Here is a 54,081-nt window from a genome sequence, read left to right as displayed (position 1 = left end):
CTCTTCACCACCACCCAGCCCCAGACAGTGTGATGGGGCAGGGCCTCCGGCCCCGCCCCACCAACACCAACGAACCCCAATCCGAAAACGCAACAGCCTCCACATGCGGGGAAAGTCCCCTTCACCCATCCCCAGCAGTTGTCCACAACCCCGCCCACCTGTGGACAACTCCGCCGACCAGCACTTTTCCCCCGCCACCCACGGTAGACTGGACCAGGGGCCGCCCCCGGGACGGGTGGGGGGCGCGCTCTGGAAGGGACCGAAGGAGCGGCGGAGCAAAGGAGGGTGTCGGGAGGGGCAGAGATCCTTGTGGTATCGCTCCCTGCGGACCATTTCGGCGGGAGCGCGATAAGCTACGCGCGTGATCGAAGTCCGGCCCGGTGGTCGCCGTCGTATCGACCGCGTGCTCGGCCCTGGGTATCTCAGCGACCTCGGCGAGCTGACCCTTTCCGTGCTGCGCGAGCGCCGTGACGAGGCCGCGCAGGAAGAGACCGACCTGTCGTACCTGCGGCGTTTGCTGCACGCGCGGATAGACATCGTGCGAGCCGAGCAGGAGCGCCGCAGTTCTGGCGGTGAGAGCAGCGTCGTCGAGCGGCTGGCCGCGATCCTGGCGGACAACGCGATCGGCCCGGCCACGGGTTCGGGCAGGCATCAGCGGCTGGAGCCGTCCCGCGCGGGCGAGCACCGGCGGTTCGCCGAAGCACTCATCGGCGACACGGACCTTTCCGACGTCAGCACGCTCTCGGACGAGAAACTGATCAACGCCCTCGACAGGTACGCCGACGAAGAGGTCTCGGTCTCGTCGTACCGCCGTGAGGTGCAGGGCGTGATGGACACGATCAACGCCGAGATCGCGACCCGCTACCGCAAGGGCACGGCGTCCGTCGACGACCTGCTCGACACCGAACGCGGCGGGGCCGAGTGACGAATCCCGTCCTGGTCGAGGTCGTCCGCTCCGGTTTCGTGGAGAGCACGCACCGCGGCGCGCTCGTGATCACCGCCCCGGACGGGTCGGTGCGGTTCTCCGTCGGCGACATCGAGCGCCCGGTCTACCCGCGCTCGTCCAACAAACCGCTCCAAGCGGCCGGGATGCTGCGCGCCGGCCTCACGATCGGCGACGAGGACCTCGCGCTGGGCTGCGGATCGCACAACGGCGAGCCCGGCCACGTCGAGGGCGCCTTGTCGATGCTTTCCCGCGCGGGGCTGACCGAGGACGCGCTGGCCTGCCCGCCCGCCTTCCCGCTGCACGAGCCGAGCATGCTGGCCATGGCCGCGGCGGGGAAACGCCGCGCCGCCATGAACTGCTCCGGCAAGCACGCCGCGATGCTCACGACCTGCGTCCAGGTCGGCTGGCCGACAGAGGACTACGCGGCCGCGACCCACCCGCTGCAGAAGGTCATCCAGGCCACCGTCTCCGACCTCACCGGCGAGCCGATCGAGACGGTCGGCGTCGACGGCTGTGGCGCCCCGCTGTTCGCGTTCTCCCTCACCGGCCTCGCCCGTTCCTTCGGCAGGCTGGTCACCGCGACGGACGGGCCGGAGCGTCGCGTCGCGGACGCCGTCCGCGCGCATCCGTGGCGGGTCGCGGGCACCGGCCGCGAGGACACCGTGCTGATGGAAAGCGTCGACGGCCTGCTCTCGAAGGTCGGCGCCGAGGGAGTGCACGCGTTCGCGCTCCCGGACGGCACCGCGCTGGCGCTGAAGATCGACGACGGCGCCGCGCGGGCACGGGTTCCGCTGCTGCTCGCGACCCTGCACCACCTCGGCATCGACCCGGGCGGCCTCGCTCGCGACGCGGTCCTGGGCGGCGGGGAGCCGGTCGGCGAGCTGAGGGTCGCCGCCGGTCTCTTCGGCTAGTTCGCGCGTTCCCGCGCGGCCAGGTCTCCCCAGAAGTCCCGCAGGTCGGCGAACAGTTCTGCCAGCTCGTCGACGTTGCCGGTGCGGAGCGCGTCGAGGATGTCGTGCACTTCTTCGGCGGTCGTGTCGGCCTGCAGGATCGAGTCGGCGAAGAGCTGCACGAGACCGCCGTAGTCGAGCTCGACCGCGGAGCCGGGGTGGAAGCTATCGAGCCAGCGTCGCGTTTCGAGCAGCACCCGGCCGGGCCCCGAATCACCGAAGGTCGCTTCGAGCAGGTCCCCGACCTCGCGGGCGCGATGCCGCGCGTCGGCGATGGACACCCGCCACGACACCTCGCGCTCGGGGTCGTCGCGGCCCTTGCCCAGTTTGACCCGGCGCATCCCGGGATCGAACAGCACGAACCACGGAAGCGGAACGGTCCACGTCGTCGAAAGCGTGTGCGAAGCGGAGGCGGACAGATCGCCGAGGGCGGACTTCGCCCGCGAGCGGATCATGTCGAACGAGGCGCTGCCCGCGTCGAGCACCGCGTTCTTCAACGCCGGATGCGCGTCGCCGAGGAAGGTCACCAAGGCCGCGGCCGAGCGCGCGCGGATCTCCATCGGGCAGATCAAGGGCCCCGGGCCGGCGTCGCCGTGCTCACCCTCCGGCACGTCTTCGGGGTCCAGGACGAGGACGTCGGTGACGAGGCTGGGCGCGGCCCTGCCGTCCGCGAGTTCGGCGGGCAACAGCCGTCCGACGTGCTGTGACTTGAGCCACAGTGCCTGCTCGCGCACGCCTGCGGCCGAACGATCGAGCCGGGCCGCTTCGACGGCCTCGAGCAGGCGTTCGTCCGGTGGGTCTCCCAGCGCGAGCAGGGGCTCATAGACGCGGAGATAAGCCGCGAACGGACGGGGCACAGGAGCATCGTGGCACGCCGACCTGCGACTATCGCCACCGACCGGCCGGTAACCGGCGTTCGGTGAACACTGTCGCCACCGGCACACCGTGCCACGTCGCATCCAACCCCCCGGACACGGTACGGTGTCAGCAGGAAATAATTGTCGAGACGATGCGGGGCCGCCGATTCCCCCGGCCGCCCCGCCCCTGTGCGAGGGGGTCGAGCCATGGGGCGCGGCCGGGCTAAGGCCAAGCAGACGAAGGTGGCGCGCGAGCTCAAGTACAGCTCGCACGAAACCGACTTCGATGCTTTGCAGCGCGAGCTGTCCAGTAGTTCCTCGGATTACGGGCACGAGGACGACAAGCGGGACGACGACGACCCGTACGACGGGTACGACGAATACCGCCGCTGAGCAGGCGTGACACGCGAGGGTGGGACGGGTTGAACCCCGTTGTCCACCCTCGCGTGTCGCGTGCTGCCCAAAATACGAGGAGGGTTCCGTGTCGGACGTAACGCGGGTAGGTGTCATCGGAGCCGGGCTCATGGGCTCGGGTATCGCCGAGGTGCACGCACGTGCCGGTCTGGACGTGATCATCACCGAGGTGAGCCAGCCTGCGCTGGACTCCGGGCGAGCGCGGATCGAGAAGTCGCTGCAACGCGGCGTCAAGAACGGGAAGCTCTCGCAGGAAGACGCCGACGCGGCGCTCGGACGGCTTCGCTTCACCACCGAGATCGGCGAGTTCGCCGACCGCGACCTCGTCATCGAGGCCATCCTGGAACAGGAGCAGGCCAAGGTCGAGGTGTTCCGGTCGCTGGACAAGATCGTCGAGCGTGAGGACGCGGTGTTCGCGTCCAACACCTCGTCCATCCCGATCATGAAGCTCGGGATGGCCACCAACCGCCCGCAGCAGGTGGTCGGCATCCACTTCTTCAACCCGGTCCCGGTGCTGCCGCTCGTCGAGCTGGTGCCGTCGCTGCTGACCAGCGACGAAACCGCCCGCCGTGCGGAGGAGCACGCGACGACGGCGTTGCACAAGACGGTGATCCGTTCGCAGGACCGTGCCGGGTTCATCGTGAACTCGCTGCTCGTGCCGTACCTGCTTTCGGCGATCCGGATGATCGAGTCGGGCTTCGCTTCGGCCGAGGACATCGACCGCGGCATGGAGCTGGGCACCGCGCACCCGATGGGGCCGCTGCGGCTTTCGGACCTGATCGGCCTGGACACCATCAAGGCGATCGCGGACTCGATGTACGCCGAGTTCAAGGAACCGCTGTACTCCTCGCCGCCGCTGCTGCTGCGCATGGTCGACGCCGGCCTGCTCGGCAAGAAGACCGGCCGCGGGTTCTACAGCTACTCCTGACCCGACTCTTCCCCCGCGTTTCGTCCTCTGGATGCGGTCCTTGCGCGCGCAAGGACCGCATCCAGAGGACGAAACGCGGGGTGGTCACCTGGTTGCGATGGGTCTGAGCGCCGCGACCACCTTGCGGAGACCACTGCGCTCCAGGGCGTCGAGGACGTCGGAAGTGCTGGTCGAGGGAGCGCGGCGTGAGGCCACGATTTGCCGCACCGCGTCCACGACCATGCGCTCGCTGAGGTCGATCCGGTCGAGGACGAAGTCGTCGGCGCATTGGGCCTCGATGTTCCAGTGACCGAGAATCCGCTCCGGGAAATCCCGCAGGTTCTCGGTCACGATTACCCGCGCCCGCGCCTTGATTGCGGCGGCGAGAACATGCCGGTCGTCCGGGTCTGGCAAGTCGAGCACGGCCACGAGCGGTTCATAGCCCGTGACCAGGCAATCTCGGACCGAAGCGTTCATCAGAGTCCGCGTTCTGTCGAGCTTGCCGGGGTCGAGGTCGGGCCGGTTCCGCTTGAGGTTCCGGAAGACCTCGTCGAGGATTTCCTCCGACCACTTGGCCTGGATGAACCCGCTCTGCCCGATCCGGATGAGAAGATCCCGCAGAACGTTGGGATACAGCACGTTGGCGTCGAAAGGACCACGAAGGCCACTTGCTAGGTCAGCCCCATCTCCTGATTCATGACGGAAAGCTCGTCCGCGGCTTCACGGCGCCGTTGGTCGTCTTCACGCAGGTAGTCGTGAAGGGAACTGGCCTTCACACGACGATGTTTACCGACTGTGCGGTACTCGATCCGCCCCGCTTCGAGCAATCCGATGAGGAAGGGCCGGGACACGTTGAGCAAGTCCGCCGCCTGCTGAGTGGTCAGCTCGGCGTGCGACGGGACGATGGACACGCTCTCGCCCGCCGCCACCAAGGCCAGCACCCGCGCCATCAGATCGACGACTCCACGGGGAACGATCAAGGACTCTTCGTGCTCGTCGACGACGACTCGCACCGTGTCCCGCTCATGACGTCTGGCCAGATAGGCCTTGACGTGCGGAAGTGCTTCGAGGGCAACATCGATGTCGCGACGTCCCGGGACGATCTGGTCGATGGTCAGCGCAGTCATCGCTGCTCCCCGTGTTCGGCGTGATCCCAGTATCGGCTCTCATCGAATTATTCGCAACAAACGCAATAAACGCAACTCGATGGTGCGTTCAGCTTGCGTGACGGCACACCTAGACTTGGGCTCGTGGGACAGGGACAGCTGCGCGCAGGTCTGGTCGGTGCCGGTCCGTGGGCGAAGACGGTGCACGCGCCAGGGCTCGCCGATCACCCGGGGACCACGTTGTCCGCGGTCTGGACCAGGCGTCCCGAAGCCGCCGCGGAGCTGGCCGAGGCGCACGGCGCCGAGGCCGCCGGCAGCTTCGACGAACTGCTCGACCAGGTGGACGCGGTCGCGTTCGCCGTGCCGCCCGCCGTTCAGGCGGAGCTGGCGGTCAAGGCCGCCGAAGCGGGCAAGCATCTCATCCTGGAGAAGCCGATCGCCGCGGATCTCGACGGCGCACGGCGGCTCGTGGACGCGGTCGACGCCGCGGGCGTGGCCGCTCTCGTGGTCCTGACCTTGCGTTTCTCGCCGATGACCCGCGAGTGGCTCGACGGCATCAAGGAGTCGGGCGGCTGGCGCGGCGGCGGTGCGCGCTGGCTTTCGGGCGCGCTGCTCGGCGGGCAGTACCAGTCTTCGGCGTGGCGGCACGACTCCGGCGCGCTCGCCGACATCGGCCCGCATGCCTTCGATCTGCTGGACGCGGCGCTCGGTGAGATCACCGAGGTGCTCGCCGCCCACCGGACCGATGACGATCTGTGGCAGTTCCTGTTCGCCCACGCGGGTGGCGCGACCAGTACGGCGACCCTGTCGCTGCGGCTGCCGATCCAGCCGACGGTCGTCGAAGTGTCCGTTTACGGGGATCACGGCTATCGCACTTTGGGGCGGAAACCGGGTTCGGCCGGTGAGTCCTACACCGCGCTCCTGGACGATTTCGCCGCGATGGCCGCCAGCGGAACGACGTCCCACCCGTGTGACGTGCGCCGGGGACTGCACCTGCAGAAGCTGCTCGAACGTGCGCGCGAGCTCGCCGGACACGCCAAGTAGTACACAGGTCACCCACAAGGCTTTTCCTTGTGCGATAACGCCTTCTTCCGGTTGCTTCGCGGTCATCCACAGGTTTGTCCACAGGTTCCTTTGTGGACGGTCTCAAGCATGGGAAACCCTTTTTCGCTACCGGAAAAGATCACCTCTTAGTGCGCTCGGTCCGCCATGCCGAGTCGATCTTGTGATGCGAAGGTGATCTTGGGCGCTCCGGAAAGGAAGGGTCATGGGAGAGCTGCTCCGCGCTTTCGGCGCGATGATCCCGTTGACGATCACCGCGATTCCCTACGCTTTGCTCGGCTGGCCGCTGCTCGCGGCGCATCGACGACGAAGACAAGCCGATCGCTTCACCGCGTCGGCGACAGCCGCCGTGGACATGACACTCGCCTTGGCCTGTTTCCTGGTGTTGTGCCTGGTCACGATGCCGGTGACCGGTGCACAGGGCAGCAGCCTGAATCTCGAACCGGGCACCGACCTGCGCCTAGCGTTGAGCGACGGCGCCAATCTCTGGCAGGTACTGGGCAACGTCCTCATGTTGAGCCCGCTCGGCGCCCTGCTCCCGTTGCGGTCGCGCCGGCTGCGGTCGCTGGGCCGGATCGCGCTGGCCGCGCTGGCCGTCTCGGTGCTGGTGGAAGGTACGCAATATCTGATCCAAGCGGGCCGGGTGACCTCCACCGACGACATCCTGCTGAACACCCTGGGCGCGGTGGCGGGCGCCGCGCTGAGCAAACGGCTGTGGCGCCGCCTGGACGTCCGGCCGCCGGTGAAGATCCCGGTGCAGGTCCGGCGGGTGTGCGACGCCCCCGTGCGGATGCGGGTCCCCCGGTCGGTGTGGGACGAGCGGTATTCGAGCATCGCGCATCCGCGGCGCAGGTAAATCGCTTGACCGTCGTGCGAGAGTGAGCGCGAAAGCCCTGCCTACAGAGAATGAGGGATGCCTCATGCCTGACGCCTTCAGCGGCGTCGGCACGAGCTAGCCGGCGCCCATGCCAGCTCCACCACGCACGCGGGGTTCTCCCGTGCGTCTCTTTCTCTCGCCCGAAAGGCTTTCCACCAGTGCGTTCCGAGACCATTCGTGCTCTCCAGTCCTACATCCGCACCACCGCGGCGAAGTTCCGCGAAACCGAGCGGATCGGGCCGTTCCTGGCGACTTACACGACCGGGAACGACCACACGTTCCTCAACTACGCGATCCCGGACAACGGCGGAACACCCACCGCGCAGGACGTCGCGAAGCTGACCGAGGCGTTCCGCGCCCGCGGGCTCACGCCGCGGCTGGAGTTCCTGTCCGAGGCCGTTCCCGGTGCCGAGGCAGTGCTCGCCGAAGGTGGCTACATCTTGGAACGGCGTATTCCGTTGATGGTCTGCCCGCCGGGGCAGGTCGTCGAGCAGCCGGTTCCCACCGGGACGGTCCTGAAAACACCCGTCACTCCCGCCGGACTCCGGCTGATGATCCGGGCGCAGAACGTGGCGTTCGGCGAACCCGACCCTGGTGAGCACGTCGAGCCGTCTCCCGCCCAGCTGAGCGGCGAGACCATTTCGGTGATGGCGATCGCCGAAAGCGGCGAGGTCGTCGGCGGCGGGGTCGCGACCGCGATCCTCGACGGCGCGAGCGAGATCGCGGGGATCGGGGTCCTCGAGGAGTTCCGGGGCCGCGGGATCGCCGCGGCGATGACGGAGTACCTCACGCGGGAAGCTCACGCCCGCGGCGGCGAATCGGTGTTCTTGACGCCGGGCGCCGGGCAGGCGGAGCGCGTCTACGGCCGGGTCGGCTTCAAGACCGTGGCCGAGTGCGTGCACCTGTCAATCGTCTGAATAACCGCCGCGACGTGACTTCTTGACGTCGCCGCGGCGCTTCTTCGAGGCCAGGCGGCGTTCCTTCGAACCTCGTGAAGGTTTGGTGGGACGCCGCTTGGCGGCCGGGGGCGCCGACGCGTCCAGCAGCAACATCACCAGGCGGGCCCGCGCGGCTTCGCGGTTCATCAGCTGGGAGCGGTGTTCGGACGCGGCGATCGTGACGACGCCTTCGACCAGCCGCGACGAAAGCCTTTCCAGCATCCGGGCCCGGAGGTGTTCCGGGACGGACGCCGAACCGGCCACGTCGAAGGACAGTTCGACCCGCGAGTCCGTGGTGTTCACGCCCTGCCCACCCGGACCCGACGACCGGGAGAACCGTTCGCTCAATTCGGCACCCGGGATCACGAACCGGGAGCCGATCACCACGTCATCAGCCACGGAACCAGTGTGACACCCGGGCCCAAGCCGTTATCGAGCCGAAGGCGAACGTCTCATGTCCGCCTTCGGCCGGACGGCTGTGATGTACGGCTAGAAGCGCGGGTGGTCACCGGAGAGCACGGCGCGCGGGCCGTCCGGGTTCTCCGCGGGCTGCACGTCGCCGAGGATCCACGCCGGTACGTGCCTCGCGGTCAGCATCGCCAGTGCCCTGTCGACGTCGTCGTGGCCGACGATCGCGACCATGCCGACGCCCATGTTGAACGTCTTCTCCAGTTCGGCGCGCTCGACCTTGCCGCGGTGCCCGATCAGCGCGAACACCGGCGCCGGGGTCCAGGTGCCGCGTTCGAGCTTCGCGACCAGACCGCGCGGCATGACACGGGCGAGGTTCTGTTCCAGCCCACCGCCGGTGACGTGCGCGAACGTGCGGACGTCGGCCTCGGCCACCAGCGCGAGGCAGTCCTTCGCGTAGATCCTGGTCGGCTCCAGCATCTCCTCGCCCAGCGAACGGCCGAACTCCTCGACGTGCCCGTCGAGCGGCATGCGCGCGATGTCGAGCAGCACGTGCCGGGCGAGCGAGTAACCGTTGGAGTGCAGGCCGGACGAACCGAGCGCGAGGACGACGTCGCCGGGGCGGACCCGCTCCGGGCCGAGCACCTTCGACGCCTCGACGACGCCGATGCCGGTGCCCGAGAGGTCGTAGTCGTGCTCGCCCATCAGGCCGGGGTGCTCCGCGGTCTCGCCGCCGAGCAGCGCGCAGCCCGCCTGGACACAGCCTTCGGCGATGCCGCCGACCAGTGCCGCGATCTTCTCCGGCACGACCTTGCCGACGGCGATGTAGTCCTGCATGAACAGCGGCTCGGCACCGGTGACGACCAGGTCGTCGACGACCATCGCGACCAGGTCGATGCCGACGGTGTCGTGCTTGTCGAGCGCCTGGGCGACGGCGATCTTGGTGCCGACCCCGTCTGTCGACGAGGCCAGCACCGGCTCTTTCCACTTGTCCAGCTTCAGGGAGAACAGTCCGGCGAAACCGCCGACCCCGCCCATCACCTCGGGCCTGGTGGCCCTCTCGGCGTGCGGTTTGAGCAGCTCAACGGCTTTGTCACCGGCGTCGATGCTGACCCCGGCGGCGGCGTACGTGGCGCTCGTGGACTCGCTCACGGAAGCGGACTCCAACTCTGGAAGAAAGGACTAGGGACGCCGGATGGCGTCTTCAGCACCGTACCCGGCAGGGCTGACGGGCTTCGCCGCGCCATTGACCGAGTCCAGGCTCTCCAGCAGGTGCTTCCCGATCAGTGCGTCCTCAGGGAGCGCGATCGGGTACTCGCCGGAGAAGCAAGCGGTGCACAGGCGCGACTTCGGCTGCTCCGAGGCCGCGACCAGGCCGTCCAGGGAGATGTAGCCCAAGGTGTCCGCGCCGATGGAGCGGCGGATGCCGTCGAGGTCGACGCCGTTGGCCACCAGTTCGGCGCGGGAGGCGAAGTCGATCCCGTAGAAACACGGCCAGCGGACGGGCGGCGAGGCGATCCGGACGTGCACCTCCAGCGCGCCCGCCTCCCGCAGCATGCGGACCAGCGCGCGCTGGGTGTTGCCGCGGACGATGGAGTCGTCGACCACGACGAGCCGCTTGCCGCGGATGACGTCGCGCAGCGGGTTCAGCTTCAGCCGGATGCCCAGCTGGCGGATGGTCTGCGACGGCTGGATGAAGGTGCGGCCGACGTAGGCGTTCTTCACCAGGCCGGTGCCGTAGGGGATGCCGGAACCCTGCGCGTAACCGATGGCGGCCGGGGTGCCGGATTCGGGCACCGGCATGACCAGGTCGGCGTCGGCCGGGTGTTCGACGGCGAGTTTGCGGCCGATCTCGACGCGGGTGGCGTGCACGCTGCGGCCGGCGATCGAGGTGTCGGGGCGCGCGAGGTACACGTACTCGAAGACACAGCCCTTGGGCTCGGGGTTCGCGAACCGCGAGGAGCGGAGGCCCTCGGCGTTGATCGCGATGAGCTCACCGGGCTCGACCTCGCGGACGAACGACGCGCCGCAGATGTCCAGCGCGGCCGTCTCGCTCGCGACCACCCAGCCGCGTTCGAGCCTGCCGAGCACCAGCGGGTGCACCCCGTGCGGGTCACGCGCGGCGTAGAGGGTGGACTCGTCGGCGAAGACCAGGCAGAACGCGCCCTTGAGGGTGGGCAGCAGTTCCAGCGCGGCGGCCTCGATGCCCTTGTCGGCGGCGTTGGCCGCGAGCAGCCCGCACACCAGGTCGGAGTCGCTGGAGGAACCTGTCAGTCCCGCGTGCGGCTTGAGGCCGGCTTCGACAGTGCGATCGCGCAGCTCGGCGGTGTTGACGAGGTTGCCGTTGTGCGCGAAGGACAGGCCGCTGCCGGTGGCGGTGGTGCGGAAGATCGGCTGGGCGTTCTCCCAGACTGTCGCGCCGGTGGTCGAGTAGCGGCAGTGCCCGACGGCGATATGTCCCTGCAGCGACTGCAGGACCTGCTCGTCGAACACCTGGCTGACCAGACCGAGATCCTTGAAGACGACGATCTGCGAACCGTCGGAGACCGAGATGCCGGCCGCTTCCTGTCCACGGTGCTGAAGTGCGTAGAGCCCGTAGTAGGTCAGCTTCGCGACCTCTTCTCCGGGCGCCCAGACGCCGAAGACACCGCATTCCTCGCGGGGTTCCGGATCGGGCTGGTCGGTCACGGGCTGTCCGGCGAGGGACGGGTCGGAAACCACCGAGGTGCTCCCAGGGAGAAGAAAGAGGGCAGGCCGCCACCAGTGTAAACGGTGGGCCGGAGATCAACGCGCCACTCGAAGTGGCACTGGACACGCTTCGTTCAATGACCGTGAGTGACGGGCGGGTGTCAAGACCCGCCACTCACGACCCCCGACCAGCCGACCGCTCCCCCTCGACAGAGGCGGTCGACTGTGCATTGGGGTGCCGGACCAGAACTCTCGGCAACGAAACCGAGGCAGAACTTCCCGGGGACGCGCCCCCGGGGAAAAACAGATCAGCTGGCGGCGAGCCACCTGGACGTGCCGCCACGGCCGGGGACCCAGCAGCCCTTGGACGCGGTTTCCGGGAGGACCAGCGAGCCGGGGATCCGCTCGTCCGGGAGCGCGAGCAGTGCCGTGAGCACTGTCGCCGCGTCGCCGGCGAACCGCCACAGCCAGACCTCGGGCTCGAGGATGTCTTCCTCGGTACCGGGCATCCGGGTCGCGATCACGTCGTCCTCGGCGTTGAGCCGGACCACGTCGACCACGTTGTCGTGGACTCGCACGCCGACCACGGCCATGACCTCGCCGTTCGCGTCGCACGGGTGCACGAACTGGTACCCCCGGTGGATCAGCTCCCGCAGGCCGCTTTCGATATCGGTGATTTCCGCGGTGATGGTGTCACCCGAGAACGTCATCGAATTCGCCATCCTTGGCACCCGCGAGGAACGCGGCCATCTCGGCCTGGGTGTAGATCAGCGCCGGTCCTGTCGGGAAGCGCGAATTGCGCATCGCGATCTCACCGGACGCGAGCGGTGCCACCTCGACGCAGTTGCCGATCGCGTTGCTGTAGCTCGCTTTGCGCCAGTGCGCACCGGTAAGACGATCGGCCGGGATGCCGTTGTCGAACTGTTCAGCCATGGTCCCCACCTTCCCCGACAGAAAACTTCGGGCGATGCATCTGCATGTGCATTTGCCTGTGATCCCAAAGTTAGCACGTGTGACTGCAGCGGTAAATGCACGTGCAGAAGTTTCTGCATAATTCGCGTGCAGTGACGACTTAAGTCATCTGTAGTACCACCAAAGCATGATGATCACAGCCACCATCGGGTGAACAACTACTGCTCGTGGCCACATTTTCGGGTCCACGCAAGAAAACCCCGGAAGTCACCGGTACGGCGGGAACCCCACAACGGTGAGTGGCTCAGACTTCGGCGCGGCGCTTCATCAGCATCTGGCGGCTGCGGTCCGGCGTCTCCGCGTCGACCGCGAGCATGTCCAGCGCCCGGCTGTACCGCTCGATCTCGTCGCGCTTGTCGATGTAGTGCGCGCCGGTCAGGTACTCGGTGTAGGCGATGTTCGGCAATTCCTCTTCCGCGAACCTGAGCAGCGAGAACGCGCTGTCGGCGGAGTAGCCGCTCCGGTCGAACGGGAGGATCTGGACCGAGATGTTCGGCTGCTGGATCATCTCCAGCAGGTAGTCGATCTGGCCCTTCAGCACCTCGCGGTCGCCGATCGGCCGGTGGAGCACCGACTCGTCGAGCACCAGCCACAACCGCGGCGCGTCCGGCCGGGACAGCATCTTCTGCCGCCGCATCCGCAGCGCGACCCGGCGGTCGATCTGCTCGTTGACCATGTCCTTGCGGCCGTGGCTCATGATCGCCCGCGCGTAGTCCTCGGTCTGCAGCAGGCCCGTGACGTACAGCGGCTCCCAGACCTGGATCCGGGCCGCGGCCTCTTCGAGCCCGACGAGGTCGTTGAACCAGCTCGGCATCAGGTCGCCGTAGCGGCGCCACCAACCCGGCTCGTTCGACTCCTTGACCATGTCGAGGAACTGTTGCCGCTCACCGGGATCGGTCATCCCGTACATGGTCAGCAGATCGGCGACGTCGCGTTCCTTGAAACCGACGCGGCCGAGTTCGAGGCGGCTGATCTTCGACTCGGAACCCCCGGATGCTGTAGCCGGCCTCCTGGCGCGTGATCCCCGCGTCCTCACGCATCCGCCGGAGCTGAGAGCCGAGGATCATCCGCCGCGCGGTGGGACCCAGGGACTGCTCACCGCCGGATGGGGTGACCGCGTTCATCGACCGGGGACCTTTCGTACGTCAACACTCGCCAGGGGAACTAGCCGATTACTGAAAGTACACGTTTGGGCCTCGACACGACAGGGATGGCTCGGTTTACCCGCCGCGTACGTGGTTCTACTCTACGTAGAGCCCGAGACTTCCGACACAGTTTTGTGAGGTTCAAGATGCCCGACGCCCCGACGCGGACGGAACGAGTGCCAGTGGGTGTCGACCCGACCCGGGCCAGCATCGCCCGGGTGTACGACGCCTTCCTGCTCGGCAAGGACAACTACGAGATCGACCGGGAGGTGCTGCGCAAGGTCCAGCAGGCCGCCCCGGAGGCTCAGGACCTGGCGACCGAAAACCGCGGTTTCCTGATCCGCGCCTGCCGGTTCCTCGCCAGCCAGACGGGCATCACCCAGTTCCTCGACCTCGGATCCGGCCTGCCGACGGCCGAGAACACGCACCAGGTCGTGCAGCGGATCAACCCCGAGATCAAGGTCGTCTACGTCGACAACGACCCGGTCGTGCTCGCCCACGGGCGCGCGCTGCTCGAGGAGAACGAGAACACGCACTTCGTCTCGGACGACATCTTCGAGCCGGAGCGGATCCTGGAGAACCCGGACATCGTCCGGCACATCGACTTCACGCAGCCGATCGCGTTGCTGCAGCTCGGGACCCTGCACCACTACAACGGGCCGCACGAAGCGCCCCGCAAGATCATGAAGAAGTACATCGACGCGCTGCCCTCGGGTTCGTACGTGGCGATCTCGCACTTCTCCGACCCGCAGGACGAGTTGTCCGAGGTCGCCCGCAAGATGGAGGACTTCTTCATCCACAGCCCGATGGGCTCGGGCACCTTCCGCACCAAGGCCGAGATCGAGGGGCTGTTCCACGACCTCGAGATGGTCGAGCCCGGCGTCAAGCTGTGCGCCGACTGGTGGCCGGACGGCCCGCGGATCAAGGAGCTGAACACCGCTCAGCGGACCATCTCGGGTGGCATCGGCCGTAAGGCTTAAGACCGCCCTGGGCGTGCAATGAAAGGTCCTTTCCTTGCAAATTTTGCAAGGAAAGGACCTTTCATTGCACGCCGGAGCACCCTCAGAGGCGGACCAACGGCAGCCAATGGGCCAGGTCGGCCCTGCTCCCGGAGGCGGTGACCCGCCCCGACTCGACGGCGTCGGCCCAGCCGAGCAGCCCGGTCGCCAGTTCCAGCCACGTGCGCGGATCCGTCTCGACGACGTTCGGCGGCGTCCCGCGCGTATGGCGCAATCCTTCGACACACTGCACAGCCGCGAACGGCGGCACCCGCACTTCGACACTCTTCCCCGGGGCGTCCGACGCCAGCGTCCGCAGGCTCAGCCGGACCGCCGCGGCCAGCTCGGGCCTGGCCGGATCCGGTCCGGATCCGCTCAACCAGGGGGAAATCGCCGTGATCGCGGCACGTAACTCAGCGGGGTCGACCGAACGCGAAGAGGCCATGGGAGAACAGTAGAGTGAGCGCGAACAAACCTTCAGGCACCCGGAACGTGGGGATGACGATGGCGCAGCGGGACGAGGCGGATCGGCTGGCGTCGAGCCCGGCGGGCAAGCGGAAACAGGGCAAGCCGAAGATCACCGAAGAGATGCGCGCCAACGCCAAGGCCAACCCGGACAGCTGGCTTTATGTCATCGACGAGGCCTTCGACCCCGACGGCCCGGTGCCGTCCTGGGCGGTCGTCGGCGCGTACCCGGTGAACGGCGCGGGCGAGATCGTCGAGGACTTCCACCCCAACGACCGCTACCGCCCCTCGCCCAAGGCGCTCGGTTTGCCGGAGCCGCGCAACGAGCTCGAGCAGTTGCTGCAGCTGGTGCGCACGAACCATCGCCCGGCCGCCGACCTGCCGCGGGTCTTCCTCGACTCGACGCTGTTCGTCTACGCCCTTTCCCCGGTCCAGCGCACGGTGATCGGCTTCCACAACGTCGACGGCCAGGTGCTGGTGCCGGCGTACACGGCGAAGACGCTGGTCCCGAGCGAATGGCCGCACGCCCGCGCGGTGCTGGGCCGGGACATGGTCCCGCTGCTCGCCGGGCACCCTGTGACGCTCAATCCCCACGATCGGCTCACCGCGATCATCCCCTCGGAGCACCTCGACAAAGCCCTTTCGGACGAGCGTCGTTAGAGCTCGATTAACCCACTCGGCCCAATTTATTCAGGCCAAAAGCAACTCTTTCGGGTGATGTTCGAGTCGCTGATTCTCTTTTCCCGAGGGATCGTGGCGACGTGATGAGTCGCAGAGTGTGTTCGAAAGGCTGGGGGGCCGTCCTCGCGGCGGGGGTCTTGCTGCTCGCGCAGACCCCCGCCGTCGCACGGGAAAGCGGGCCCAGATACGACGGGGCCGAGGAGCACTACGCCGGTTCGCAGATCGCGCTGAACGAAGGCGTCGGCGTGTCGGTGGGGCCGCTGTACGGCGGCGAAGCGCAGACGCTCGGCCACGACGTCAGCGGTCATCAGGGCGACGTCGACTGGCCCGCCGCGGCCAGGGCCGGCGCGAAGTTCGTCTACGTCAAGGCGACCGAGGGCACCGGTTTCGTCAATCCCCGGTTTCCCCAGCAGTACAACGGTTCCTACGACGTCGGCATGATCCGCGGCGCGTACCACTTCGCCCGCCCCGACATCTCGGACGGCGCCGCGCAGGCGCACTACTTCGTCGACCACGGCGGCGGCTGGTCCCAGGACGGCAAGACGCTGCCGGGCGCGCTCGACGTCGAGTACAACCCGTACGGCGAAACCTGTTACGGCAAGACGCCCGCGCAGATGGTCGCGTGGATGGGGTCGTTCGCCGAGACCTATCTGTGGCGGACCGGGCGGCATCCGGCGATCTACACGTCGACGAGCTGGTGGAAGCGCTGCACCGGCAACAGCAACGCGTTCTGGCAGAACCCGCTGTGGATCGCGCGCTACAACACGGAGATCGGGGAGCTGCCCGCCAGCTGGAAGACCCAGACCATCTGGCAGTTCTCGAACAAGGGCAGCCTGCCCGGCGACCAGAACTGGTTCAACGGCACGCAGGATCGCGTGCGCGCGTTGTCGATCGGCTGACGCCTCGCCCGAGTGGGCGTTACAAGATCACACAACATCGTCCAGATGGAAATGAAAATCACCCACGCGTAGTACCAATTTCACGGAAGTTAGTGACAAACCCGGCACTCGTCGTCAACAATCGTGCCCGGACGGCTACCACCTGCAAGTTAGCCGTCCTCAGCGAGGGTTATCCGTGAAGGGATTGTCGTATGCGCACTTCCCGAAGAATCGCCATCGCCGCCGGCTCCGCGCTGCTCCTGCTCAGCAGCACGGTCCAGGCGTCGGCCGCCCCGTCCCCGGAGATCATGTCGATCGAACAGGATCTCCAGCAGAACAACCACACGATCGGATCGCAGATCCAGCGCGTGGAAGGCGAAACCTCCACCCCGGAGTCCAAGGAGAAGGCGGCCCGGCCGCAGCCTGAGGCCGGGGTGCTCGCGACCGTCGCGGGCATGGACGTCGCCAGCTACCAGGGCAACGTCGACTGGGCGAACTGGTGGGGACAGGGCAAGCGCTTCGTGTGGACGAAGGCCACCGAAGGCACGAGCTACAAGAACCCGTACTTCGCCCAGCAGTACAACGGCTCCTACGGCCAGGGCTTCATCCGCGGCGCGTACCACTTCGCCCTGCCCAACGTCTCCGGCGGCGCGGCGCAGGCGGACTTCTTCATCAACAACGGTGGAGGCTGGTCCAAGGACGGCAAGACCCTGCCGGGCGCGCTGGACATGGAGTACAACCCGTACGGCGCCACCTGCTACGGCCTGAGCCAGTCGGCCATGGGGGCCTGGATCCGGGCGTTCCACGACCGCTACCAGGCACGCACCGGCCGCTGGCCCGTCATCTACACCTCGACGAACTGGTGGAGCACCTGCGTCGGCACGTCGCAGAACTTCGGTGGAACGGTCCCGCTGTGGATCGCGCGCTACGCGTCCTCCGCGGGTGCGCTTCCGCACGGCTGGAGCTTCTACACCGTGTGGCAGTACACCTCGAGCCCGCTCGACCAGAACACCTTCAACGGCGCTTACGACCGCTTGCAGGCGCTGGCCAACGGCTGAGCTGCGCATTTCGTGAAGAAGCGGCTCCCGGCCTCGGCCGGGAGCCGCTTTCGCGTGCCGCTTTCAACGCACGGTACCTTCCGAGCAGAATGCCCCTGAAACCCCTGGCACGGGCGGATCCGGAACCAGCGCTGACCGCCGGTCGTCTGATCAGAAGCCTCAGGCCCCAGTACGGAAGGCGAGACCGATGACCTACCCACCCCAGCCAGGCCAGCCCTACGGCCAGGACCCTCAGGGACAGCAGCCCGGCGGACAACCGCAGCAGGGTGGCTGGGACCAGACCCAGCAGTACGGTCAGCCTCAGCAGTACGGACAGCAGCAGGGCTGGGATCAGACCCAGCAGTACCAGCAGCAGCCGCAGCAGGGCTGGGACCAGACCCAGCAATACCCGCAGCAGCCCCAGCAGGGCTGGGATCCGAACGCGCAGCAGCAGGGCTGGGACCCGAACAACCCGGGCTACCCGCAGGGTTACGGCGGCCCGCCCGCGCCGCCGCAGAAGAGCAAGACCGGGCTGATCATCGGGATCGTGATCGGCCTTGTCGTGCTGATCGCCTTCGGTGTCACCGGTTTCCTCGCGCCGGGCTTCCTGCTCAGCAAGGACGAGGGCAACAACACGGCCGCGCCGCCGCCCGCGTCTTCGTCCGAGAAGGCGCCGACCTCCGCGCCGAAGAGCAGCCCGAAGTCGAGCGCGCCCAAGAGCAGCCCGAAGAGCACCGAAAGCGGTGGCACCGGGTCCGAAGGCAACCCGAAGGGCGTCCAGAACCTCAAGGACTTCATGGCGAAGGTGAGCGCCGGCGACAAGGCGGGCGCGCTGTCGCTGGTCTGCGCGGACATGAAGGCGACCATGGGCGACTCGATCGACATCATGGCCCCGGCTCCGTCACAGCTGGAGGTCACCTCGACCGCCGGCATCGGCGACGGGTTCATCACCGGCGACATCGAGGGCACGGTCAAGGGCAAGAAGGTGAGCGGGTCGGGGATCTCCTCGGACGACAACCCGGACAAGTCCTTCTGCGTCCGTAACTTCTTCGTATTCTGAGCGAATGAAGCGGTTGCTCCGCTCCCCGTTGCTCTGGACCTTCTTCGTCTCGCTCCTGCTGCTGCTCGCCGTGGGCGGCTGGTTGCTGGCCGATCCGGCGACCAGCCGCAGCGAAGCGTTGAAGACCGGCGGCATCGCCGGGGGTGCCATCGTCGCGCTCTACGCGTTGTGGCTCAACGACAGGCGCCGCCGCGTCGAGGAGCGGCGGCAGGAGGTCGAGCGGCAGCGGCAGGAACTCGAGCTGCGGCGGGCCGACCAGGACCGGGACCGGATCTCGGACGAACGGTTCGCGAAGGCCGTCGAGCTGCTCGGGCACGACGCCGACCAGGTGCGGGTGGGGGCCCTGCACGCGCTGGCCGGGCTGGCCAGGGGGCGGGCGATCTACACGCAGACCGTGCTGGACATCCTGTGCTCGTACCTGCGGCGGCCGTTCGAGCATCCGCGGTACGACGAAACCGCGAAACCGGCCCGGGGCGACTCGTCGGTGAAGGCGACCCCGGAGCAGGACCAGGAACTCCAGGTGCGGCAGACCGCGCAACGGCTCATCGGGGACCTGCTCCCCGCGGCCGACTCCGAGGACACGCGTGCGTACGACCTCGACCTGACCGGGGCGGTGCTCGAATACTTCGACCTATCGGAGCGGAAGGTGGGCAAGCTGCTGCTCCGGTACGCCGGTCTGTACAGCAGCACCAACCTGTCCGGCTGCGTGTTCCGCGGACCGGTGTACCTGACCGGCGCGGGAACGGAGCAGAAGAAGCGGATCGGCTTCTTCCGGTGCGACGAAGCCAGGTTCGAGCAGCGCGCCTGGTTCAGCGGGGTGCGGTTCTCCGAGGACGCCGAGTTCCGCGGCACGGTGTTCGCGGGCGAGACCTCCTTCAAGGACAGCGTCTTCGCGAAGAACGCCGTGTTCGCCGGCGCGAAGTTCGGGAAGACGCTGGATCTGCATCGCGCGCGGTTCGAGAGCTTCGCGGATCTGGGTTTCGGTGAGCCGCCCGGCACGGTGTCGCTGTACAACACGATGGTCGAACCGTCGAGGGATCACGAACTCCCGGCGGGCTGGTCCGCCGAGACCCTGCCCGACGGGCGGGCCCGGCTCGTGATGAAGGACCGATGAGACGACTGCTCAGGTCGCCGCTGCTGTGGACGTTGCTGTCCTCGGTCGCGGTGCTGGTCGGGGTCACCGCCTGGCTGCTCACCGATCGCGCGACGAGCCGCGGCGACGCGCTCAAGACCGGCGCTCTGGCGGGCGGGGCGATCGCCGCGCTCTACGGGCTCTGGCTCAACGACCGGCGGCGGCGCACCGAGGAGGACCGGCACGAGATCGAGCGCAGCCGGATCTCCGACGAACGTTTCGCCAAGTCGATCGAACTGCTGGGCAATGACGCCGACCAGGTCCGGGTCGGGGCGATGCATTCGCTCGCGGGGCTGGCGAGGACGCGGCCGGAGTACCGGCAGACGGTGCTGGACGTGTTGTGCGCCTACCTGCGGCGGCCGTTCGCGCATCCGAACTTCCCTAGTGACATCGACTGGGACACGGAAAACCGGGCCGAGGCGGAACGCGAGCGGCTGGTCCGCCGCGCGGCGGAACGACTGATCCGCGACATCCTGCCGCACGCCGGGACCACCGGGCCGACGTTCTCACTCAACCTCAGTGACGCCCGGCTCGACAAGCTGGGGCTGCTCGGCAGACGGGTCGGCTGGTTCGGCGCGGATCGCTGCGAGGTGTCGAGCTACCTGGACCTCACCGACGCCCAGCTCTCCGGGAAGTTCCTGCTGGAGGATGTGACGATCCACGGCGAGTTCGTGCTCACGAGGGCGAGGTTCGAGCGGAAGGTGTCGCTGGATCACACGGTCGTCGAGACCGCTGTCGACTTCAGCACGGCTACCTTCGCGGAGCCGCCGTCGCTGTCGGGCGCGAAGTTCCCGCCGGGTTCGGCGTTGCCGCTCGTGAGTGGTAAAGACGGTTAGAACCGTCCTTACCACTCACGAGAGCCTTTAGTCGAACAGGGCGGGGAGCGTGCGCTCCCAGGTCTCGCGAAGCTCGTCCAGGGTGAACTCGGTGATGTCCTGAAGTTCGAGCGAGCCCGACTCCGGGTCCACCACACCGGTCTTGCGCCACGGCAGGCCGCGCGCGGTGAGCATCTCGGTGAACCGCAGTTCCTCGGTGCGCGGCACGGCGACCAGTACCCGGCCCGCGGACTCGGAGAACAGCTGCACGAACGGGTCCTGCGCGTCGTCGAGGAAGACGCGGGCGCCGCACTGTCCGATGAGGACGGTTTCGACGAGCGTCTGGATCAGGCCGCCGTCGGAGACGTCGTGCGCGGCGGAGATCATGCCGTCACGCGAACCGGCGATGAGGACGTCGGCGAGCAGCTTCTCGCGCGCCAGATCCACGCGAGGCGGGCGGCCGCCGAGGTGGCCGTGCAGCTCGCGCGCCCAGGCGGAACCGTCCAGCTCGTCGTGGGTCTCGCCCAGCAGCAGCAGGGTTTCCCCGGCCTCGGCGCCGATCCCGGTCGGGATGCGGCGGGTGACGTCGTCGATCACGCCGAGCACGCCGACCACCGGCGTCGGCAGGATCGCCACGTCGCCCGTCTGGTTGAAGAAGCTGACGTTGCCGCCGGTCACCGGGATGCCGAGTTCGACACAGCCGTCGGCCAGACCGTGCACGGCCTGCTCGAACTGCCACATCACACCCGGGTCGGTCGGCGCGCCGAAGTTCAGGCAGTCCGACACCGCGACCGGCTTCGCGCCACTGGTGGCGACGTTGCGGTACGCCTCGGCCAGCGCGAGCTTCGCGCCCTCGTACGGGTCGAGGAAGACGAACTTGCTGTTGCAGTCGGTCGAGACGGCGACACCGCGGCCGGTCGACTCGTCGATCCGGATGACGCCGGAGTCCGACGGCTGCGCGGACACGGTGTTGCCGCGCACGTAGCGGTCGTACTGGGAGGTCACCCATTCCTTCGACGCCTGGTTCGGCGACGAGATCAGCTTGAGCACGTCGGCGCGCAGTTCGTCCGAAGTGGACGGACGCGGCAGCTTCGCCGAGGTGTCGGCCTGTAGAGCGTCCTGTGTGGACGGACGCTGGATCGGGCGGTCGTACACCGGGCCCTGGTGCGCCACGGTGTGCGCCGGGACGTCGACGACGATCTCGTCGTCCCAGGTGATGACCAGGTGCTCGCCGTCGGTGACCTCGCCGATGTCGGTGGCGATGACGTCCCACTTCTCGCAGACCTTCATGAACGCCTCGACGTTCTCCGGCGAGACGACCGCGCACATCCGTTCCTGCGACTCGCTGGAGAGCACCTCCGCCGGGGTCATCCCGGTGGCGCGCAAGGGAACCCGGTCGAGGTAGATGTGCATGCCGCCGTCACCGGCGGCCGCGAGCTCCGACGTCGCGCAGGAGAGCCCGGCGCCGCCGAGGTCCTGGATGCCGACGACGAGCTTCTGCGCGAACAGTTCGAGACAGCACTCGATGAGCACCTTCTCGGTGAAGGGGTCGCCGACCTGGACGCTGGGAAGCTTCTTCCGGCCACCCGAGGATTCGTCGCCGGAGAACGTGTCGCTCGCGAGCACGGACACGCCGCCGATGCCGTCGAGGCCGGTGCGCGCGCCGAACAGGATGATCTTGTTGCCCTTGCCGGAGGCGAAGGCCAGGTGCAGGTCTTCGACGCGCATCGCGCCGACGCACAGGGCGTTGACCAGCGGGTTACCGGAGTAGCTCGGGTCGAACACGAGCTCGCCGCCGATGTTCGGCAGACCGAGGCAGTTGCCGTAGCCGCCGACGCCGGCGACCACACCGGGCAGCACGCGGCGGGTGTCGGCCGCGTCGGCCGGGCCGAAGCGCAGCGCGTCCGCGACCGCGAGCGGGCGCGCGCCCATCGCCATGATGTCGCGCACGATGCCGCCGACGCCGGTCGCGGCGCCCTGGTACGGCTCGACGTAGGACGGGTGGTTGTGGCTCTCGACCTTGAAGGTGACCGCCCAGCCCTCGCCGATGTCGACGACGCCGGCGTTCTCGCCGATACCGGCGAGCATCTTCTCCTGCATCTCGGGAGTGGCCGTCTCGCCGAAGTAGCGCAGGTGCTTCTTCGAGGACTTGTACGAGCAGTGCTCGCTCCACATCACCGAGTACATCGCCAGTTCGGCGTCGGTCGGACGGCGGCCGAGGATCTCCCGGATCCGGGCGTACTCGTCGTCGGCGAGGCCGAGTTCGACGTACGGCTGGGTCTGTCCGGGGGTCGCTTCGGCAAGTGCGGTGGTGTCGACTGGGATGTCAACGGTGCTGGTCACGGTGTCCACATCAAGGTTCGCCACGGCCTTGAGAATAGGCGAGCCACATGTTCACCTCTCGGTCGCCCACGGATAAATCGGTCGCGCCCGAGACGGTGATCCGCCTACCGTCGATAATCGTGCTTTCCGCCACATATCCCCTTCCACGACTGCGGCTGCCCGCCAAGCCGACCGCCTGGCGGTACCTCGTCGCGATGATGCTCGCGCGGCCGGGACTGCTCGTCGTCTCGGCGATCAGCGGCGCGCTGTGGTCGCTGCCGATCGCCCTGTTGCCGGTCGCGATCGGCCGGGGCATCGACGCGATCGGCCGCGGCGACGGCGACTCCGTCTGGTTGTGGGGCCTCGCGGCAGCCGGGCTCGGGATCGCGCAGACGCTCGCGGGCACTGTGCAGCATTTCGCGTCCTACGGCTGCTGGATCCACGGCGCCGGGGTCACCCAGCGCCTGACCACCGAGCACGCCGCGAAGCTGGGCGCGAACCTGCGGGACACGACCACCACCGGTGACGTCGTCGCGATCACCACCAGCGACATCAACCCGATCGGTGACTCCTTCGAGGTACTCGGGCGGGCCTTCGGTTCGCTGATCGCGTTCATCGTGTGCGCGACGGCGCTGCTGACGACGTCCCCGCTGCTCGGCGTGGTCGCGCTGGTCGGCGTCCCGCTGGCGGTGGTGGGCATCGGCCCGCTGCTGAAGCCGCTGGAGAAGCGCCAGACGAAGCAGCGCGAGGAGAAGACCGAGGTCAACGCGCTGGCCGCGGACATCGTGTCCGGCCTGCGGATCCTTCGCGGTGTCGGCGGCGAGAAGCAGTTCCTCGACCGCTTCCGCCGCTCCAGCCAGCGGGTCCGGGCGGCCGGTGTCCAGGTCGGACGCAGCGAGGCGTGGCTCTCGGCGGCGGAGATCGCGCTGCCGGGCCTGGTCACGGTGGTCATCACCTGGCTGGGCGCGCAGCTGGCGATGAACGGCACCATCGGCGTCGGCGAGCTGATCACGTTCTACGGCGTCTCGGTGTTCCTGGTGGTGCCGGTGACGACGGCGACCGAGTTCGCGGGCGTGCTGAGCGCCGCGCTGGTTTCGGCGCGGAAGGTGTGCAAACTGCTGTCCACCGAACGCACGCTCGCCGAGCCGGGGAATCCGGTGCCGCTGCCGGAAGGTCCGCTGGACCTGGTCGACGAGACGTCCGGGATCAAGGCCGAGGCCGGGAAGCTGACCGTGATCGACGTCGGGGCCGACGCCGAGGCGGTGGCGTCCCGGATGGCGCGGTTCACTGATCCGGGTGAACCTGCCCTCGTCGGCGGGGTCCCGGTGGACCAGGTCGCGCTCGGCGATCTGCGCCGGCGAGTGGTCTACGCGCACAACCAGGACATCTGGTTCTCCGGGGTGCTGCGCGAGCAGGTCACCCCCGCCGAACCCGGCGACGTCGAGATCACCGAAGCACTGTATGCGGCGGACGCCGAGGACATCGTGGACGCGCTGCCCCACGGCGTCGACGAGGTGATCGGCGAACGCGGACGTGAGGTTTCCGGTGGTCAGCGGCAGCGGCTGAACCTGGCCCGCGCGCTGGCGACCGGCGCCGACGTCCTGCTGCTCGACGAGCCGACCTCGGCCGTCGACGCGCATACCGAAGCCCGCATAACCGAACGCGTCGCGAAGCTGCGGCGCGGCAAGACCACCGTCGTGTTCAGTCAGAGTCCTTTGTGGACACATGTGGCCGACGTGGTCATCGATACGGAAGTACCGGCATGAAGAAGCTGCCGTTGGCAGACAGGAAAGACGTTCGACGATGGATCAGGGAGACCGCGCGGGACAACAAGCGTGAGTTCTCCGTGATGCTCGGGCTGTTCTGCGTCGCGACCGCGATCGGGCTGGCCGGGCCGCAACTGCTGGGCGCGCTGGTGGACGAGGTCGTCGAAGGCACGACGACCACCACGATCACTTGGCTCGCGGTCGCGTTCGTGGTCGTGCTGGGAGCGCAGGCCTGGTTCAAGGGGCTGGCGCGGCTGCGCGCGCGGGTGTTCGGCGAGCGGATCCTGGCGCACAACCGCGAGGAGTTCGTCGGGAACGCGCTGAACCTGCCGCTCGGGACGGTCGAGGCGGCGGGCACCGGTGACCTGCTCAGCCGCGCGACCACCGACGTCAGCCGCATCGACCACGCCGTCCGCTTCGGCGCGCCGGAGATCCTGATCGCCGCCGTGACGGTGGCGTTCACGGTGGTGGCGATGGTGGTCACGTCACCGTTCCTGGCGCTCGGCCTGCTGATCGCGCTGCCGCTGCTGGTGCCGGTGAACATCTGGTACCAGCGGCGGGTGCCGGACGTGATGCGGCGGATGCTGGACCGGTGGGCCGAGCTGCAGTCCACCACGCACGAGACCGCGGAGGGCGCGCGGACGGCGGAGGCGCTGAACCTGACCGGCCGCCGCGTGCGCGCCGGGCACGACGGTCTCGACGCGGCGATGCTGGGCGAGCGCAAGATCCGGGCGTTGCAGATGCGGTGGATCCCGTCGCTGGAGATCAGCTACGTACTGCCGGTGCCGGTGATGCTCGGGCTGGGCCTGCTCGCCTACTCGAACGGCTGGGAGGGACTCGGCACGATCACCGCGATGCTGCTCTATTCGCAGGTCATGACGGGTCCGCTGAACGAGGCGCTGTTCTGGCTCGCGGACATGCAGGTCGCCGGGGCCTCGCTGCGGCGGCTGCTGGGTGTCCGTCCGACTTCCTCGGAGGCTTCGGCTTCGGAGGCTCCGCGCGGCCAGGACATCGAGGTCCGCGACGTGCGCTTCGGCTACAACGCGGAGCGCGAAGTGCTGCACGGGATCGACCTGCGGGTGCCCGCCGGGGAACGGCTGGCGATCGTCGGCCCGTCCGGTGCCGGCAAGTCGACGCTGGGGCGGCTGCTGGCCGGGATGTCGGCGCCGACGTCGGGTTCGGTGCGGATCGGCGGGGCCGAGGTGTCGGCGCTGCCGGACGACGTCCTGCGCGGCGAGGTCCTGCTGCTGACCCAGGAGCACCACGTGTTCACGGGGACGCTGCGGGACAACCTCACGCTGCCCGCCGGGGACTGGACCGACGATCGGCTGCTGGCCGCGCTGGCCTCGGTCGGCGCTTCGGAGTGGGTGGCGAGCCTGCCGGACGGGCTGGACACGAAGGTCGGCGCCGGGGCTGTCGCCGTCCCGGCGGCGATGGCGCAGCAGCTGGCGCTGGCGCGGGTGGTGCTGGCCGACCCGCACACGCTGGTGCTGGACGAGGCGACGTCGCTGCTGGACACGGGTTCGGCGCGGGATCTGGAGCGGTCGCTGAGCGCGGTGCTCGAAGGGCGCACGGTGATCGCGATCGCGCACCGGCTGCATACGGCGGCCGCGGCGGACCGGGTCGCCGTCATCGAGGGCGGCAAGGTGACCGAGCTGGGTTCGCACGCGGAGCTGCTGGCGGCGGGTGGGCCCTACGCGGCTCTGGTGGCCGCCGCCTCCTGACGCAATTCGGCACCTGATTGCGATGGTTGCGCGTGCAACTACCGCAAGCAGGTGCCGAATTGCGTGGGGGTCAGGCGGAGACGAGGGCGTCCACGGCGCTGTAGAACATGCCGAGGCCGTCATCGGAAGGCCCGGTGAGGGCGTCGATGGCGTGCTCCGGATGCGGCATGAGCCCGACGACGCGGCCGTTCTCGCTGCGGATCCCGGCGATGTCGTTGCGCGAGCCGTTCGGGTTGCCGCCGACGTAGCGGAACACGACGCGGCCTTCGCCCTCCAGCTCGTCGAGGGTGGCCTGCTCGGCGACGAAGCAGCCGTCGATGTTCTTCATCGGGATGAGGATCTCGGCGTCTTTGTCGTACCGGGTGGTCCACGCGGTGTCGTTGTTCTCGACGCGCAGCCACTGGTCACGGCAGATGAAGTGCAGGCCCGCGTTGCGGATCATCGCGCCCGGCAGCAGCCCGGCCTCGCACAGGATCTGGAAGCCGTTGCAGATGCCCAGCACGGGCATTCCCTTGTGGGCGGCCTCGATCACCGAGGACATCACCGGCGCGAACCGGGCGATGACGCCGGCGCGCAGGTAGTCGCCGTAGGAGAAGCCACCGGGGACGACGACCGCGTCGACACCCTTGAGGTCTTCGTCCGCGTGCCACAGCGGCACGGCTTCGGCGTCGGCGTAGCGGGCCGCGCGGGCCGCGTCACCGTCGTCGAGCGTGCCGGGGAAGGTGATGACCCCGATACGGGCGCTCACGCCTCCACCCGGCGGATGGTCCACTGCTCGATGACGGGGTTCGCGAGGAAACCTTCGGCGATCTTTTCGAGCGTCGCGTCGTCGACGGAGTCGTCGACCTCGATCTCGAAGTGCTTGCCCTGACGGATCTCGGCGATCCCGGTGAAGCCGAGACGACCGGCGGCGCCGAGCGCGGCCTGCCCCTGCGGGTCGAGGATTTCGGGCTTGGGCATGACATCGACGACAACTCGGGCCACGGCAGGCTGCTCCTTATTCATGCAGGTCGTGGGTACCGCCCGAGCCTACTTCACTACGGTTGCCGCATGACCTACGGGCAACCGCAGTACGGGTACACCCCTCCGCCGAAGAAGTCGAAGGCCTGGCTGTGGATCACGCTCACGCTGGTCGTGGTCCTGATCGCGGGCGGTGTCGCCTTCACCGGCTTCGTGTCTCCGGGCTTCTTCAAGACCAAGTCCGACACCGCGTCGCGCGCGACGCCGGAGCAGCTCAGCCAGTCTTTCGTGAACGGCGTCGGCGAAGACCGCGTAAGCCAGCTCTGGTGCCCGGTCCGCTCGAAGCGGTCCTACACCTTCGAGCAGACCATGGCCGTCTCCGAGGGCGCACAGCTCAGGACGTCCGCGCACCAGCGTGCGGCGCAGGAGTACTCGGCCGCCTTCACCGCCGGAGGCCTGACCGTCGGGATCGCGATGATCCCCGGCGAGGGCGGCTGGTGCGTGCGCGACGCCAAGGTCGGCGGCGAGCCCGAGCCGCTCCCGAGCATCGAGACGCGGCCGTCGCCGCACCCCGACGTCAAGACCGGGGAAGAGGCGGGGACCAAGTTCGTCGACGCGGTCAACGCGCGCGACATCCCGGCCGCGTTGTCCGTGCTGTGCGCGAAGGTGCCCGACACGACCCGCGACGGCGTCCAGCAGATCATCCACGGCGAGGCGCGGTACACCGTCGACAAGACCGACGTGCTGACCACGGCGAAGCAGACGATCCTGCACTTGTCGGGCGAGAACGACGGCGTCCGGAAGCCGGGGCGGATCGAGACCGAGGACGACGCCGAGGGCGGCCCCTGCGTCGCTTCGTTCGCACCCGACTCCGACTGAGCTCGCACTGATCCTTCGACTGGGGGATGCTCGGAGCGCGGCGTTGGGCCAAGATGAGCCCATTGGCGGGGCGTCAACACCGGGCGAGCAGCAGGAGGCACCGTGGCCGATCAGGACTCCTTCGACTACGTGATCGTCGGCGCGGGCAGCGCGGGATGCGTGCTGGCGAACAGGCTGAGCGAGGATCCGTCAGCGCGGGTGCTCCTGCTCGAGGCGGGCGGCGAGGACGACGCGGACGAGATCCACATCCCCGCCGCGTTCCCCGGTCTCTTCAAGACCAAATGGGACTGGAACTACGAGACGGTCGAGCAGAAGCACACCGGCAAGACGCTGTACTGGCCGCGCGGGAAGACGCTCGGCGGCTGTTCTTCGATCAACGCGATGATCTACATCCGCGGCAACCGCGCCGACTACGACGGCTGGCGCGACGGGCACGGCGCCGAGGGCTGGGGTTTCGACGACGTCCTGCCGTACTTCAAGCGGGCGGAGAGGAACCAGCGGCTCGGCGGGCCGCTGCACGGCACCGACGGGCCGCTGAACGTCGAGGATCGCCGCTTCACCCACGAGCTTTCGCACGCCTGGGTGGATTCCGCGGTCGACTGGGGCCTCAAGCGCACCGACGACTTCAACGGCGAGTCGCAGGAAGGCGCCGGTGTCTACCAGGTGACGTGCAAGAAGGGCCGCCGCTGGTCGACGGCCGACGCGTACCTGCGCCCCGCCCTGACCCGCGCGAACCTGACCGTGCGCACCCACGCGCAAGCCACCCGCGTCGTCTTCGAAGGCACCCGCGCGGTCGGCGTGTCCTATTTGGACAAAGGTGTCGAGACGACGGTGCGCGCGTCGGCCGAAGTCCTGCTGAGCGGCGGTGCGGTGAACTCGCCGCAACTGCTGATGCTGTCCGGTGTCGGACCGGCGGAACACCTGCGGGAGCACGGGATCGAGGTGGTGGCCGCGCTTCCCGGTGTCGGCGAGAACCTGCACGACCACCCGGCCTGCGGGATCATCTGGTCGACCCGCGGCACCACCGACCTGGTGGACGCGGCGACGCCGGGTGGCCTGGTGCGCTACCAGCTCACCAAACGCGGCCCGCTGGCTTCGAACATCGGCGAGGCAGGCGCGTTCTTCCCCGCCGCGGACGGTGTCTCGCCGCCGGACATGCAGATCCATGTCGCGCCGACGTTGTTCTACGACAACGGGATGCGTGAGCCGACGATGCCGGGCTTCACGTCCGCGGCGACCCTGGTGGACGTCGCGAGCCGGGGACGGCTGCGGCTGAAGTCGGGGAATCCCTTGTGGAAGCCCGAAATCGACCCGGCGTACTACGCCGAGTCCGTGGACATGGAGAAGATGCTGGCCGGGATGCGCACCCTGGTGGAGATCGGGAAGTCCGGCCCGCTGGCGAAGTACCTGGACAAGCCGTTCCTGCCGGAGCGCCACGACCTGACCGACAGCGAACTGGCCGACTACGTGCGCGAGAAGACGCAGACGCTGTACCACCCGGTGGGGACCTGCTCGATGGGGACGGGCGAGAACGCCGTCGTCGACCCGTCGCTGAAGGTGCGTGGGGTGGACGGGCTGCGGGTGGTGGACGCGTCGGTGATGCCCGTGGTGCCGCGCGGGAACACGAACGCGCCGACGATCATGGTGGCGGAGAAGGCGGCGGATCTCATCCGGGGCGAGTAGCGCTCAGATGTCATGAAAGGGTCGTTCCTGACGTTTTTCGTCAGGAACGACCCTTTCATGACATTCGCGAGACGGAGGGGTCAGCGTTTGCCGTGCAGGACGGTGATCAGCTTCGCCACCAAAGCGTCGGTCTTTTCCTTGCGGGAGAACGAGGTCAGCACGATCGGCGCGGTGAAACGCTGCCGCGCGACGGCCTTGGGCCGGGCGAACTCGCGCAGGCCTTCCGGGCCGTGGATCCGGCCGAAGCCCGAGTCGCCGACGCCGCCGAAGGGCAGCGAAGCGATACCGGCGAAGGAAAGCGGCGCGTTGATCGACGTCATGCCGGTGCGCAGGCGGGAGGCCAGTTCGAGGCCGCGCGACTTCGAGAACACCGTCGAACCGAGGCCGTACTTCGTGTCGTTGGCCTTCTCGACGGCCTCGTCCATGTCACGGACCTTGGCGATGGTGACGGTCGGGCCGAACGTCTCCTCCTGGACGGCCGAGGAATCCTCCGGCACGTCGACGAGGACCGTCGGCTGGACGTAGCGGTCGCCGACCGCGTCGACGCCGCCGACCAGCGCCTTGCCGCCGCGTTCGATGGCGTCGGCGATGTGGCGTTTGATCACCGCGAGCTGCGAAGGCATCGTCACCGGGCCGTACTGCGCGGCCTCGTCCGAACCGGCCCGCACGTCCTTCGACTTCTCGACGACCTTCGCGACGAACTCGTCGTGCACCCGCTCGTGGACGTACACGCGCTCGACGCCGATGCAGGTCTGGCCCGAGTTGGAGAACGCGCCCCAGACGGTCGCGTCGGCGGCGGCTTCGAGGTCGGCGTCCGCGTCGACCAGGACAGCGTCCTTGCCTCCAGCCTCGATGATCACCGGCGTGAGCGTCTCGGCGGCCGCGGCCATGATCTTCTTGCCCGTGCCCGTCGAGCCGGTGAAGGCGATCTTGTCGACGTTCGCGCTGACGAGAGAAGCGCCGGTCTCCCCGAAGCCGGTGATCAGCTGCAGCACCGGCCACTCCGGGACGACCTCGTTGAAGGCGTCGACCAGCCATTTCCCGACGCCCGGCGTGTACTCGCTCGGCTTGAAGACGACGGTGTTGCCAGCGGCGAGGGCGTAGGCGATGGAGCCGAGCGGGGTGAACACGGGGTAGTTCCAGGGGCCGATCACGCCCACGACGCCGAGCGGCTGGTACTCGACCGTCGCCGCCTGGTTCGACATCATCAGCCCGGCCGCGCGGCGCTGCTTGCCGAGGATCTTGCGCGCGTTCTTGCCCGCCCACGCGATGTGCTCGATGGCGAGGACGCTCTCCAGCTGCGCGTCGGCGAGGGGCTTGCCGGTCTCGTCGCGCACGACCTGGCACAGCTGCGGCAGCCTGCGGGTGATGACGCCCTTCCAGCGGCGCAGCCGTTCGGCGCGACCGTCGTAGCCGAGCCCGGCCCACCATTCGGCGGCGTCCTTCGCGCGGGCGACAGCGGCGCGGACGTCCTCCGGCGTGTGCACCGGATAGGTGCCGACGACCTCGTCGGTCGCCGGGCTCAGGGAATCGAAGGTCTCCCCCACGCTGTGCGCGGTCGGCTTCGGCTGGACTGCGGTCATCGACTTCTCCCGTGTCTCGGCTCAAAGCCCAGGCTACGACGTTACTGACGGCGTGCCAATAGCTCGCCTGGGGTGGGCCACCAGCATTACACAGGAGACGAGAGCCGCAAGGACACCGAGAAGCGGGGCCAGCCAGACCGGCAGTATCCCGATCGCCAGCGAGCCCAGCCCGAACCCGGACGCCTGCACGGTGAAAGCCAGCGAGAACCCCTCCGACCGTCGGCGTTCCGGCAGCAGTTTCTGCAGGTTGACCGACGAGACGGCCATCAGCGGACCGGTGCAGAGCCCGATCAGCGCGACCCCGCCGAGCAGCCCGGCCCAGCCGAGGCCCGCCGACACCACGATGCCGCCGAGCACGAAACCCGCCAGGAACAGTCGTGGATCGCCGACCTTCCCCCGCGCCGCGTAGAGCGCGCTCCCGGTGATGCTGGCGGCGCACAGCACGACGATGACGATCGCCGTCGCCGAATCGGGGGCGCCGAGGCGCTGGACGAGCGGCAGCAGGCCGACCTCGATGGTCGACAGCAGCAGTCCGACGGTGAACAGGCCCATCAGCCAGGGGACACAAGCGGCGACCGGGAGCGCCTGGTGCTCGACCGTCCTTTGTGGATCATGGACGACGGTCCGCCGCGGTACGAGCAGGGCCGCGAGCAGGGCGACGACGGCCATCGCGAGCAACGGGACGGCCGGGCCGGACGTCGCCAGGAGCGCCACCAGCAGCGGTCCGCCGACGATGACGCCTTCCATGATCATCGCGTCGACCGAAACGGCCCGGGGCAGCTCGTCTTCGGTCACCGTCCCGGCGAGCAGCGTCCGGAAACCACCGTTCAGCCCGCCCGCGAGAAGCCCCGGCGGGATCGCCAGCGCGAGCAGCACCAGGTCCGGGGCGCCGGCGGAGGCGACCGCGGCCAGCAGGAACAGTCCCGCGGCGACCAGCGGCAGCAGCACGACGAGACCCCGCGCGGGGCCGACGCGGTCGAGCAGCCGCCCGGTCGGCACGGCGCCGACCATCTCGGCGGCGACGAAGACGGCCATCATGACCCCGCCGAGCCGGTACGAACCGGTCGTCGCGGTGGTCAGCACGGTGAAGGCCAGCGGCGCCATCGTGGCGGGCAGCCGGTTCAGCTGGACCCCCGCCGACCAGCGCCAATACCCGGAATTGCGAAGCAAGGTCATACCTGGAGACCCTGCCGAACCAGACCTGGCGAGAGCCACTGATTAGGGAATAGCCTAATCGGATGATCGAGCTGGTCCTGACCGCCGAAAGCGCCAACCGCGTCCGCTTCGGCATCTCCCCGCTCGACGAGACCATGGGCGCGATGCAGACCCTGCTCGGACGGCGCGGGCATCCGAGTCATCTGCCGTGGCTGCGCGAAGCCGCCGCGAAACTGCCGGACCTGCCCATCGACGATTTCGCCAGGGTGATGAGCGCGCGGCACTACATCACCGACTTCCTCAGCCCGCCGCCGACCGGCCCGGAGACCACCGCGTCCGCGCAGCTCGCCGAGATCCGCCGCACACCACCGGATCAGGTCGCCCACGAACTGTCCAAAGTGGACGCTAACCTGAGCGGACTCCCCGAAGACCCGGCCGAGGCGAGAGACCTTCTGTCCGAGCAGATGGAGATCGCCTGGACCGAGCTGGTCGAACCGCACTGGCCCCGGGTGCGCCGCTTCCTCGTCGCCGACATCGAGGAACGCTCGCGACGCCTGGCCGCGGGTGGCATCGCGCTGGCGCTGGAGGGCATCCACCCGCGGGTGCGGCTCGTCGACGACGTCGTGGTGATCGAGATGAAGGAACGCAGCCGCGTCCACCTCGGCCGCCGCGGGCTGCTGCTGATCCCCGGCGTCTTCGCGTGGCCGTCGGTCGGGGTGATCACGATGGAGCCGTGGCAGCCTTCGCTGCTCTACCCGGCTCGCGGTGTCGCCGAACTCTGGTCGGATCCCGAACGCCCGCCCGGCGCGCTCGCGGGAGTCCTCGGCAGGACGAAGGCCGCGCTGCTCACGACGCTCAACGAGCCCGCGAGCACCACCGAGCTGGCACGCAGGCTCGACTTCTCCGCGCCGACGGTCTCGCGGCATCTGACCGCGATGCGCGCGGCGGGCCTGCTCGACACGCGGCGACGCGGCCGCGAAGTGCGTTACCTGCGCACCGAACTTGGCGACGCCTTGCTCCGGGCATAGGCTGGAAATGACCTACCGCGAAGGAGAACACCGATGCGTATTGTCCACTTTGGACACGCTTGCACACTTCTGGAGACCGAGGGCGCGCGGATCCTGATCGACCCCGGCACCTTCTCGGTGGGCTTCGAAGGCGAGCGTGAGCTGGACGCCATCCTGATCACCCACCAGCATTTCGACCACCTCGACGCGGACAGGCTGCCCGCGCTGCTGGAGGCGAACCCCGGCGCCCGGCTGATCGTCGACCCGGGTTCCGCCGAGGCGGTGCGGAAGCTCGGCGCCGAGTTCCAGGTCGCGAACCCCGGCGACGCCTTCGACATCGGCTCCAGCAGCGTCAACGTCGTCGGTGGCGAACACGCCGTGATCCACGAGGACATCCCGACGATCCCGAATGTCGGTTACCTCGTCGACCACGGCGCCTTCTACCACCCGGGCGACTCGTTCTTCGTGCCGGAACAGAAGGTCGACGTCCTCGGCCTGCCCACCGGCGCCCCGTGGCTCAAGGCCGGCGAAGCCGTCGACTACCTGCGTGCCGTGTCGCCGCGCCTTGCCGTCCCGATCCACGAAGCCGTTCTCGCGCGGCCGCAGATGCACTACGGCCTGTTCGCCAACCTCGCCCCGGAAGGCACCGAGGTGAAGGTGCTCGACGTCGGGGAGCCGGTGAAGATTTAACTCCGGTAGGCGAGTTTCCGCACCAGGATCTCCGCCGGGCCGCGGTAGCCCTTCCGGTGCATCCAGTACGCGACGACGACCGAAAGCAGCCACACGCCGAGCCCGCAGGCGGCCGCCACGAACGTCGGGTTCTTCGCCTGGCCACCCAGGCCCAGCATGAACGGGGGCGCCAGGATCAGCCACGCCACCGACTGGAACAGGTACGCGCTCAAGGTGCGCTGCCCGAGGGCGGAGATCGCGGTGGCGACCACGCCGCGACGTTTCTTCTTGCCGACAGCCATGCCGATGAGGCCGAACAGGCTGAGGTAGCCGATCGCGCCGAACACGCCCGCTCCCTCGTACAGCGTCTTGGCGAACCCGGCGGTGTCGGCGTCGAACTGGAGGTAGTCGCCGGTGTAGAGACCCATCGGCAGGGCGCCCGCGATCGCGACGCCGAATCCGCCGAACAGGCCGACGAGGAGGATCTTCCGGTTCGGCTCCTCCAGAAAGCGCTTCTTGGCGGCCCAGGCACCCACCCAGACGAAGAGGATCGACGGCAGCAGGATCAGCGTGATGGACGGCCATTCCACGAGACGCTCCTGCAGGGCTTCGCCGTACGTCGTCGCCAGGGAGGACGCGTCTTCGGGGGACGGGACCGGCGCGCCCCCGGAGTTCCCGGAGAGCACCAGGTACATCAGCACGGCGAGGTAGCAGAGGGCGAAGACCAGGTAAAAGGCCGGAAGCCGATAGAAGCCCTTGCCGCGCCGCAGGAGCAGCAGGGTGAACGCGACCCCGATGACGCCGTACGCGCCGAGCACGTCACCGGAGAAGAACAGCACCCCGTCGACGGCGCCGAAGACCAGCAACCACGCGTGCCTCCGGAGCAGGACACCACGCGTCCGGGACCACGACTCTCCCAGCGCCTGCTGGCGATCCGCGAACTGCACCATCCCGTAGCCGAGCATCATGCCGAACAGCGGCAACGCGCACGCGTGCACGAAGACGAACAGCAGCACGAAGTACGGCCGTTCCAGGCCCTGCGGCGTCTGATCGACGCCCGGCGAGTTCCCCAGGAAGATGCTCGCGGTATGCGCCAGCGCGACCAGCAACAGCGCGAAACCTCTGGCCAGATCCGGTGCGAGCACCCGCTCGCTGGTCGGCAACGACTTCATTGTTCCCCCTTGGAAGACCTTAGTATCCAACGTACACTAAATAATGTCCGCCGGATACTAAAGCCAGGGAGGGCTTCCGGTCAGTTCGCGTCGATGAGCGCGGCCACGCCGTCGAGAACGACGTTGAGACCGAAGCCGAACTCAGGGTCCTCGTCCTGATCGGGCGCGCCGAGCCCGGAGGTCAGGAAGCCCACCGCGTCGGGGAAACGCTCCGGGTCGATCAGCTCGGCGAGGCTCTTGCCGTAAGCCTGTTCGGCCTGTGACTGGCTCAGCCCGCTGCCTTTCCGGCCCTCCGCGAGCTGGATGGCCTGCGCGCACGCGAGGCGCACATAGCCGCTGACCAGGACCAGGACCCCGCCCCTGGTGCCCCAGTCGAGACCGGTTTCGCGCAGCGTGCGCAGGATCGCGTCCATCCAGGCGACCGCGTTCGGCCCCGCCGGAGGACCGGAGAGCGGCAGCTCGACCAGCCACGGATGACTCATCAGCGCGTCGCGGTTGGCCTCGGCCAACAGGGTCAGCTCGGCCCGCCAGTCGCCGGCGGGCTCCAGCGGCGGCGGATCGCCGATGGCGAAATCGGCCATCAGCTCCAGCAGCTCCGACTTCGAGCCGATGTGGCGGTACAACGACATCTTCGTGACGTCCAGGTCCTTCGCCACGTTCGCCAGCGTCACGTTCGCGACGCCTTCGCGATCGGCCAGAGCCACCGCGGCCGCCACGACACTGTCGATGTCGAGCACCGACGGCCTGCCCCGGGTCGGGCGTTCCGACCGGCGCCAGAGCCGCATCAGCGTCGCCTGCGCGTCACTCCGGTCACCGTCGTCGGTCATCCCGTCAATCTAGTTGGAGCGACCGCGGTCGCGAGAGCGAGCCGTAAGTGGCCCCGAAAGCGCGGTTCTCCAGCGAGACGTCGACGGCGTCGAGGAACGCCTGCCGCAGCCCCGGCCGGGCGAGGTCCGCGGCGTCGATGCCGAGCCGCACGAGCCCGCCCCGGCGCGCGGCCCTGGCGGCGGCCAGCACCAGCGCGAAACACCGGACGGTCTCCGTCCGGTGCGACGGCCCGCCGAACTCCTGGACCCTGGCACGTTGGACCTGGCCGGACACCAGATCCCGCACCGAGACCAGGTCCGCGCACAGCTTGAACCCATGCTCGCGCAGGGCCTGCACGGTGCCCTCCGACGCGATCCAGCGCGGCGGCGCGAACCCGTCGACGGCCATGCCGTTGGCGTCGAGCGCCGCCTTCGCCGCGATGAGCCGAAGCCGCGCCTCATGCGCGGGCAGCGCCGCGAACTCGGCGCGTTTGCCCAGCTGGACAGCGCGGTGGGTGGGGGTGATCCGGTGGTCGTACCCGTGCAGGAGCACGGAGTCGCCGCTTTCGCGGCGTGTCCGGACCCAGGCTGTCACGGGGCCCTCGCCGGTGCGAGCGGCGTAGAGCACGGACAACGGGACCTTGCGCCTGTCGAGCTCGGCCGCGAGGTCGGCACAGCGGTGCAACGTCCGGGTGGTCACGCCGGACAGGGAAACCAGCAAACGTGCGTCCACGATGCCCATTGGGCCAGACCGGCCTTGCGCCGGACTGACGACGGCGTGAACGCCGCAGGTCAGCCGGGCGAATCAGGCGGGCCAGTCGTCGAGCGAACAGCCGGTGATGCGTTCGTACGCGTTGATGTACCTCGCCCTGGTGGCGGCGACGATCTCGTCGGGCAGCGGTGGCGGCTCCGGTCTCTCCAGCCGGTGCCAGCCCGACGCCGGACCGGTCAGCCAGTCGCGCAGCGGCTGCTTGTCGAACGACGGGAGCGGGCTGTCCGGGGTGCGACCGGCCGCCGGCCAGTATCGTGAGGAATCCGGGGTCAGGACCTCGTCGGCGAGCACCAGGTTCCCTTCCGGGTCGATGCCGAATTCGAGTTTCGTGTCCGCGAGCAGGATGCCGCGTTCGGCGGCGAACTCCGCGCCGCGGCGGTACACCGCCAGCGTCGCCTCGCGGACTTCCTCTGCCCGCTCGCGGCCGAGCTGCCCGACGACGTCGGAAAAGGCGATGTTCTCGTCGTGCGAACCGTGATCGGCCTTGGTCGCGGGGGTGAAGATCGGTTCGGGGAGCCGGGAGGACTCGGTCAGGCCGGGGGGAAGTTCGACGCCGCAAACCGTGCCGGTGGCGCGATAGTCGGCGAGTCCGGTGCCGGTGAGATAGCCGCGGGCGACGGCTTCGAGCGGCAGCATCGCCAGCCGCCGCACCAGCAGCGCGCGGCCGCGGACCGCGGCGGGGATGCGTTCGTCGTCGTGGGAGACCAGGTGGTTGGGGAGGACATCGGAGAGCTGGGAGAACCAGAACACGCTCATCGCGGTGAGCACCCGCCCCTTGTCCGGGATGGGGGTGTTGAAGATGACGTCGTAGGCGGAGATCCTGTCCGAAGTGACGAGCAGCAGATGCTCGTCATCGACGGCGTAAAGCTCACGGACCTTGCCGGCGGCGATCTTCGGGTATTCGAGCGTCGTCACGGCTGCACCCTAGCGATCAAGGATGATGGCTGATCATGCCGATCCACTGCGTTTCGTTCACTACCGATTACGGGCTGAGCGACGGTTTCGTGGCCGCGTGCCACGGGGTGATCGCGCGGATCGCGCCGTCCGTGCGGCTGATCGACGTGACCCACGAGATCCCTCCGCAGCAGGTCAGGACCGGCGCCGAGGTACTCGCCCAGACCGTGCCGTATCTGCCGGAGGCCGTCCATCTCGCCGTCGTCGACCCCGGCGTCGGCACGGCGCGGCGCGGTGTCGTGGTGGTCACCGAACGCGGAATCCTCGTCGGCCCGGACAACGGAATCCTCATTCCCGCCGCCGAAACACTCACCGGGGTGATAGCGGCGTACGAACTCGCGGCCCCTCGATACCGCCTTCCGGTGACGTCGTCGACGTTCCACGGGCGCGACGTCTTCGCCCCCGCCGCCGCGCATCTCGCGCTCGGCGTCGCCCCGGAGGAATTCGGGCCGCGCGTCGACGACCTCGTGCGGCTGCCGGACCCGTTCGTCGCGGTGTTCCCCGGCAAACTGGTGGCGGAAGTGCTCACGGTCGACCACTTCGGCAACGTCCAGCTGGCCGCGGGCCCCGCCGACCTCGAACTGGCCGGGCTGTCCGGCACGGTCTCGGTCAGCAGCGAACACGTCCTGGTGAAAGCGCTGGTCGGCGACACCTTCGGCACGGTGCCGCCGGGCTGGAACGTGCTCTACACCGACTCGTCGGGGCGGCTCGCGGTCGCCGTGAACGGCGGTTCGGCCTCCGGCGTGCTCGGGCTGGGACCCGCCCAGGAATGCACGATCACCTCGTCACCGACGGCCAGCTGACCCGGACCGGTCACCGCCATCTTGATCCCGAACGAGACCCCGCCTTCGGGTTCGCGCCGGTAGTCGGCGAGCGACCGGATCGGCTCGGGACCCGCCTTCTTGCCGGTCTCCTGATCGACCATCGGCACCGTGCAGCGGATGCAGACCTTGGCGTACCCCAGCTCCAGGCCGCCGGCGGTGAGCGAGCGGACGTCGTCCTCGCGGTGCGGCTCCGGCCAGCCCGCGACGACGACGTTGGGCCGGAAGCGGTCCATCGGCACGGCTTCGGCGCCGCGAGAGGCGATGCGCTCGTTCAGACCGTCCAAAGAGGACTCGGACGTCAGCAGGATCGCGTGCGCGTCGGCGAACGCGGCGGTGCCGGGGATCTCGCCGTTGGTGACGCGCTCGTGCTCCGGCGCGAGCCCGACGAAAATCGACGGCAGGCCCAAGACGTCGGAGAACCACTCGGCGGCCTCGGCGCCCTGGTGGACGCCCTTGCCCTGCCAGGTGAACGTCGACGCGGGCTGCCGTGGCCCGTCCGTGGCTGTCTCGACCAAGAGGTCTTCGACGCCGGGAGCGGCGAGCCGCAGCCGGGCGCCGTCGTCCAGCACTTCGGCCAGGATCGAAGCCATCACCGGATGCTTCCGCTGGCTGCGGAACTCACCGTCGGGCGACACGACCATCCAGGCACGGTCGAACCGCAGGCCCGCCGGGGTGACGTCGGCGGTTTCGACCGACGTCCCCGCGCAGCCCTTGACCGGGTAGTAGACCAGCTTCGCCACTCTCGCCATGGCCGCAGATTAGCGACTCGGGCCTCGTGAGCGTTACGGACGGCTGCTGAGGAGGAGGTGAGGGGCAGGTGAGGCCTCGGTCGGGGTGGTCGTGAGTGGCAAGTGGGGTTAGAACGACACTTGCCACTCACGACCAAGGAGGCCTTCATGGACACCGCGTCAGAGCACCTGGGAAAGGAAGCGCTGCAGACGCTCGCTCCGCGGAGCGTCGAAGATCGCCTCCGGTGCGTCGTGTTCGACGATCTTCCCGTCGTCCATGAACGCGACCTCGTCGGCGACGCCGCGCGCGAAGCCCATCTCGTGGGTGACCACGAGCAGCGTCAGCCCGCGCTCGGCGAGCCCGGCCATCAGGGTGAGGACGCCCTTGACCAGCTCCGGGTCCAGCGCGCTGGTGGCCTCGTCGAACAGCATGACCTCGGGCTCCATCGCGAGCGCCCGCGCGATCGCGACCCGCTGCTGCTGCCCGCCCGAAAGCGCGCTCGGCCGGTACGGCGCCTTGTCGGCGAGGCCGACCTCGGCGAGGCGGGCGTGCGCTATCTCCGCCGCCTCCTCCTTGCCGAGCTTCCGCACACTGCGCAGCGGCAGGGTGATGTTGTCCAGCACGCTGCGGTGGCCGAACAGGTTGAAGTGCTGGAACACCATCCCGACCCGCTGGCGCAGCGCGTCCGGGTCGGACGAGATGACGCTCTCGCCGCCCAGCAGCAAGTCGCCCGAGTCGGGCTCTTGCAGGCGGTTCACGCAGCGCAGCAGCGTCGACTTGCCGGAGCCCGAAGGCCCGATGATGAAGGTCGTGCGGCCCTTCTCGACCTTGAGGTTCACGCCCTTCAGCACTTCGAGGGTGCCGAAGGAGACGTGGATGTCGCGGAGCTCGACGCTCGACGAACGGATGGCGGCGGTCATGACATCGGCACCTTTCCGGCGTTCAGGACTTCCAGTTCGTCACCGTCGTCGGGCCGGACCTTCCTGCCGGTGCGCAGCTTCTTGTCGATGTAGTTGACCAGATGCGTCAGCGGCACGGTGATCACCAGGTAGAAGACACCCGCCGCGACCAGCGGCGACAGGTTCCCGGTGTTGGCCGCGAGGTCCTGCCCGATGCGGAACAGGTCACGCTGCTCGGCGAGGAAACCGAGGAAGTACACCAGGCTGGAGTCCTTGACCAGCGCGATGAACTGGTTCACCAGCGCGGGCAGCACGCGCCGCACCCCTTGCGGGATGACGACGAGCGCCATCGCCTTGGTGTAGCTCATGCCCAGCGCGCGGCTGGCCTCCATCTGTCCTTTTTCGACACTCTGGATGCCTGCCCGGAAGATCTCGCCGATGTAGGCGGCCGCGATCAGGCTGAGCGCCAGGATGCCCAGCGGGTAGGTGTTCCTGGCCATCGACGGGATGAGGATCCCGCCGCCCTGCCCGATCACCAGGATGGTCAGGATCGCGGGCAGGCCGCGGAAGATGTCGGTGTACACCCGGGCGGGCCAGCGCAGCCACACCTTGGTGGACAGGCCCATGGTGGCCAGCAGCATGCCGAGCACGGTGCCGATCACCGCCGAGAACACCGACATGATCAGCGTGTTCAGCAGGCCGGTCTCGAGGAGGTCCGGGAGGACTTCCCAGATGTAGTCCCAGTTGAGGAAGGTGGTGAAGAAGTCGTTCACTTATCGCTGCCCGGCCTTGAAGTCCGCGGGCACCGGCGCGTTCGGTTCGAACCGCTGGTGCACCTTTTCCCAGGTCCCGTCGGCGATGACCGCCTTGAGACCCGCGTTGATCTTGCCCGCGAGTTCGGTGTTGCCCTTCTTGACGGCGAAACCGTGCGGGATGGTCGTGGTGATCGCCTTGACCACCTTGAGCTTCGCGTCCGGGTTCTTGGCCGCGTAGTCCTCGGCGGTCGCCTGGTCGAAGATCGCGCCGTCGATGGCACCGTTCTTCAGCGCGGCCAGTGTGGCGGCGTCCTGCGGGAACCGCACGGCCTGCGCGGTGGGCGCGTTCGCGGCCAGCCAGCTGTCCGAAACGGTTCCCTGGACGACGCCGATCCGCTTGCCCGCCAAGGAGTTCTCGTCGGTGATCCCGCTGCCTTCGCGGGCTTCGATGCCGAGCGACTGGTAGTTGTACGGCGCCGAGAAGTCGACGGTCTTGCGGCGTTCGTCGGTCTGGGAGATCCCCGAGCTGCCGATGTCGAACTTGCCGGTGGCGACCTGGCTCAGCAGCGCCGAGAACTCCGTGGAGACGAACTCGAGTTTCAGGTTCTGGTTCGCGGCGATGGCCCTCAGCAGCTCGTTGTCGAACCCGGTGAACACGCCGTTTTCCTGATAGGCGTTGGGTTTCGAGTCGCTGAGGGTGCCGACGCGCAGGGTACCCGCGCCGGCGTCCTCACCGCCGCCGCACGCCGCCAGCACCGCCAGGAGGGCGGCGCCGACAGCGGCGGCAAGTGACTTCTTCATCGTGATCCTCACGCCTTGAACTGGTCCGGGACCGGCGCCGTGGGCAGGAACTTCTCGTGCAGTTTCACCCAGGTGCCGTCGGCGATGACCTGCTTGAGGCCGTCGTTGATCTTGGTGAGCAGCTCGGTGTTGCCCTTCTTCACCGCGAAACCGTGCGGCACGTCGGTGGTGAAGGACTTCACGACCTTGAGCTTCGTGTCTGCGCTCTCCTTGACGTTCGTCTCGGCGATCGCCTGGTCGAGGATGTAGGCGTCGACGGCGCCGCTCTTCAGCGCGGCCAGCGCGGGGGCGTACCCCGGGAAACGCACGGCCTGCGCGTCCGGCACGGTCGAGGTGAGCCACTTGTCGCCGACGGTCGCCTGGATGACCGCGACCCGCTTGCCGGAAAGGGCCTTCTCCTCGGTGATCGGCGAGCCGTCCTTGGTCTGGATGCTCATCACTTCGAAGTTGTACGGGCTGGAGAAGTCGACGTTCTTCTTGCGCTCGTCGGTCTGCGCGATGGCCGAGCTGCCGATGTCGAACTGGTTGTTCGCGACCTGGCCCAGCAGCGACGAGAAGTCGGTCGAGGCGAACTCGAGTTTCAGGTTCTGCTTGGCGGCGATGGCCTTCAGCAGTTCGTTGTCGAAGCCGGTGAAGTTGCCGTTCTCGACGTAGATGTTCGGCGGAGCGTCGCTCAGCGTGCCGACACGAAGGGTCTTCTCGGTGGCGGATTCGCCGCCACCGCAGGCGGCGAGCACGGCGACGAGACCGGCGGCCAACGTGGCGAGGAGTATCTTTTTCATCGTTTTCAAATCCCCGCGTTCTGCACGGGCAGGCCGGGGCCGCCCTGTTCGAGTTCCTTGGGCAGCGGCTCGGTCTTGAAGAACCGAGCGTGCAGGCGGGCGACGGTGCCGTCCGCCACGGCCTTCGCGAGGCCGTCGTTGAGCTTCTTCAGCAGGTCCTTGTTGTCCTTGCGGACGGCGAACGCGGACGGCGTGTCCTTGGTCTCGACGGTGTAGCCGAGCTCCAGCGGCACGGCCGGGTTCTGGTCGAGGTACTTCTGCCCGATGTCCTTCGGCACGACCCAGCCGTCGAGGCCGCCGGCCTTCAGCTGCGCGAAACCGGCGTTGTAGTCGGGGAACCGGACGACGTTGGCGCCGGGCACCTTGCCGCTCGCGAAGTCGTCCTGCACCGACGCCTGCACGACGCCGAGCCGCTTGCCGCTGAAGGAGGCGACGTCCTTGAGCGCCGCGCCCTTCTTGGTGACGATCGTGGTGAACCCGGTGGAGTAGCCGTTGCTGAAGGCGACGGTCTTCTTGCGGGCTTCGGTGGTGGAGATCGTGGAGCTGCCGATGTCGAACTTGTTCGTGGCGACGGAGGCCAGCAGACCGGCGAACTCGGTGCCGACGAACTCGACCTCGAAGCCCTCGCGCTTCGCGATGTCGCGCAGCAGCTCGTTGTCGTAGCCGGTGAACGTGCCGTTCTCCAGGTAGATGGACGGCGGCGCGTCGGTCAGGGTGCCGACCCGCAGTTTCTGGCCGCTCGCGCCCGTGTCACCGGAGCCGCAGGCGGCGAGGGCAAGGGTGGCCGCGCCCGCCGTGACGACGGCGACGATTTTCTCCCATGTGGATCTCATCGCTTCTTCCGTGGGTTTCGGCGCCAAGGCGCGATACAAACACGCCAGGCCGCCTCATGGGCGGCCTGGCGCTCCGGGTTCAGCGATCGAGATTAGGCATTTCGCCCGATCGAGTAATCCCATCTCACTCTGTGAACGTCATCGGGTGGGTTCGCTCACACTGCGTGAGGGCGGCTGAAGGGGACTTTGCCCTCATCTCACGCGGCGAAGGATGCTTTCCCCCCGTCACATGCGGGGAAAGCGTCCTTCGGCTGCGGTCAGAGGATCGGGGCAGGCGAGTAACCGGCGGCCTCCGGGAAACGCTCCAGGATGTCCGAGACGCGGGCGGCGATCGCGGCCACCTGACGCGGGGCGACACCGGTGAACGAGATCCGGTCGGCGAGCAGTTTGTCCAGCTCACCGCGGTCGAGCGGGATCCGCTCGTCGGCGGCGAGCCGGTCGAGGAGGTCGTTCTCCGCCAGCCCCTGCTCCCGCATGGCGAGCGCGACGCCGACGGCGTTCTCCTTGATCGCCTCGTGAGCGGTTTCACGCCCGACACCCGCGCGGACCGAGGCCATGAGCACCTTGGTGGTCGCGAGGAAAGGCAGATAGCGATCGAGCTCACGGGCGATGACCGCCGGGAAGGCCCCGAACTCGGCCAGCACCGTGAGGAAGGTCTCCAGCAGCCCGTCCAGCGCGAAGAACGCGTCGGGCAGCGCGACCCGGCGGACGACGGAGTCGGACACGTCGCCTTCGTTCCACTGGTCACCGGCGAGTTCGCCGATCATCGACAGGTAGCCGCGCAGCACGACGGCGAGCCCGTTGACCCGTTCGCACGAACGCGTGTTCATCTTGTGCGGCATGGCCGACGAACCGACCTGGCCCGGTTTGAAGCCCTCGGTGACCAGTTCGTTGCCCGCCATCAGGCGGATCGTCTTCGCCAGGCTCGACGGGGCGGCCGCGAGCTGGACCACGGTGGACAGCACGTCGAAGTCGAGCGAACGCGGGTACACCTGGCCGACGCTGGTGAACACGTTCTCGAACCCGAGGTGCGCCGCGACCCGCTTCTCCAGTTCGTCCAAAGTGGACTCGTCGCCGAGCAGGTCGAGCATGTCCTGCGCGGTGCCGACCGGGCCCTTGATCCCGCGCAGCGGGTACCGGCCGATCAGGTTCTCGAGCCGCTCGAACGCGACCAGCAGTTCGTCGGCGGCGGTGGCGAACCGCTTGCCCAGGGTCGTCGCCTGCGCGGCGACGTTGTGCGAGCGGCCGGCCATCACCGTGTCGGCGTGTTCGACCGCGATCGAGGCGAGGCGCGCCAGCACCGCGCCGACGCGGCCGCGCATCAGCTCCAGCGAGCGCAGCAGCTGCAGCTGCTCGACGTTCTCGGTGAGGTCACGCGAGGTCATGCCCTTGTGGACGTGCTCGTGCCCGGCGAGCGCGTTGAACTCCTCGATCCGGGCCTTCACATCGTGACGGGTGACCCGCTCGCGCGCGGCGATCGAGTCGAGGTCGACCTGCTCCAGCACGCGCTCGTAGTCGGCGACCACACCGTCCGGCACCTCGACGCCGAGGTCGGCCTGCGCCCGGAGCACGGCGAGCCAGAGCTCACGCTCCAGCACGACCTTGCGTTCCGGGGACCAGAGTTCGACCAGCTCAGGCGAGGCGTAGCGGCCGGCGAGCACGTTGGGGATGCGGGGCTTGTCCGTCACGCGGCCAGACTAACCCGGCCGGGATCGGCTCTCGCTCGCGGCCGAACGCCCTCCCGCACTTCGCCCTCCAGTGATTCGTGTCGTGCCCTCCGGCGGATCTCGCGTGCTTGAACCCGGAACACGCGTGACTGAAGGCGGAACTCACGTGATTGGACACCGCACACACGAGTTCCGCCTTCAAATACGCAAGTTCCGTGTTCAAGCACGTGAGTTACGGGTCCGATCACGTGAGTCGCGGAGAGACGGACCACCGCATTCAGAGGGCGAAACGCGGCGGAAGAGAGCGGAGTCAGGCCAGGGCGGTCTGCAGCATCCGGGCGGCGGCGGCGCGCGGCTCCGGGTCGACCTCGATCAGCGCGTTGACCACGGCACCGTCGACCAGGGCGACCAGCCGCTCCAGCTCGGCGGCGTCCACAGGGGTGCCGGAGCGCGCGAAGATCTCGTGGAGCAGTTCGTACAGCTGCGCGGACAGCGTCCGCATCAGGGGCCGAAGGTAGGGACGACGCCCAGTCCCGACGAGGCGCTCGTAGCGCAGCAGGACCGCTTCGGCGTCCGCCTCGCGATCCGGGCGGAGCGGGCCGAGGAGCATGTCCAGCACCAGGTCGACGGTGGCCTCGACCCCGCGGTTGCGGGTCGCCAGCTCGTCGAGCCGGTGCCGCCCGGTCTCCAGTTCCTGGTTCGCGTGGTGCTCGACGGCGGCCGTGACGAGCTCGTCGAGTGAATCGAAGTAGTACGTCGTCGAGGCCAGCGGCAGGCCCGCGCGTTCGGCGACCGCACGATGCCGCACGGCGTCGAAACCGCCCTCGGCCAGCAACGACGCGGCGGCCTCGATGAGCTCGGCACGGCGTCGCTCACCCTTCGGCGTGGTCGCTGCGGCGGTCATGGCGGGCTATTTTGCCAGGTGCCCGGGGAACCCGTCGTCGGACACGGCCTTACTTCCCGGCGTGCCGGCCGTTTTCCAAGAGGTCCGGACCGGCGAAGGCCGGCGATTCCGCGATCTGGAGCGGACCAGGCTCAGTAGCGGGCGGCGAGCACCCCGACAAGCCTGTCGACGTCGGACTCGGCGAACGCGGGCCCGCCCGAGCCGTCGCCGAGACTCACCACGATCACCAGCGATCCCTTGGCGGTGGTCCGCCGCGCGTCGGCGGCACCGGCGGGCATCGGCGGGACGGACGAGCCAGCCGGGAAGACCGCGGCGGAGATCGAGCCGCCCGGCACCTGGAACCCCGCGGACCTGGCTCCCGTCGTACAGATGTCGCCGGGCGTCGACTTGGCGACATCCACGGGGACCGGGAGCTCGCCAGCGAGGGCGGTGGCGAGCTCCCGGTCCACCTGGTCGCACCCGAAGGTGCCTTCGGCCGTCATCTGGCCGGTCTTCTCTGGGCCGCCGCCCCCCTGCTGAGGCGGCGGATTCGAGAAGTTCGAGGGGTCCCCGCTGTCAAGAGGACGTGCGGACGCCGCCCCGGGTTGCCCCGGGGAAGCAGCTTGGTTGTCGGATTTGGCGGCGCTCCCCATCGGGATCTCGGTTCCGCCGAGCACGCCGAACATGCCCACTCCGGCCAGAACCAAGACCACCGCGCTACAGGCCACCGCGATACCGTTTCGGCGTCGGGCAGTGGCGCGTTTGGAGGCGCGGACGACGTCGGCGGTGTCGAAGGACGGCGACGGCGCGTCGCCGGGGGCGTCACGGAACAACGCCTTCAGGTCATTCTCGTCCATCCCGTGCCACCTCCTCCTTCTCCATGACTTGCCTGAGGTTCGCCAGCCCGCGCGCGGTCTGGCTCTTCACGTTTCCTTCGCTGCACCCGAGCGCCTTCGCGGCGGCACCGACGTCCAGCCCCTCGAAGAACCGGAGCACCAGCACCGCCCGCTGTTTCGGGGGCACTTCGCGCAACGCGGCCAGCAGGTCTTCCCTGGTGACGACCTGTTCGCCGAGGTCGAAGCCGTCCTGCGGCGGTTCGGGCAGCTCTTCGGTCTGCCACTCCCGCCGCCATGGCCGCCTCGACTCGTCGATGGCCGCTCTGACCAGCGTCTTCCGCACGTAGGCGTCGGTCGCCGCCCGTTCTCTGATCTTCGTCCACCTCCGGTGCAGCGCGACGAACGCCGTCTGCGCGAGGTCGTCCGCGCGATGCCAGTCACCGCAGAGCATGTACGCGGTCCTGCGCACGGAGTCCCGCTTCGCGGCGAAGTACTCCGCGAACTCTTGTTCGTCGCGCTGGTTCACGCGGTTGTTGTCTCCGCTCTTGCCTCGTCGGTGGGTAGGACGGAACCGGGGGCGTCCACGGTTGCATGAGCGGGCGCGACGGACCAGCCGGGGAGGAGATTCATGGCGAGCCCGTCGATGTGATGTGATCGTACCGTGACCTCGCGCTCTCTCCCGTTGATCGATTTCCGCTCCGACACCGTGACCCGGCCGGACGACGTCATGCGACAGGCCATGGCGAAGGCCGAGGTCGGCGACAACGTCCTCGACGGCGATCCCACCGTCGGCGCCCTCGAACAGCGCGCCGCGGAGCTCCTTGGCATGCCCGCCGCGCTCTGGACGCCGACCGGGACCATGGCCAACCTGATCGCGCTGAGCCTCCACCTCCAGCGCGGAGACAAGTTCCTCGCGCCGCGCGGCTCGCACGTGATCACCGACGAGCTCGGTTCCGCCGCCTGGCTCGCGGGCGGTATGCCGGAGCCGCTGGAGCACGACGCCGGACCCGGACGGCCGACGCCGGAAACGCTTTCGGCCGCGATCGGCAACCCTCGCGGGCCGTACTACGCGCTGCGAACCCCGCTGCTGTGCCTGGAGAACACGCACAACTCGGCGGGCGGCGCGATCACCCCGCCCGACGAGCACGCCCAGCTGGTCGCGGTGGCGAAGGAGGCCGGGCTGACCGTGCACCTCGACGGCGCCCGCCTCTGGCACGCGGCTGTCGCGCTGGGGCTCCCGCCCGCGGCGCTCACAGTCGGCGTCGACACCGTTTCGGCCTGCTTCTCCAAGGGTCTCGGCGCGCCCGTCGGCTCGGTGGTGGCGGGCAGTCGCGAGTTCGTCGAGAAGGCGCGGCGGATGCGCCAGATGCTCGGCGGCGGCGTCCGCCAGGGCGGCGTGCTGGCCGCGGCCGGGCTGGTCGCGCTGGACCGCGTCGGCGATCTGGCCGAGGCGCACGAGAACGCGACCCGGCTCGCGGCCGGGTTCGCCGAACACGGCTGGGAGGTCAACACCCCCGAGACCAACATCGTGCAGGTCACGGCGCCCGACCTCGAAGGCAGGCTGGCATGGCTGGCCGGGCTCGGGATCCGGACGCTGCCCAGCTCGGGCCGGATCCGGTTCGTGACGCACCGGGACCTTTCGGCCGCGGACATCGAAGAAACCCTTCAACGCATCAAGACCGGGGGCTGAACATGAACTGGATCGTCTTCGACTACGGCGACGTCATCAGCAAGCACACCGACGCGCTGCCTGCCCTGGCCGGGGCTTTCGACCTCGAACTCGCCGACTTCGAGCCGCACTACTGGGCCGAACGGGACCGGTACGACTCCGGCGGCACGGACCTCGACTACTGGCAGAGCGTCGGCCGCGCGCTGGACGTGCCGGTCGACAAGGCCTTCGCCGACGAGCTGACCCGCATCGACGTCGCCGGCTGGACGCACCTCGAACCGGACGTGCTCGATCTGCTGGAAGGGCTGCACGAGGCGGGTGCGGCGCTCGCGCTGCTCTCCAACGCGTCGTCGACCTTCGGCCGCTGGGTGCGCGAGCAGGAATGGGCGGACCTGTTCCGCGTGAAGCTCTTCTCCGGCGACCTCGGCTGCATGAAGCCCGACGAGAAGATCTACCGGATCCTGCTCGCCGAACTCGGCGCCGAACCGGCCGACTGCCTGTTCTTCGACGACCGTCAGTCCAATGTGGACGGTGCGAGGGCGATCGGGATGAAGGCCGAACGCTGGGTCGGCGTGACAACAGCGCAATCCGCCTTCGGCTCTTCGGAGGAATAATTCACCCTCGTCGTTCATCCGCTTACCTGCGGTGAAGTAGATGACCTACGCTGGACCCGTCCAGACCGATTCACCCCCGGTAGGTGCCCATGTCAGCGGACCAGCGCCCGTTCGTTCCGGTCGACTTCGACCGGCCGAGCATCGCGCGGGTCTTCGACGCGCTCATGGGCGGCCAGGACAACTACGAGGCCGACAGGGTGGTGCTGCGCCAGATCCTGGAGCTCGCACCGGAATCGCAGGTCATGGCCAAGGAGGTCCGGCACTGGCTGGTCCGCACCGTGCGCTACCTGACCGACCGGGAAGGCATCGACCAGTTCCTCGACCTCGGCTCCGGCTTCCCGACCGTGGACAACACGCATCAGGTCGCGCAGCGGTACAACCCCGAGGCCCAGGTCGTCTATGTCGACCATGATCCGGTGGTCCAGGCGCACGGGCGCGCGATTCTCGCGGCGAACGACTTCGCGCATATGACGGCTGCCGACCTGACCCGGCCGACCGAGGTCGTCGAGGAGCTCAAACGCACCCACCGGCTGGACTTCGACCGGCCCACCGGACTGATCCTGTGCGCGATCGTCCACCACGTCCCGGACCTCGACGAGGCGCGGAAGATCGTCCGCGCCTACGTCGACGCGCTGGCCCCGGGCTCGTTCGTCGCGCTGCTGCACCAGCACAACCCCGCCGACGGCTCTGAAGCGGCCGACATCGCGACGTCGCTCGAGAAGCGCTTCGACGGTACTGGGCTGGACACGCTGTACCGCACGCGTGAGGAGATCGAGTCCCTGTTCGAAGGACTCGACCTCGTGGAACCCGGGCTGACGTACCCGCACCTGTGGTGGCCGGACGGCCCGCGCTTCACCCCGCTTTCGCCCGTGCACTTCACGTCGCTCGGCGGGGTGGCGCGCAAACCTTAACGCAGCTGCTTCGGGGTGCCCTTGCCCTTGATGGCGCCATAAGCGGCCGTGCCGAGGAAGACCGCACCGCCGATGACGGCGATCCAAAACACGGCCTTCACGAGGAAACCGAGCACGGACCCGAGCACCATGAAGGCGACCCAAGCCAGGATCAGCCCGCCGACGATCTTCCAGAACATGGCATCCTCCGATTGCCTCACCGTGCCCGAGCGGGCCCGGTGAGTCCAGGTTGTCAGGCGAAGCTCGTAAGCGCCTTCGTTCTGCCTAACGTTCAGGGTGAATTCCGGGTTCCCCCTGACCCGGTGAGCCAGTCGCCGAGCCTGCGGACCCCCTCGTCGATGTCCTCGCGCGAGCCCGCGAACGAGAACCGCACGAACCTGCCGCCGTCGACGGGGTCGAAGTCGATGCCAGGGGCGATCGCGACGCCAGTGTCGGCGAGGAGGCGCTGACACCAGCTGAGGCTGTCGTTCGTGTACTCGGAGACGTCGGCGTAGGCGTAGAAGGCGCCTTCGGCCGGCGCGAGCTTGTCGATGCCGATGCCTTTGAGGCCGGTGAAGAGCGCGTCGCGGTTCGCGCGGTAGCGCTCGACGTGGCCGTCGGCCTCCGCGTACGACTCCTGGGTGAACGCGGCGATCGCGGCGTGCTGGGAGACCGCGGGCGGGCAGATGGTGAAGTTGCCGGTCAGGACGTCGATCGCGCGGTGCAGCCGCTGCGGCGCGAGCATCCAGCCGAGCCGCCAGCCCGTCATGGCGAAGTACTTGGAGAACGAGCCGAGGACGAGCGCCTCCCGCCCGTACTGCCAGGCGCAGTCGAGTCCGGCCCCGTAGGAGATCCCGTGGTAGATCTCGTCGCTGATCAACTGGACGCCGTGTGACGCGCACCAGCCGCTGATCGCGGCGAGTTCGCCCGGCGGCAGGACGGTGCCGGTGGGATTGGCGGGGCTGGCCACGATGAGTCCCTTGATCGGCCCCAGTTCGTCGAGCAGGCCGACCGTCGGCTGGAAGTTCGTTTCGGCCCCGGTGGCGAACTCGACGACCTCGCAGCCGAGCACCTTGAGCAGGTTGCGGTAAGCCGGGTAGCCGGGACGCGCCATCGCGACGCGGTCGCCCGCCTCGAAGGCACTGAGGAACGCGAGCAGGAAGCCGCCGGAGGAACCGGTCGTCAGGATGACGTCCTGCGGGCTCACGTCGACCGGGTACGTGCGGTCGTAGTGCGCCGCGACGGCCTCGCGCAGCTCCAGGATGCCGAGTTGCTCGGTGTAGCCGAGGGTGTGGTCCTTCAGCGCCCGCTGGGCGGCTTCGAGCACCGGCCGCGGCGCCGGCGCGGACGGCTGCCCGGCGACCAGCGGGACCAGGTCCCCGTGACTGCGTTGCCGGGCCTGCGCGGCCGAGAGGACGTCCATGACGTGGAACGGCGGGACATCGGAGCGGGCGGCGGGACCGGGGAAGGACATGGGGTGAGGCTAACTCGCCTTCGCCACGAGAACCGAGAAGCCGTCGAGGAGCCGCTGAAGGCCGAACTCGAAGAGCGTGTCGAGGTCGTAGTCGAACGGGGCGCGCGAAACGACGCCGGCGAAGTTCGGGAAACGACCGCCGGAGACCAGGTCCCAGAGGATCGGTTCGTGCTCGGCGAGCCAGGCGTCGGCCGAGACCGCCGTCCCGGATTCACTCTCGGCCTCGGCCTCGAAGTTGAGGGCGATGCCGCGGACGTGGGTGAAGATCGTGATGTGCGCGTACATGATCGTCGACGCCGGGAGGCCGTGACCGTCGAGTGCGCGGGTGGCCCAGTCCGCGTGGCTCAGCAGGTTCGGCAACGGCTGCGGGCGGGTGATCGAGAGCGCCTGCGCGAGCCAGGGATGCCGCCGGAACAAGGCCCATTGGGCCCTGGCCATCAGCTCCAGCTGGGCACGCCAGCCGGGCGGAGGTTCGGGCGGGAAGCGGATCTCGCCGAGGGCCAGGTCGGCCATTTCGAGAATCAGCTCTTCCTTCGCGGTGACATGGCGATAAAGCGCCATCGTCGCGACGCCGAGACCGGACGCGACGCGGCGCATCGAAAGCGCGCGGATGCCCTCGGCGTCGGCGATCCGGATCGCGGCCTTCACCACCCGCTCGCGGGACAGCTCCGCCTCGGTACGTGGTGCGGGCTTCCGGGTGCGGCTCGCGACGACCGTGCCCGCGCCGGGTTTGGCGACGACCAGGCCGTCCCGTTTGAGCGTGGCGAGCACCTTCGTCGCGGTCGCCATCGCGACGCCCCACTCCGCGATGATCCGGCGCGTCGACGGGACCTTGTCGCCTTCGCGCAGCTCACCGGCGACGATCCGGCGGCGGATCTCGGCGGCGATCCGCAGGTAGGGCGGCTCGGCCATGGACGACTCCTTGCCGTAGTGCGCTTCGCTTGCCTTCGACTGCCGCACTACCTTAATCGCACTAGTGCACTGGAGTAAATCAGTTCGTTTTCCTGGGCGCCGGTAGTAGCACTCATACGGTGTACGCAGTGCTTCAATACACCGTACACAGGGAGTTGACATGCGGAAGGTCCTGATTTCGGGGGCGGGAATCGCCGGTACGACGCTGGCGTACTGGCTGCGACGGCACGGTTTCGCGCCGACGGTCGTCGAGCGGGCTCCCGCGCCCCGGGTCGGCGGTCACGCGGTCGACATCCGCGGCACCGCGCTCGGCGTCGTCGACCGGATGGGGGTGCTCGGGCGCCTCCGGGAACTGAAGACGGACATGCGCGGGATGTCGTTCGTGAACGGCGAGGGCAAGTCACTGGCGAAGGTCGCCGACCACACGCTGACCGGCGGGCTCACCGACAGCGACGACGTCGAGATCCTGCGAGACGACCTCACGGACACACTGGCGTCGGCGGCTCAGGAAGGCGTCGAGTACGTCTTCGGGGACTGGATCACCGGGATCGTGCAACGGACCGACTGCGTCCGGGTCACCTTCGCCCGCGGCGAGACGCGGGACTTCGACCTCGTCGTCGGCGCGGACGGACAGCACTCGGCCGTCCGATCACTGGTTTTCGGTGCGGAGAAACAGTTTTCGCATCATATGGACACCTTTCTCGCGGTGTTCACCGTGCCGAACTTCCTCGATCTGGACCGCTGGCAGACGTTCCACATGACGCCGGGGAAACTGGCGGGCCTGTACAGCGCGCGAAACAACACGGAGGCGCGGGCGATGCTCGGCTTCCAGTCACCGGAACTCGACTTCGACCGGCATGATCCCGAGCAGCAAAGGAAACTGATCGCCGACCGTTTCCTCGGCCAGGGCTGGGAAGTGCCTCGGCTGCTGCGGGAGATGGAGACGAGCGAGCTGTACTTCGACGCCATGACCCAGATCCGGATGGACCGGTTCACCGAAGGGCGGGTCGCCCTGGTGGGCGATGCGGGCTACGGCCCTTCGCCACTTTCGGGACAGGGCACGAGTTTGGCGCTCGTCGGGGCTTACGTGCTCGCCGGTTCACTGGCCTCTTCGCCGGACCATCGCGCCGCTTTTGCCTCCTACGAAAGGGAAATGCGGCCGTTCATCCGGTTGAACCAGGCGCTGGCGGCTCTGAACCAGAAGAAGCAGAGCCGGTTTCAGCAGTGGAAGCAGATCCAGTCGATGCGGATGCTGCCGTATCTGCCGTTCCGGGATCGGCTGATGAAAGCGGCCATGCGGCCACTGACGGAAGCGGCTAACGCGTTGGTACTGAAGGACTACTGAGGCTCCGGCGCGTTTGGGCTCGTGAGTGGCAAGGCTCGGATAAGTGGAGGGCCGAGGGGCACGACCTTGATCCGGGACCGGGTGACCTCGCGACGGTATCGCCGGCAAAGGCAAAGGTGTCTTGTCGGTCGGAGTGAAGAGGACTTTCGCCGCATCGCATGCGGGGAAGGAGCCTTCGCGTCACGTCCGCAAAGGTTCCGGTGCCCTGAACCGCGCCGCGGAATATCAAGTCACCGAACCCCAGAGTGCCCCCGATGTGGCATTGGGGACACTCACCGATGCTGTTGGTTTATTCGGGGTGGTGGCGTCTACGCTGGTCAGGGTCTTGTGATGATCGCGGATCTGTGGAGTGTGGCTGCTGATGTCGTTGAAGCCGGTGC

Annotated in this window: 56 protein-coding genes and 1 pseudogene; 25 read left to right on the top strand and 32 right to left on the bottom strand. The window is 68.5% G+C overall.

What is annotated here, in order from left to right; all coding sequences use genetic code 11:
* The first annotated feature begins 361 nt into the window (after window positions 1-361).
* Together ACFOSH_RS29610 and ACFOSH_RS29605 are read left to right on the top strand one after the other, a co-directional pair.
* Window positions 362-925, top strand: a complete 564-nt coding sequence (locus ACFOSH_RS29610) for an RsiG family protein (protein WP_378242388.1) — start codon at window positions 362-364, stop codon at window positions 923-925.
* On the top strand, window positions 922-1,857 hold the full coding sequence (locus ACFOSH_RS29605) for an asparaginase (protein ID WP_378242386.1): 936 nt from the start codon (window positions 922-924) through the stop codon (window positions 1,855-1,857). The genes ACFOSH_RS29610 and ACFOSH_RS29605 overlap by 4 nt, the downstream gene beginning before the upstream one ends.
* Here the strand turns inward: ACFOSH_RS29605 and ACFOSH_RS29600 are convergent.
* The gene (locus ACFOSH_RS29600) at window positions 1,854-2,753 is read right to left on the bottom strand and encodes a hypothetical protein (protein ID WP_378242385.1); all 900 of its coding nucleotides are present in this window, start codon (window positions 2,751-2,753) and stop codon (window positions 1,854-1,856) included. The genes ACFOSH_RS29605 and ACFOSH_RS29600 overlap by 4 nt on opposite strands.
* Window positions 2,754-2,960: 207 nt before the next feature.
* Here ACFOSH_RS29600 and ACFOSH_RS29595 point away from each other — a divergent pair, with 207 nt between their 5' ends.
* Window positions 2,961-3,146 carry a DUF3073 domain-containing protein gene (locus ACFOSH_RS29595; RefSeq protein ID WP_020632289.1) on the top strand — a complete coding sequence of 62 codons (186 nt, stop codon included), beginning with the start codon at window positions 2,961-2,963 and terminating at the stop codon, window positions 3,144-3,146.
* A gap of 88 nt (window positions 3,147-3,234) precedes the next feature.
* A complete protein-coding gene (locus ACFOSH_RS29590; protein ID WP_378242383.1) occupies window positions 3,235-4,095 on the top strand; it encodes a 3-hydroxybutyryl-CoA dehydrogenase in 861 nt (286 codons plus the stop codon).
* 84 nt (window positions 4,096-4,179) lie between these two features.
* Here ACFOSH_RS29590 and ACFOSH_RS29585 read toward each other — a convergent pair whose 3' ends face one another.
* Both ACFOSH_RS29585 and ACFOSH_RS29580 read right to left on the bottom strand, forming a co-directional pair.
* Window positions 4,180-4,713, bottom strand: a complete 534-nt coding sequence (locus tag ACFOSH_RS29585; RefSeq protein WP_378242381.1) for a PIN domain-containing protein — start codon at window positions 4,711-4,713, stop codon at window positions 4,180-4,182.
* Window positions 4,714-4,745: 32 nt separating this feature from the next.
* Window positions 4,746-5,201: a helix-turn-helix domain-containing protein gene (locus ACFOSH_RS29580; RefSeq protein ID WP_378242379.1), complete on the bottom strand. Its 456-nt coding sequence runs from the start codon at window positions 5,199-5,201 to the stop codon at window positions 4,746-4,748.
* Window positions 5,202-5,324: 123 nt separating this feature from the next.
* Between ACFOSH_RS29580 and ACFOSH_RS29575 the strand changes: the two genes are divergently transcribed.
* The 3 genes from ACFOSH_RS29575 to ACFOSH_RS29565 all read left to right on the top strand — a co-directional run bounded on the left by ACFOSH_RS29575 (window position 5,325) and on the right by ACFOSH_RS29565 (window position 8,036).
* Window positions 5,325-6,224: a Gfo/Idh/MocA family protein gene (locus tag ACFOSH_RS29575; RefSeq protein ID WP_378242377.1), complete on the top strand. Its 900-nt coding sequence runs from the start codon at window positions 5,325-5,327 to the stop codon at window positions 6,222-6,224.
* A 223-nt stretch (window positions 6,225-6,447) separates the two neighbouring features.
* A complete protein-coding gene (locus tag ACFOSH_RS29570; RefSeq protein ID WP_378242375.1) occupies window positions 6,448-7,098 on the top strand; it encodes a VanZ family protein in 651 nt (216 codons plus the stop codon).
* Between the two features lie 179 nt (window positions 7,099-7,277).
* Window positions 7,278-8,036: a GNAT family N-acetyltransferase gene (locus tag ACFOSH_RS29565; RefSeq protein ID WP_378242373.1), complete on the top strand. Its 759-nt coding sequence runs from the start codon at window positions 7,278-7,280 to the stop codon at window positions 8,034-8,036.
* On the opposite strand, the gene arfB is transcribed toward ACFOSH_RS29565, so the two are convergent.
* From arfB to ACFOSH_RS29535, 6 genes and pseudogenes are all read right to left on the bottom strand, one after another.
* Window positions 8,025-8,456 (bottom strand): alternative ribosome rescue aminoacyl-tRNA hydrolase ArfB, encoded by a 432-nt coding sequence (arfB, locus tag ACFOSH_RS29560; protein ID WP_378242371.1) that lies wholly within the window; start codon window positions 8,454-8,456, stop codon window positions 8,025-8,027. The two genes, ACFOSH_RS29565 and arfB, sit on opposite strands and share 12 nt — an antisense overlap.
* A gap of 90 nt (window positions 8,457-8,546) precedes the next feature.
* A complete protein-coding gene (gene purM / locus ACFOSH_RS29555; RefSeq protein ID WP_378242369.1) occupies window positions 8,547-9,617 on the bottom strand; it encodes a phosphoribosylformylglycinamidine cyclo-ligase in 1,071 nt (356 codons plus the stop codon).
* Between the two features lie 30 nt (window positions 9,618-9,647).
* Complete coding sequence (gene purF / locus ACFOSH_RS29550) at window positions 9,648-11,186, bottom strand: amidophosphoribosyltransferase (RefSeq protein WP_378242367.1); 1,539 nt, start codon at window positions 11,184-11,186, stop codon at window positions 9,648-9,650.
* 275 nt (window positions 11,187-11,461) lie between these two features.
* Complete coding sequence (locus tag ACFOSH_RS29545; RefSeq protein ID WP_378242365.1) at window positions 11,462-11,863, bottom strand: hypothetical protein; 402 nt, start codon at window positions 11,861-11,863, stop codon at window positions 11,462-11,464.
* Window positions 11,847-12,086 carry a DUF397 domain-containing protein gene (locus tag ACFOSH_RS29540; protein ID WP_037320466.1) on the bottom strand — a complete coding sequence of 80 codons (240 nt, stop codon included), beginning with the start codon at window positions 12,084-12,086 and terminating at the stop codon, window positions 11,847-11,849. Before ACFOSH_RS29540 ends, ACFOSH_RS29545 begins: the two co-directional genes overlap by 17 nt.
* A 283-nt stretch (window positions 12,087-12,369) precedes the next feature.
* Window positions 12,370-13,249 (bottom strand): annotated as a pseudogene (locus ACFOSH_RS29535) (helix-turn-helix domain-containing protein).
* 203 nt (window positions 13,250-13,452) lie between these two features.
* On the opposite strand from ACFOSH_RS29535, the gene ACFOSH_RS29530 reads away from it, so the two are divergent.
* Entirely contained in the window at window positions 13,453-14,250 is a 798-nt protein-coding gene (locus ACFOSH_RS29530) for an SAM-dependent methyltransferase (protein ID WP_378242363.1), read from the top strand.
* Between the two features lie 82 nt (window positions 14,251-14,332).
* On the opposite strand, the gene ACFOSH_RS29525 is transcribed toward ACFOSH_RS29530, so the two are convergent.
* Window positions 14,333-14,713: a sterol carrier family protein gene (locus ACFOSH_RS29525; protein ID WP_378242361.1), complete on the bottom strand. Its 381-nt coding sequence runs from the start codon at window positions 14,711-14,713 to the stop codon at window positions 14,333-14,335.
* Between the two features lie 53 nt (window positions 14,714-14,766).
* Between ACFOSH_RS29525 and ACFOSH_RS29520 the strand changes: the two genes are divergently transcribed.
* From ACFOSH_RS29520 to ACFOSH_RS29495, 6 genes are all read left to right on the top strand, one after another.
* On the top strand, window positions 14,767-15,393 hold the full coding sequence (locus ACFOSH_RS29520) for a type VII secretion system-associated protein (RefSeq protein WP_378242392.1): 627 nt from the start codon (window positions 14,767-14,769) through the stop codon (window positions 15,391-15,393).
* A gap of 104 nt (window positions 15,394-15,497) precedes the next feature.
* A complete protein-coding gene (locus ACFOSH_RS29515) occupies window positions 15,498-16,313 on the top strand; it encodes a lysozyme (protein ID WP_378242360.1) in 816 nt (271 codons plus the stop codon).
* Between the two features lie 191 nt (window positions 16,314-16,504).
* On the top strand, window positions 16,505-17,350 hold the full coding sequence (locus tag ACFOSH_RS29510) for a lysozyme (RefSeq protein ID WP_378242358.1): 846 nt from the start codon (window positions 16,505-16,507) through the stop codon (window positions 17,348-17,350).
* A gap of 187 nt (window positions 17,351-17,537) precedes the next feature.
* Window positions 17,538-18,389 (top strand): Twin-arginine translocation protein TatA, encoded by an 852-nt coding sequence (locus ACFOSH_RS29505; RefSeq protein WP_378242356.1) that lies wholly within the window; start codon window positions 17,538-17,540, stop codon window positions 18,387-18,389.
* 4 nt (window positions 18,390-18,393) lie between these two features.
* The gene (locus tag ACFOSH_RS29500) at window positions 18,394-19,503 is read left to right on the top strand and encodes a pentapeptide repeat-containing protein (protein WP_378242354.1); all 1,110 of its coding nucleotides are present in this window, start codon (window positions 18,394-18,396) and stop codon (window positions 19,501-19,503) included.
* Entirely contained in the window at window positions 19,500-20,357 is an 858-nt protein-coding gene (locus tag ACFOSH_RS29495; RefSeq protein ID WP_378242352.1) for a hypothetical protein, read from the top strand. The genes ACFOSH_RS29500 and ACFOSH_RS29495 overlap by 4 nt, the downstream gene beginning before the upstream one ends.
* 27 nt (window positions 20,358-20,384) lie before the next feature.
* On the opposite strand, the gene purL is transcribed toward ACFOSH_RS29495, so the two are convergent.
* Entirely contained in the window at window positions 20,385-22,679 is a 2,295-nt protein-coding gene (purL, locus tag ACFOSH_RS29490) for a phosphoribosylformylglycinamidine synthase subunit PurL (protein ID WP_378242390.1), read from the bottom strand.
* 119 nt (window positions 22,680-22,798) lie between these two features.
* Here purL and ACFOSH_RS29485 point away from each other — a divergent pair, with 119 nt between their 5' ends.
* Window positions 22,799-24,424: an ABC transporter ATP-binding protein gene (locus tag ACFOSH_RS29485; protein WP_378242350.1), complete on the top strand. Its 1,626-nt coding sequence runs from the start codon at window positions 22,799-22,801 to the stop codon at window positions 24,422-24,424.
* Window positions 24,421-26,148, top strand: a complete 1,728-nt coding sequence (locus ACFOSH_RS29480) for an ABC transporter ATP-binding protein (RefSeq protein ID WP_378242348.1) — start codon at window positions 24,421-24,423, stop codon at window positions 26,146-26,148. Before ACFOSH_RS29485 ends, ACFOSH_RS29480 begins: the two co-directional genes overlap by 4 nt.
* 70 nt (window positions 26,149-26,218) lie before the next feature.
* Here the strand turns inward: ACFOSH_RS29480 and purQ are convergent, their stop codons facing one another.
* On the bottom strand, window positions 26,219-26,896 hold the full coding sequence (gene purQ, locus ACFOSH_RS29475; RefSeq protein ID WP_378242346.1) for a phosphoribosylformylglycinamidine synthase subunit PurQ: 678 nt from the start codon (window positions 26,894-26,896) through the stop codon (window positions 26,219-26,221).
* Complete coding sequence (purS, locus tag ACFOSH_RS29470) at window positions 26,893-27,132, bottom strand: phosphoribosylformylglycinamidine synthase subunit PurS (protein ID WP_378242344.1); 240 nt, start codon at window positions 27,130-27,132, stop codon at window positions 26,893-26,895. The genes purQ and purS overlap by 4 nt, the downstream gene beginning before the upstream one ends.
* A gap of 66 nt (window positions 27,133-27,198) precedes the next feature.
* Between purS and ACFOSH_RS29465 the strand changes: the two genes are divergently transcribed.
* Together ACFOSH_RS29465 and ACFOSH_RS29460 are read left to right on the top strand one after the other, a co-directional pair.
* Complete coding sequence (locus ACFOSH_RS29465) at window positions 27,199-27,987, top strand: hypothetical protein (protein WP_378242343.1); 789 nt, start codon at window positions 27,199-27,201, stop codon at window positions 27,985-27,987.
* Window positions 27,988-28,089: 102 nt separating this feature from the next.
* Complete coding sequence (locus ACFOSH_RS29460; protein WP_378242342.1) at window positions 28,090-29,670, top strand: GMC family oxidoreductase; 1,581 nt, start codon at window positions 28,090-28,092, stop codon at window positions 29,668-29,670.
* Window positions 29,671-29,750: 80 nt separating this feature from the next.
* On the opposite strand, the gene ACFOSH_RS29455 is transcribed toward ACFOSH_RS29460, so the two are convergent.
* Together ACFOSH_RS29455 and ACFOSH_RS29450 are read right to left on the bottom strand one after the other, a co-directional pair.
* Window positions 29,751-31,253, bottom strand: a complete 1,503-nt coding sequence (locus ACFOSH_RS29455) for an aldehyde dehydrogenase family protein (protein ID WP_378242341.1) — start codon at window positions 31,251-31,253, stop codon at window positions 29,751-29,753.
* A gap of 33 nt (window positions 31,254-31,286) precedes the next feature.
* Window positions 31,287-32,429, bottom strand: a complete 1,143-nt coding sequence (locus ACFOSH_RS29450; protein WP_378242340.1) for an MFS transporter — start codon at window positions 32,427-32,429, stop codon at window positions 31,287-31,289.
* 62 nt (window positions 32,430-32,491) lie between these two features.
* Here ACFOSH_RS29450 and ACFOSH_RS29445 point away from each other — a divergent pair, with 62 nt between their 5' ends.
* Together ACFOSH_RS29445 and ACFOSH_RS29440 are read left to right on the top strand one after the other, a co-directional pair.
* Window positions 32,492-33,436 carry an ArsR/SmtB family transcription factor gene (locus tag ACFOSH_RS29445; protein WP_378242339.1) on the top strand — a complete coding sequence of 315 codons (945 nt, stop codon included), beginning with the start codon at window positions 32,492-32,494 and terminating at the stop codon, window positions 33,434-33,436.
* 33 nt (window positions 33,437-33,469) lie between these two features.
* Complete coding sequence (locus ACFOSH_RS29440; RefSeq protein ID WP_378242338.1) at window positions 33,470-34,105, top strand: MBL fold metallo-hydrolase; 636 nt, start codon at window positions 33,470-33,472, stop codon at window positions 34,103-34,105.
* On the opposite strand, the gene ACFOSH_RS29435 is transcribed toward ACFOSH_RS29440, so the two are convergent.
* From ACFOSH_RS29435 to ACFOSH_RS29420, 4 genes are all read right to left on the bottom strand, one after another.
* Window positions 34,102-35,256: a DUF418 domain-containing protein gene (locus tag ACFOSH_RS29435; protein ID WP_378242337.1), complete on the bottom strand. Its 1,155-nt coding sequence runs from the start codon at window positions 35,254-35,256 to the stop codon at window positions 34,102-34,104. The two genes, ACFOSH_RS29440 and ACFOSH_RS29435, sit on opposite strands and share 4 nt — an antisense overlap.
* Before the next feature lie 80 nt (window positions 35,257-35,336).
* Window positions 35,337-36,083: a TetR/AcrR family transcriptional regulator C-terminal domain-containing protein gene (locus ACFOSH_RS29430; protein ID WP_378242336.1), complete on the bottom strand. Its 747-nt coding sequence runs from the start codon at window positions 36,081-36,083 to the stop codon at window positions 35,337-35,339.
* A gap of 4 nt (window positions 36,084-36,087) precedes the next feature.
* Entirely contained in the window at window positions 36,088-36,804 is a 717-nt protein-coding gene (locus ACFOSH_RS29425; RefSeq protein WP_378242335.1) for a DUF2334 domain-containing protein, read from the bottom strand.
* A gap of 63 nt (window positions 36,805-36,867) precedes the next feature.
* Complete coding sequence (locus ACFOSH_RS29420) at window positions 36,868-37,749, bottom strand: phosphoribosylaminoimidazolesuccinocarboxamide synthase (RefSeq protein WP_378242334.1); 882 nt, start codon at window positions 37,747-37,749, stop codon at window positions 36,868-36,870.
* A 35-nt stretch (window positions 37,750-37,784) separates the two neighbouring features.
* Here ACFOSH_RS29420 and ACFOSH_RS29415 point away from each other — a divergent pair, with 35 nt between their 5' ends.
* On the top strand, window positions 37,785-38,591 hold the full coding sequence (locus tag ACFOSH_RS29415) for an SAM hydrolase/SAM-dependent halogenase family protein (RefSeq protein WP_378242333.1): 807 nt from the start codon (window positions 37,785-37,787) through the stop codon (window positions 38,589-38,591).
* On the opposite strand, the gene ACFOSH_RS29410 is transcribed toward ACFOSH_RS29415, so the two are convergent.
* The 10 genes from ACFOSH_RS29410 to ACFOSH_RS29365 form a co-directional block, all read right to left on the bottom strand.
* On the bottom strand, window positions 38,474-39,361 hold the full coding sequence (locus ACFOSH_RS29410) for an MOSC domain-containing protein (protein ID WP_378242332.1): 888 nt from the start codon (window positions 39,359-39,361) through the stop codon (window positions 38,474-38,476). The two genes, ACFOSH_RS29415 and ACFOSH_RS29410, sit on opposite strands and share 118 nt — an antisense overlap.
* A gap of 159 nt (window positions 39,362-39,520) precedes the next feature.
* Window positions 39,521-40,261, bottom strand: a complete 741-nt coding sequence (locus ACFOSH_RS29405; RefSeq protein WP_378242331.1) for an amino acid ABC transporter ATP-binding protein — start codon at window positions 40,259-40,261, stop codon at window positions 39,521-39,523.
* Window positions 40,258-41,013, bottom strand: a complete 756-nt coding sequence (locus ACFOSH_RS29400) for an amino acid ABC transporter permease (RefSeq protein WP_378242330.1) — start codon at window positions 41,011-41,013, stop codon at window positions 40,258-40,260. Before ACFOSH_RS29400 ends, ACFOSH_RS29405 begins: the two co-directional genes overlap by 4 nt.
* Entirely contained in the window at window positions 41,014-41,796 is a 783-nt protein-coding gene (locus tag ACFOSH_RS29395) for an ABC transporter substrate-binding protein (RefSeq protein WP_378242329.1), read from the bottom strand.
* 8 nt (window positions 41,797-41,804) lie between these two features.
* Window positions 41,805-42,578, bottom strand: a complete 774-nt coding sequence (locus ACFOSH_RS29390; protein ID WP_378242328.1) for an ABC transporter substrate-binding protein — start codon at window positions 42,576-42,578, stop codon at window positions 41,805-41,807.
* A 5-nt stretch (window positions 42,579-42,583) separates the two neighbouring features.
* Complete coding sequence (locus tag ACFOSH_RS29385) at window positions 42,584-43,411, bottom strand: substrate-binding periplasmic protein (protein ID WP_378242327.1); 828 nt, start codon at window positions 43,409-43,411, stop codon at window positions 42,584-42,586.
* A gap of 257 nt (window positions 43,412-43,668) precedes the next feature.
* On the bottom strand, window positions 43,669-45,099 hold the full coding sequence (gene purB / locus ACFOSH_RS29380; RefSeq protein WP_378242326.1) for an adenylosuccinate lyase: 1,431 nt from the start codon (window positions 45,097-45,099) through the stop codon (window positions 43,669-43,671).
* Between the two features lie 289 nt (window positions 45,100-45,388).
* Window positions 45,389-45,982 carry a TetR/AcrR family transcriptional regulator gene (locus ACFOSH_RS29375; RefSeq protein WP_378242325.1) on the bottom strand — a complete coding sequence of 198 codons (594 nt, stop codon included), beginning with the start codon at window positions 45,980-45,982 and terminating at the stop codon, window positions 45,389-45,391.
* Between the two features lie 131 nt (window positions 45,983-46,113).
* On the bottom strand, window positions 46,114-46,818 hold the full coding sequence (locus ACFOSH_RS29370; RefSeq protein ID WP_378242324.1) for a hypothetical protein: 705 nt from the start codon (window positions 46,816-46,818) through the stop codon (window positions 46,114-46,116).
* Complete coding sequence (locus ACFOSH_RS29365) at window positions 46,805-47,323, bottom strand: SigE family RNA polymerase sigma factor (protein WP_378242323.1); 519 nt, start codon at window positions 47,321-47,323, stop codon at window positions 46,805-46,807. The genes ACFOSH_RS29370 and ACFOSH_RS29365 overlap by 14 nt, the downstream gene beginning before the upstream one ends.
* Before the next feature lie 135 nt (window positions 47,324-47,458).
* Between ACFOSH_RS29365 and ACFOSH_RS29360 the strand changes: the two genes are divergently transcribed.
* From ACFOSH_RS29360 to ACFOSH_RS29350, 3 genes are all read left to right on the top strand, one after another.
* Window positions 47,459-48,487: a threonine aldolase family protein gene (locus ACFOSH_RS29360; protein ID WP_378242322.1), complete on the top strand. Its 1,029-nt coding sequence runs from the start codon at window positions 47,459-47,461 to the stop codon at window positions 48,485-48,487.
* A gap of 2 nt (window positions 48,488-48,489) precedes the next feature.
* Window positions 48,490-49,080 (top strand): HAD family hydrolase, encoded by a 591-nt coding sequence (locus tag ACFOSH_RS29355; RefSeq protein ID WP_378242321.1) that lies wholly within the window; start codon window positions 48,490-48,492, stop codon window positions 49,078-49,080.
* Window positions 49,081-49,169: 89 nt separating this feature from the next.
* Window positions 49,170-49,991 carry an SAM-dependent methyltransferase gene (locus tag ACFOSH_RS29350; protein WP_378242320.1) on the top strand — a complete coding sequence of 274 codons (822 nt, stop codon included), beginning with the start codon at window positions 49,170-49,172 and terminating at the stop codon, window positions 49,989-49,991.
* Here ACFOSH_RS29350 and ACFOSH_RS29345 read toward each other — a convergent pair.
* The 3 genes from ACFOSH_RS29345 to ACFOSH_RS29335 form a co-directional block, all read right to left on the bottom strand.
* Window positions 49,988-50,170: a hypothetical protein gene (locus tag ACFOSH_RS29345; RefSeq protein WP_005152523.1), complete on the bottom strand. Its 183-nt coding sequence runs from the start codon at window positions 50,168-50,170 to the stop codon at window positions 49,988-49,990. The two genes, ACFOSH_RS29350 and ACFOSH_RS29345, sit on opposite strands and share 4 nt — an antisense overlap.
* Before the next feature lie 92 nt (window positions 50,171-50,262).
* Window positions 50,263-51,444, bottom strand: coding sequence for a pyridoxal phosphate-dependent aminotransferase (locus ACFOSH_RS29340; protein WP_378242319.1), 1,182 nt, complete (start codon window positions 51,442-51,444; stop codon window positions 50,263-50,265).
* Window positions 51,445-51,453: 9 nt separating this feature from the next.
* Window positions 51,454-52,356 (bottom strand): TetR/AcrR family transcriptional regulator C-terminal domain-containing protein, encoded by a 903-nt coding sequence (locus ACFOSH_RS29335; RefSeq protein WP_378242318.1) that lies wholly within the window; start codon window positions 52,354-52,356, stop codon window positions 51,454-51,456.
* A 160-nt stretch (window positions 52,357-52,516) separates the two neighbouring features.
* Between ACFOSH_RS29335 and ACFOSH_RS29330 the strand changes: the two genes are divergently transcribed.
* Window positions 52,517-53,701, top strand: a complete 1,185-nt coding sequence (locus ACFOSH_RS29330; protein WP_378242317.1) for an FAD-dependent monooxygenase — start codon at window positions 52,517-52,519, stop codon at window positions 53,699-53,701.
* Window positions 53,702-54,081 lie beyond the last annotated feature (380 nt).

The sequence above is a fragment of the Amycolatopsis speibonae genome, from assembly GCF_042647925.1.
Lineage (GTDB): Bacteria > Actinomycetota > Actinomycetes > Mycobacteriales > Pseudonocardiaceae > Amycolatopsis > Amycolatopsis speibonae.
Note: the sequence above shows the minus strand (reverse complement) of the source record. Positions and strands in the feature narration are given on the sequence as shown.

Coding starts and splice junctions, on each gene's coding strand:
- ACFOSH_RS29595 (WP_020632289.1), top strand. CDS start 2,961: ATGGGGCGCGGCCGGGCTAAGGCCAAGCAGACGAAGGTGGCGCGCGAG.
- ACFOSH_RS29580 (WP_378242379.1), bottom strand. CDS start 5,201: ATGACTGCGCTGACCATCGACCAGATCGTCCCGGGACGTCGCGACATC.
- ACFOSH_RS29570 (WP_378242375.1), top strand. CDS start 6,448: ATGGGAGAGCTGCTCCGCGCTTTCGGCGCGATGATCCCGTTGACGATC.
- ACFOSH_RS29545 (WP_378242365.1), bottom strand. CDS start 11,863: ATGACGTTCTCGGGTGACACCATCACCGCGGAAATCACCGATATCGAA.
- ACFOSH_RS29540 (WP_037320466.1), bottom strand. CDS start 12,086: ATGGCTGAACAGTTCGACAACGGCATCCCGGCCGATCGTCTTACCGGT.
- ACFOSH_RS29525 (WP_378242361.1), bottom strand. CDS start 14,713: ATGGCCTCTTCGCGTTCGGTCGACCCCGCTGAGTTACGTGCCGCGATC.
- ACFOSH_RS29520 (WP_378242392.1), top strand. CDS start 14,767: ATGACGATGGCGCAGCGGGACGAGGCGGATCGGCTGGCGTCGAGCCCG.
- ACFOSH_RS29515 (WP_378242360.1), top strand. CDS start 15,498: ATGAGTCGCAGAGTGTGTTCGAAAGGCTGGGGGGCCGTCCTCGCGGCG.
- ACFOSH_RS29510 (WP_378242358.1), top strand. CDS start 16,505: ATGCGCACTTCCCGAAGAATCGCCATCGCCGCCGGCTCCGCGCTGCTC.
- ACFOSH_RS29505 (WP_378242356.1), top strand. CDS start 17,538: ATGACCTACCCACCCCAGCCAGGCCAGCCCTACGGCCAGGACCCTCAG.
- ACFOSH_RS29500 (WP_378242354.1), top strand. CDS start 18,394: ATGAAGCGGTTGCTCCGCTCCCCGTTGCTCTGGACCTTCTTCGTCTCG.
- ACFOSH_RS29495 (WP_378242352.1), top strand. CDS start 19,500: ATGAGACGACTGCTCAGGTCGCCGCTGCTGTGGACGTTGCTGTCCTCG.
- ACFOSH_RS29480 (WP_378242348.1), top strand. CDS start 24,421: ATGAAGAAGCTGCCGTTGGCAGACAGGAAAGACGTTCGACGATGGATC.
- ACFOSH_RS29465 (WP_378242343.1), top strand. CDS start 27,199: ATGACCTACGGGCAACCGCAGTACGGGTACACCCCTCCGCCGAAGAAG.
- ACFOSH_RS29455 (WP_378242341.1), bottom strand. CDS start 31,253: ATGACCGCAGTCCAGCCGAAGCCGACCGCGCACAGCGTGGGGGAGACC.
- ACFOSH_RS29450 (WP_378242340.1), bottom strand. CDS start 32,429: ATGACCTTGCTTCGCAATTCCGGGTATTGGCGCTGGTCGGCGGGGGTC.
- ACFOSH_RS29445 (WP_378242339.1), top strand. CDS start 32,492: ATGATCGAGCTGGTCCTGACCGCCGAAAGCGCCAACCGCGTCCGCTTC.
- ACFOSH_RS29440 (WP_378242338.1), top strand. CDS start 33,470: ATGCGTATTGTCCACTTTGGACACGCTTGCACACTTCTGGAGACCGAG.
- ACFOSH_RS29435 (WP_378242337.1), bottom strand. CDS start 35,256: ATGAAGTCGTTGCCGACCAGCGAGCGGGTGCTCGCACCGGATCTGGCC.
- ACFOSH_RS29430 (WP_378242336.1), bottom strand. CDS start 36,083: ATGACCGACGACGGTGACCGGAGTGACGCGCAGGCGACGCTGATGCGG.
- ACFOSH_RS29425 (WP_378242335.1), bottom strand. CDS start 36,804: ATGGGCATCGTGGACGCACGTTTGCTGGTTTCCCTGTCCGGCGTGACC.
- ACFOSH_RS29415 (WP_378242333.1), top strand. CDS start 37,785: ATGCCGATCCACTGCGTTTCGTTCACTACCGATTACGGGCTGAGCGAC.
- ACFOSH_RS29410 (WP_378242332.1), bottom strand. CDS start 39,361: ATGGCGAGAGTGGCGAAGCTGGTCTACTACCCGGTCAAGGGCTGCGCG.
- ACFOSH_RS29405 (WP_378242331.1), bottom strand. CDS start 40,261: ATGACCGCCGCCATCCGTTCGTCGAGCGTCGAGCTCCGCGACATCCAC.
- ACFOSH_RS29395 (WP_378242329.1), bottom strand. CDS start 41,796: ATGAAGAAGTCACTTGCCGCCGCTGTCGGCGCCGCCCTCCTGGCGGTG.
- ACFOSH_RS29390 (WP_378242328.1), bottom strand. CDS start 42,578: ATGAAAAAGATACTCCTCGCCACGTTGGCCGCCGGTCTCGTCGCCGTG.
- ACFOSH_RS29385 (WP_378242327.1), bottom strand. CDS start 43,411: ATGAGATCCACATGGGAGAAAATCGTCGCCGTCGTCACGGCGGGCGCG.
- ACFOSH_RS29375 (WP_378242325.1), bottom strand. CDS start 45,982: ATGACCGCCGCAGCGACCACGCCGAAGGGTGAGCGACGCCGTGCCGAG.
- ACFOSH_RS29370 (WP_378242324.1), bottom strand. CDS start 46,818: ATGGACGAGAATGACCTGAAGGCGTTGTTCCGTGACGCCCCCGGCGAC.
- ACFOSH_RS29355 (WP_378242321.1), top strand. CDS start 48,490: ATGAACTGGATCGTCTTCGACTACGGCGACGTCATCAGCAAGCACACC.
- ACFOSH_RS29350 (WP_378242320.1), top strand. CDS start 49,170: ATGTCAGCGGACCAGCGCCCGTTCGTTCCGGTCGACTTCGACCGGCCG.
- ACFOSH_RS29345 (WP_005152523.1), bottom strand. CDS start 50,170: ATGTTCTGGAAGATCGTCGGCGGGCTGATCCTGGCTTGGGTCGCCTTC.
- ACFOSH_RS29340 (WP_378242319.1), bottom strand. CDS start 51,444: ATGTCCTTCCCCGGTCCCGCCGCCCGCTCCGATGTCCCGCCGTTCCAC.
- ACFOSH_RS29335 (WP_378242318.1), bottom strand. CDS start 52,356: ATGGCCGAGCCGCCCTACCTGCGGATCGCCGCCGAGATCCGCCGCCGG.
- ACFOSH_RS29330 (WP_378242317.1), top strand. CDS start 52,517: ATGCGGAAGGTCCTGATTTCGGGGGCGGGAATCGCCGGTACGACGCTG.